The following is a 52,037-nucleotide window of genomic DNA, read 5'->3' as shown; positions in this document are numbered from 1 at the left end:
GATGTCGTCGGCGTGGACCTGAACCCGCACGCGTGCCGCGAGGCTCGCGACCGCGGCGTCCAGACCGTCCGCGGGGATCTCGTCGAACCGTTCCGAAACGACGCGTTCGACGCAGTGCTGTTCAACCCGCCGTACCTCCCGACCGATCCCGACGACGAAGGCGACGACTGGCTGGAAAAAGCGCTCTCGGGCGGCGAGACGGGCCGGGCCGTCGTGGACCCGTTTCTCGACACCGTCGGACGCGTCCTCAAGCCCGAAGGCGAAGTCCTCCTCCTCGTGTCCTCACTGACCGGGCTCGACGAAGTGACCGAGCGTGCTGCCGAGAACGGGCTCGCTACTGCGGAGGTCGCCAGCGAGAAGTTCCCGTTCGAGCGCCTGATCGTCCTCCGGGTGATAACCGACAATCATCAAACCGATTAGCAAATATTAAACGCCGTCATTTCGTATCCGTTCGTAATGCCTGAGGTAGTCACGACGACACCGGGTTTGTTCCCGTTGCCCGACTGGGCGAAAGACGAGCTATCGGAGTTGAAAGGCCATCAGAAGGCCGATCTGATTAGCGGTGACGAGGGGTCCGAGATTCAGGACGCCTACGAGCGCGGTCGCGCGGAAGTCGTCGACCGCCAGCAGGAGGCCGGCCTCGACCGGATCGTCGAGGGTCAACTCCGCTGGGACGACATGATCGCACACCCGCTCGCCGTCCACGACAACGTGGACACGAGAGGGATCGTCCGCTACTACGACAACAACAACTTCTACCGTGAGCCGGTCGTCACCGGTGACCTCACTGCTGCCGGTGACGTGGCGGCGGAACTCGAGGCGGCGAGCGAACAGGTCGATTCGGGGCTCCAGGCCGTGCTTCCGGGGCCGTACTCGCTCGCGGACCTGGCGACCGACGAGCACTACGGCGACGACGCGGCGTTCCTCGAGGGCGTCACCGAGTTCCTCGCGGGCGAGATCGCCGAGTTCCCCGAGGTCGAGACGCTGTTCCTCCTCGAACCGTCGCTGGTCGAGAACGCTCCCGGGGACGGCGCAGACGAGCGCGCCAGTGAAGCGATCGACGCCGTCGCGAGTGAGGCCGACGCCGACGTCGTGGCGCACACGTACTGGGGCGCGCTCGACGAGAAGGTCTACGCGCACCTGATGGACGCCGACGTGGACGCCATCGGCTTCGACTTCGTGGCCGACCACGAGGCGAACCTCTACAACATCAACGAGTACGGCACGAAAGACGACGTCGCCCTGGGGCTCGTCGACGGCCAGAACACGCTGGTCGAAGACCCCGAGACCATCGCGGAGCGCATCGAGTGGGTCGCAGACCAGACCCAGTCCACGGACTTCGAGACCGTGTACGCGACGATCAACACGGAGACGTTCTATCTACCGGTCAACAAGTTCGAGGCCAAGCTCGACGCCCTTGCTGCGGTCAACAAGACGGAGGTGGAAGCATGACGGACACGCGCGAACAGTTCCGACCCGAGAATCACCCGAACGATCACTTCCTGCTGACGACCGTCGTCGGGTCGTACCCGAAGCCGAAGTGGCTGAACCGCGCCCACGAACTCTTCGAGGACGAAGAGCACAGCTTTGACGACGACGATCTCGAAGAAGCGCTCGACGACGCCGCTCGGCTCATCACTGACGAACACGAGCGCTCCGGGCTGGACGTCGTGGTCGACGGTGAGATGCGACGCAACGAGATGGTCGAGTACTTCGCCCACCTCATCGAGGGCTACGAGTTCAACGGCCGCGTCAAAGTCTGGGGCCACAATTACTACGACAAGCCGTCCGTCGTCGACGACGTCGAATACGATCAGGAGTGGCTCGTCGACGAGTTCGAGTTCACCGACAGCGCGTCGGCCCGACCGGTGAAGGTGCCGATCACGGGGCCGTACACGCTCGCGAACTGGTCGTTCAACGAAGTGTACGACGACACCGAGGAACTGGCCTACGACCTGGCCGATCTGGTCAACGAGGAGATCGACCGCCTCGTGGACGCCGGTGCGAAGTACATCCAGATCGACGAGCCGGCACTGGCGACGACGCCGGACGACCACGCCATCGTCGGCGCGTGCCTCGACCGCATCGTCGACGACATTCCCGAGGACGTGCGCGTCGGACTGCACGTCTGCTACGGTGACTACTCGCGTATCTACCCCGAGATGCTCGACTACCCCGTCGACGAGTTCGACCTCGAACTCTGCAACGGCAACTACGAGCAACTCGACGTGTTCAAGGAAGAAGAGTTCACCGCGGACCTCGCGCTGGGGGTCCTCGACGTCCACGTCGCGGACGTGGAACCGGTCGAACAGATCAAGGAGAACATCAAGAAAGGCCTGGAGATCGTCCCACCGGAGCAACTGACGGTCTCCCCGGACTGCGGTCTGAAACTCCTGCCGCGCGAGGCGGCCTACAAGAAGATGGAGAACATGGTCCAGGCCGCTCGCGAGATCGAGGAAGAACTCGACGCCGGCGAGATCGACGTCGGTCACGCCGCACCCGCGGACGACTAACTGACCGCGCTCCGTTTTTTGGATCCCTTCGTTTCGAGCGACGAGGACGACGATTCAGATTGGGGTGGTGCTCAATCAGGGCGCCGTCCACCGCCTGTTTCGGTTTCACCACGGGCAACGTGTGCTCTATCGAGTGGCTGCCCGTTGCGGGACACAGCCTAGTTACTGGCGCAGAGACTCTACCGGAGAGCTGCCGCTACCGGGGTTGGTGCACAAAAAACGAAACGAGCGCGGTATTACGACGTCTTGGGGCCGGTGTCGGAGGCGAGCGTCGCGGAGTTGTCGCCTTCCGAGGACTCGTAGACCAGGCGGATGTCGTAGTCGTTGTTGACCCAGACCTTCATGTAGTCGCCGGAGACGACGGCACTGTCGCCGCCCTTCTCACTACTCGTCGTAGCTGCTCCGTTACTCGTTGCCGTGCTCCACTTCGTGTCAGCGCTCTCTACAACACTTGCTGCTGGGAAGATATCACCAGAACCAGTACCTAGACTTTTACCTGATGAATTAATGCTCTGTCCGCGCACGACCAGTTCGCTTGCCTTGATTGTGGCACCACCATCGTGCGTTACGGTAAGGTTCCCATACGAGTCGTCTTCCCAGGAGTTATAATCCCACGAGAACTTCGCCTGTGGCGTCTTGTTCGTCGACCCCCCGAGCCCGAGCACGAAGGAGGCAATGACTGCGGCCAGGATGACCGTGATCGCGACCATCAGGATGACCCCGATGACCGGACTGACTGCGTCGTCGTCGTGAAGCAGTTCGCGTACCTGCATGACGACCTCAACTTGTGAGGATTTGGATATAAAGGTGTCAGAGTGTTTATTTCAGTTCTGTGACTGTGTTCGGCCCTTTCGGCACCAGAACAGTGTTTTCACGCTGTGTAAATACCCGTATTGTAGCGGTTCTGTCTTGCGATTTTGTGGCGGTAGCCAGTATCATCTTCGATATTCCGAAGATGGGTGTGCGAAGTTACAAATTGGTGTGGTCGAAGGCGACTTGCGAGTCCATTGCGTCAGTCACTAACCTGGAACATCAGCCCTATCAATATATTCAGGACGTCTCACCTGCCTCGTCGATAGCTGCTCACGAGTCCATCCGGGAATCTCCGCTGTCGGTGAGTTCGATTCGGATCGGTTCCGCGTGATCGTCGGTCGTCGGTTCGATGCCGAGCAACTGGACTGCGATTGCGTACTGCACGTTCCGCTGCAGCGTCGTCGCGGCTTCGGCACTGTCGACGCCACTCAGCAGGTCGTCGGCCACGGCGCGTGACGAGTCTGCTGTCGACGCTTCGACGGCTGCGATCGCCTCGTCGAGAGCGTTCGCCACTGCGTCGGCGGCTTGCGGGGACAGCGGAACGAGTTGCTCGTTTGCCTCGGTGAAGATGCGAACGGTATCTCGCGTGAGGTCGATGTTGAACTCCGTGAGGGCGGCGCCGGTCCGGAGCGACGCGGCCATCCCCCGAGCTGCCGTCCTGTTTACAGCCAGTCCGAAATCGGCGGCTCGGACCCAGGCGTCGACGACGGAGCGCGGGGTATCACGGGAACGATCCGACTCGGCCGGAGTGGGTGGAGGGCCTTCCGTCATCGTACGTCGAGGTTCGCCGCTCGGCCGTGTATCGGTTTCGGCCGTCAGGCGTGACCAGAAACCGACCGAAGGCCGTTAGCCCCGGAGCGCTTCGACGGGATGTTCGTTGGCTGCCTTCCAGGCCGGATAGAGGCCGCTGAGTACGCTCGTTCCGACGCCGAACCCGAACGCTAACGCGAGGTACTGCAGATTCGACGCGTCGAGCACGATCGACGGGTCCTGAATCGCCACGTTCGCGACCAATGCGCCGATGCCGACGCTGAGTACCGTGCCGACGACGCCGCCGAACACGCCCAGCAGCGCCGCTTCGGTCAGCATGATCTTCAACACGTCGCGCTTCTGGAACCCGACGGCCCGGAGCACGCCGATCTCTTCGCGTCGCTCGACCGTGCTCATCAACATGACGTTCAGGATGCTGACGCCCGCGACCAGCAGGGAGATCGACCCGACGCCGAGCAGGAACACGTTGAGGAAGCCGAAGAAGCTGTTGATCTGCTCGGTGTAACTCGACATCTCGAACACGGAGACGGTCCGTTCGCGCTGGTTGAGCTGTCCCTTGATCGACATCGCCGTAGCGTTCGCGTCCTGTCCGCTCGCCGCCTCGACGATAACCTGGCTGTAGTTCCGGTTCGAGTGATCGAACGGCAGGATGATCGCGTCGTTCGGATCGACCGGACTGTACGAGCTCTGTTCTTCGAGGACGGCTCTGACGCGGTACGTCGACCCGTTGACGGCGATCGTGTTCCCGGGTTCGAGGTCGAACTGCTCGGCAGTTTCCGAGCCGACGAGGGCACCGCTCCGCAGCGGGTCCGGGACGCGCCCCATATTGGCGCTGTAGGGGGCCCCTGGTTTCGCCATCCGGTAGACCGACATGTGTGATTCCTGGCGACCGAAGCTGACGGAGTGTTGCTGACGACGCAGGGGAACGACCGTCGCCCCCGTCGCAACCCGTTCGATCTCCCTGACTTCGCGGTCGGTGAGCGGCTCGTACTCACCGGAGTCACTGCTCGGATACACGACGAGCTGGTCGCCGATGCTCCCGAGGTCCTGGGTCGCCTGCTGACGGAGCGACGCGCCCAACATCCCGAGCGAGGCGATCGCGACGACGCCGATGACGATCCCCAGGGCTGCGAGGACCGACCGGACCTTCGTCCGCGTGAGATTTCGGCTCGCCATCTTCACCGCCGGGAGCAACCGACCGATCACGTCGTCATCACCCCGTCGACGAGTTCGACCGTCCGATCGACGTAGTCGTTGACCTGCTCGTCGTGGGTGACCGCGATGACGGCGACGCCGTCCTCGGTGACGCGGGTGAACTCTTCGAGTATCTGCTCCCCAGTCTCCCTGTCGAGATTGCCAGTCGGCTCGTCCGCCAGGACGACGCGCGGGTCGTTGATGAGCGACCTGGCGATCGCGACCCGCTGTTTCTGCCCGCCGGAGAGTTCGGTTGGGCGGTGGTCCATCCGGTCGCTCAACCCGACGCGTTCGAGGAGGTCACGTGCCGTCTCCTCGATCCCCGACTCGCGGTCGAACATCCGGGGGACCGTGACGTTCTCGACGGCCGTCAGCGTCGGTAACAGGTAGAACTGCTGGAAGACGAATCCGATGGTGCGGTGTCGCTCGTGGGTGCGCCGCCGATCCGTGAGGTCGGTGACGTCCTCGTCGTCCAGGAGAACGCGTCCCTCCGAGGGAACGTCCAGCAGGCCGAGGATGTTCAACAGCGTGGACTTGCCGCTACCGCTCGGGCCCATGATCGAGACGAACTCTCCGGGTTCGATGGCGAAGTCGATCCCTTTCAGAGCCGTCAGCGTCCCGGCGCCGCTCTCGTAGCGCTTGACGACGCCCTGTGTCTCAAGTACCGGCACGACCCGCCCTCCACGACCGGAACACCACGGCACCGATGACGAGCACGACGAGACCACCGATCGCCGGCACGAGCAAGCCACCAGACGACGATTTGACCGGCTGTGCCGTCCTGTTGCCGACGCTGCCGGCCGTCGACACGGAAACCGTTCGATTGTAGCTGGTGCCTTTCGCTCGATAGGAGACCGTCAGTGGGATCGCGGAGACGTTCCCCGTCGTGCGCGCGTAGACGTCGAAGGAGACGAAATCGCTCTCGGGAACGCTCCCGACGAAGTACTCGCGACTTGGCGGTGCGGGCGAGACCGTCTCCGTGTCTGCGACTCGCACGATGACGCCGTCTGCCACCGTTGCGCCGACGTTGCTGGCACTCCCGGTCACGCGAAGCCGACCGTTCTCGCGAATCACGTTCACGCCCGTCAGTTCGATCCGCCCGGGAACCGATTTGATCCGCACCGCGTCCCTCGCCTGCCGGTGCTGATCGCCGACGTCGTAATTTGCGGCCATCGTCACGTCTGCAGTCGAGCCGGTGATCGTCGCGTTCACGCGTCGCGTCACCGACTCGCCGTCCGATACCTCCGAGATGAGCTTCGAGGGAACGGTCGCGTTCGCCGACTCGCCGCTGATGGTCACGTTCTCGATCGGGACGTTCCCTCGATTGAGCACGTCCACTTCGATCGTCGAGGTCCCCCGTTCGGGCGTCGTCGCTTCGACGAGGACGTTGTCGCGGAGCCGTTCGACGTCGACCGTGATCGTCTCTTCGACGACGCGTTCAGCACTGCCGTCGACCCGGTATCGCATCGTCGCCGTCAGCGGGTAGCTCCCCGCCGACTCGGCCTCGAACTCGAAGGATTCGGTCGTCGATTCGCCGCTCTCCATCGACGGGACGACGAACCGATCGTCGGCGAGCTGGAGACGCTCGCTCGTGAGGCGGACGTTGACGTTCTGTGCCGTGGTCGAGAGGCCGTTGGCGACCGTGATCGTCCCGGTCCCTTCGGTGCCGGCCGCCGTCTCGTTGGCCTCCATGTCCAGTTGCGGATGATGATCCTCGACGGAGACGGTGACTGGGTACCGCACGTGGACGCTGTTGCCGTCGGGTTTCTCCCCGATAACGTGTATGCGAAGCTGTTTCGTTCCGGGGGTCTCGAACGTCGTCGTCAACGGGACCGACAGCGACGAGTCGGGGGCGACGTTCCCGGCGTCGGTGAGTCGGACCAGTTCGGTCCCACCGGCACTCCGGACTGTGATCACGTTGACCTCGACCACGTCGCTGCTGTCTCGGAGGTTCTGAATCGTCGGTTCGATGGTAACCGACTCCCCCGGCGCTGGATTCTCCGGAGACGTCGTCACGTTCGAGACCGCGACGTACGTCGACGCGGCGGTCGTGTTCTGTGCGCTTGCCGTCCCAAGCGGGACGGCGGTAACCGTCAACCCTGCAACGAGCAGGAGGGCGAGTACTCTGTGCATTGGTAGCGGGATGGAAGGGTGTCAGCCGATCCACCGAGCGTCGTCGCTGCCGGTCGCGGCACCGGCGGGTCGTTGGCCCGCTCGATGACTCTGGCGGGACTCGTGAGGGGTATCAGGGCTGACATGGTTTGGATGGGACACGTCACGAGCGGGCCCTGACGACGCGCTGTCTGTAGCAGTCGCTCGACTCACGGACCCCCGATCTGTGTCGACCTCTGTACTCGCGTCGACGACCGTCTGCGTCAATAATCTTCCAGACCAGTTACTGAACCAGCAGTTGTGGGGTAGTTTTATGTATCTGAACCGATCTTCTAACCGGCCGATCGGGGTCGGCAGCCAGGTTTCGTCAGTCGACGGTGGGATTTCCAGGCAGTGAGGACGGGTATTCCGATTTAAACGGGTGGAACACGAACTACGTCCCAAGACGATGTACGATACTATTCTCGTTCCGACTGATGGCAGCGAACACGCGGTCCAGGCGGCCGAACACGGGCTGGCGCTCGCACGCCTGTTCGACGCGACCGTCCACGTCCTCACCGTCGTCGACGTGGACGGCGCAACCGGGCCGTTCGACGAAGCGGACGCAGACGAGGACCTGGTTACCCATCTCGAAGCAGCGGGTGAGGACGCGATCGAATCGGTCGAAGCAGTCGCGACCGATGCCGACCGCCTCCAGACCGACGTCGTCACGGGAGAACCGGCAGAATCGATCCTCGAATACACGGCGTCACACGACGTCGATCTCGTCGCCATGGGAACGCACGGCCGCACGGGGTTGGATCGGTACGTCACGGGGAGCGTGACGGAGCACGTCGTTCGGCACGCCGACGTCCCAGTGCTTTCAGTCCGGGCTGGCTCGCATGCTGCACCCGGAGAGTACGACAACGTCCTGATTCCGACCGACGGGAGCGAATACGCCTCCGTGGCTATCGATCACGGACTCGCGATCGCAGAACGAGCCGACGCTCGCGTTCACGCCGTCAACGTCGTCGATCTCGGTGATCTCGCCGCGAGTCCGAGCCTCACTACGCCGACCGAACTCGCGTCACGGTTCGAATCGGCAGGCGAGGACGCCACGGAGGTAATCGCCGGGCGCGCCCGAGCCGCCGGCCTCGACGTGTCCACCGAGGTCCGCGAGGGCGTCCCCGCGAAGGACCTCATGCAGTACGCCGACGGCAACGACGTCGACCTGATCGCGATGGGGACGCACGGACGGACCGGCCTCAGCCGGTATCTGCTGGGGAGCACGACCGAGCGAATCATTCGGCACGCCGATATGCCCGTGCTCGCCGTCAATGCCCAACCGGCGGACGACTGAGGCCGAACGTCCTTCTCAGATGTGGGCCGCGTCCCACCGCGTCGCTTTGCGCTGGTTGTCACACTCGTTGCACACGATGCGCCCCATCGGGTCCATGGCCGTGTCGAACGAGGCGCAGTTCGCGCAGAACCAGCCGTATCGCGACTCGCAGTCCCGCGACGTGTAGGCCGCGTAGAACGGTCCCTTGCTCCCGCGAGCCCGTTCGCTGTAATCGACGTACAGCGTCTTCCCGTCTGCGGTCGTCTCCGGCTGGACGACGTTTTCGGCCGGCTCGATGTCGCTGTAGACGTTCTCGGTGTACGTTTCGCCGGCGATTTCGACCGATCGCGTGTCGACCAGTTCGAATCCGCGCTCGGTGTAGAACGCGTTGCCGGCGTCGTGGGAAGCGAGGACGAGCCCCTCGTGATGCTCGGCGCCCTCGTCGCTGAGCTCCGAAACCGTCTCCTCGAACAACCGTTCGGCGACGCCCTGGCCGCGATACGCCGGATCGACGTGCAGCCACTGGATTTCGCCGACCGTCGTGCGGTGGTCGACGAGTTCGCTCTGGGCGAACCCGGCGAGGTCGTCCTCGACCTCGGCGACCAGCAGGAGGACGTCGAGGTCGTGACACAGGCTCTCGACGGCGTCGTCGCCGTACCACCCGTCGACGGCCGCGTCTCTCGTCTCCTCGTCGATGATGTCGCCGTACGATTCGGTCAGTGAACGCCGGACGATTCGCCTGACGTCGCCCGCGTCCGCCGCCGTCGCTTCGCGGATCTCCATACGACACGGTCTCTCTCGACAGTTAAATACCGGTCGGCGAACTCTCGGTGACTGGGAATCCCGACCCGTGCCCGCCGACCTGAGACAGTCGTCGCCCGGGCTGAGACCGTGGGAGTCGGTGTGCTCGTCCCGTCTTCAGAGTCCCCAGAAGGCAACGATGCCGACGGTCGTCACGACCGCGAGGAGTAACTGTATGAGGCGACCAACGCGGACGAAGTCGCGGAACTCGTACTGACCGGGGCCGTAGACGAACAGGTTGGTCTGGTAGCCGACCGGCGACATGAGCGCCGTACTGGCCGCGAACAGGAAGACGATGTCCGGTGGAGCCAACGAGCACGGGGCCGGCCGTCAGCGTAGCCATTCGTTCCTCCGGGATCGGGCGATAGCTAAACTGTCCTTCACGGAGCATCGAGCCCCGCCGCTTTTGTCGCGGGACCGACTACCACAGCGGCATGGGCAGTCAGGACGTACATCAGGAGGTCGACGCGGTCGCCGAGGACATCGCGACGATGGAGACGCGGGGGGCGGCGACGATCGCACGTGCCGTCGTCGACGCCCTGGCGACGCAGGCGGAAGCCAGCGACGCGGAGTCGCCGGCAGCGTTCGTGGCCGAGATGCGCGCGGCCGCGCAGACACTCCACGACACGCGTCCGACCGCCGTCAGTCTCCCGAACGCGCTCCGGTTCGTCTTCCGGCAGATGGACGGCGAGTCGGTCGAACAGTTGCGGGCCTCGGCCGTCGCCGCCGCCGACCGCTTCCGCTCACAACTGGAACGTGCACAGGACGACCTGGGCCGGATCGGCGCGAACCGACTCCGCGACGGCGACACCGTTATGACCCACTGTCACTCGACGGACGCGCTGGCCTGCGTCGAAGCCGCAGTCGAGCAGGGCAAAGAGCTGTCGGCCATCGTCAAGGAGACGCGGCCGCGCAACCAGGGACACATCACCGCCGCCGCGCTCCGCGAGATGGACGTGCCGGTGACGCTCGTCGTCGACAGCGCCGCCCGCCGGTATCTCGACGAGGCCGACCACGTGCTGGTCGGTGCAGACTCGATCGCTGCCGACGGCTCCGTCATCAACAAGATCGGGACGAGCGGGCTCGCCGTGCTGGCCCGCGAGCGTGGTGTCCCCATCATGACCGCCGCGCAGACGATCAAGCTCCATCCGGCCACGCTGACCGGCCACACAGTGGAAATCGAGATGCGCGACGAGAGCGAAGTCATCAGCGAGCAGGACCGTTCGGACGTCGGCGAGCTGGAGGTGTTGAACCCGGCGTTCGACGTGACGCCACCCCGCTACATGGACGCCATCGTCACCGAGCGCGGCCAGTTCCCACCGGAGAGCATCGTGACGTTGATGCGCGATATGTTCGGTGAGGGAACTGATGACCCCTGGGAGACCGACGATTTCTGACGGCGTGGGGGCGAACTATTTACCTCCGTCTCCCGAATTGAACCAGTTGTGGCTCGTGTCATCTGTGCCGGCCACGTCAACTGGGACGTGACCCTCCGCGTGGACCACCTCCCGGCCGCCGACGGCGAAGCGTCCATCACGGAGCAACAGCAGTCGGGCGGCGGGAGCGCCTCGAACGTCGCCTGCGCGCTGGCCGCGCTGGACGTCCCGACGGCGCTGCTCGGGAGCGTCGGGACCGACGAGAACGGTCATCTCGCGAGACGAGCGCTCTCCGAGGCCGGCGTCGACTGCGCGCCGCTGGTGACCGTCGAGGGCGAGACGGCCGTCAAGTACCTCGTCGTCGACACTGACGGCGAACTCATGGTGCTCGGCAACGACGGCGCGAACGAGTCCTTCGACGCGACCGACCTCTCCGACGACGCGCTCGCCGCCGCTGACCACCTCCACCTCACGAGTCAGGACCCCGAGACCGCAGCGTCGCTCGCAGCACGCGCCAGCGAGGCCGGCCTCTCCGTCAGCTTCGATCCCGGCCGACGAATCCACGCTCGCAATTACGCCGAGACCCTGTCGCTCGCCGATCTCGTCTTCCTGAACAAACGCGAAGCGACGACGGCTATCGAGGAGCACTTCGGACCGATCGAAGACCTCGCCAGGGTGATCGCGATCAAACACGGCGGCGACGGCGCGGAAGTGCTGACGCCCGACGGCGAGTACGCCAATCACGACGGCTTCCCGGTCGACGCCGTCGACACGACTGGTGCCGGTGACGCCTTCGCCGGCGGCTTCATCGCGTCGATGCTGGACGACGAGACGCCGACACGCCCTGATTACGAGCGCGCGCTGGCTGTCGCGAACGCCTGTGGCGCACTTGCTGCCAGTGAGTGCGGGGCGCGCACCGATCTCTCCTGGGAGCGCGTCGAGTCGACGCTTGCAGACCGATAGCGCTGGACCGGGTTATCGCGGCGTCTCCGTGCCCCACTTCTCGAGCGCGGTCGCCAGTTCGGGCACCGCCTTGGCCTTCTCGTGGATGTCCTGACCGGCAGTGGCCGCGTCGACGGCTGCCCGGAGCGCTTTCGCGCCGGCGTGCGTTCCGTCGGGGTGCCCGTGAACGCCGCCACCGGCCTGGACGCCGATGTTGGTCCCGACGCGGTCGACGAGTTCCGGGACCAGGCCGGGGTGCAACCCACCGGAGGCCATCGGGAGCACGTCGTTCATCCCGTAGAGATCGCTGTAGAGCCACTCGTTGATGCCTACGGTGTCTTCGTTTTCGAGCTTTCCAAGGTCTGCGGTGCCGGTGTGGAGTTGATCGACGCCACAGAGCCGACCGATCTGTGCCAGGACGCGCATGGACACGCCGTGGGTGGGGATACGGTCGAAGGCCGCGTGCATGGCGCGGTGGGCGTGGATCGCGAGCCCGTGCTTCTCACAGCGCTCGCGGACGCGCTGGACGGCCGCCCAGCCGGTCGTGATGACGTCGACCATCACGTACTCGCAGCCGTGTTCCGCGGCCATGTCGACCCGTTCGAGCATCCGTCGGGTGTCGGCCGTCACGTTCACGAGGTAGGATTTGGTCTCACCCGTCTCCTCCTCGGCGCGGTCGCGGGCGGCCAGACTCTCCGTGAGGCGGTCGGCGAAGGGATTGAACTCCTGGTCGGTGAGGTTCTCGTCGTCTTTGAGCAGGTCGAGGCCGCCGGTCCAGGCCTCCTCGCCGACGGTGACGTGCTGCTCGGTCGAGAGGCCGACCTTCGGCTTGGGGACCGTCGCCGTGATCGGCCGGTCGCCGGCATCGAAGATGTCCTGGCGGACGTTCGTTCCGAACTGGGGACCGGGGAACGACGTGGCCAGCGGCTCGGGCCAGTCGCAGTCGAGCAGGCGAATCCGCTCGACCGCTTTCATCCCCATGATGTTCCCCGCGATGCAGGAGAGCACCTGCGCCATGTTGCCGTGTTCGAACAGTTCGTCCGGGTACGCGACGGTGATCCGGCCGCGCTCCTCGTCGATAGCACAGGCCGTCGCCGACAGGTCGGTGATCGAGCCTTCGACCTGGAGCTCCGCCCAGGTGCCGTTCGAACTCTCGGAGGCGACGCGGCTGGCGGCCGCTTCCATGTCCATGTCCGTTGCCGGCTCGATGGCGAACTCACAGACGAGTTCGTCGGCGGCGGGGTCGTACGCCAGGTCGAGAAAGTCCTCGTAGGTGATGCCGGGCATACCCTCTCCTTGGTGGGCGCGTCGTATAAAACTCGGAGGCGATTACAGGACGGCCCCGACGACCTGGAAGAGGAGGACGTACGCCAGCAACACGGGCGTGAGGTAAATCAGGCCGACGATGACGAACCCGAGTCTGTCGTGGCGGAACTGCCAGACGTGCCCCGCGATCGCGGTGAGGACCGCGAGGATTCCAGCGATCGTCCAGTGAGGGGCGAACTGCATCGTCCCGGTGAGCGTGAACACCGCCACGAGCGCTGCCGCTCCGGTGTAGACGTACTTGAACGCGTGCTCGCGCCGGGAGATCGAGCCGGCGAGCGCGGCGACGAGTGGGAGGCCCACCACCGCAGCGACGAGCGACGAGAACAGCGTCTCCGCGCCGAGCGGCACTTGCAACACGATCTTTCCGCGGTCGTCGTCGCGGAACCGACGCCCTGGCCGCCAGGTCATACCTCTGCTCCCCATTCGATTTGCATATACCTTCCGACCCGTCGCTCGGGAAGGACGACGGGGAGCACGCGGCGATGTCGGACCCAGCCGAGGCTGCAGTCGTGGTGCTGGACGACGAAAAAATGAAAATCGCAGGTTCGTGAGTACGGGTCCGCGTTCGGACGACGCCGCGCGCGACACGAACAGCGGTCGCGCGTCGGCGGCTTACGCGTCCTCGTAGACCCAGGGTTCGTCGGAGCGCTCGTAGTCGACGAGTTCCTCTTCGTCGAAGAACAGGTCGATCTCGCGCTCGTTGGCACCGGGGTCCTCGTGGTCGGAGCCGTGGATGATGTTCTGGCCGAGGTCCAGACCGAAGTCACCGCGGATGGTGCCCGGCTGGGCCTCTTTGGGGTCGGTCGCGCCCATCATCTGGCGGACCTGCCGCGTCGCGTCGGCACCTTCCCAGACCATCGCCATGACGGGTCCGGACGTGATGAACGCGACGAGTTCGTCGAAGAACGGCTTGTCCTGATGTTCCGCGTAGTGCTGGTTGGCGAGTTCCTCGTCGATCTGCATGAACTTCGCGCCGGCCAGCTTCAGACCGCGTTCTTCCAGGCGGCTGATGATCGTCCCGACGAGGCCGCGCTGAACGGCGTCGGGCTTAGCCATGACGAACGTCCGCTCGTCGTTGCTCACGCCTCAGCCTCCTCTTCGTCCTCGTCCTCGGCGTCACCCTCGTCGGCGTCCGCTTCCTCGGCCTCGTCGTCGGCCTCCGCAGCGTCCGCTTCGTCCTCGGTGGCCTCCTCGGCCTCTTCGAGGTCGGGTGCGGCTTCGGATTCGTCCGCTTCCTCGGTCTCTTCCGGTTCCGATTCGGCTGGCTCCTCGCTCTCGACGGTCTGGCCACCGGCGGCCTGGCCGGACTCGGTCCACTCGACGTCGCGCGGTTCGCGACCGAGGTCCGCGTTCTTCTCGCACTTCGAGGAGCAGTAATCGACGGTCGATCCGTCGTTGAGGACGAGCAGCGTGCCCGTTCCGGGCTCGATGTCGTCCCCGCAGTAGTCACACTCGCGCGTTCGTGGCATTATTGTCCTCCGATCTGGTCTGCCTCACGGGCAGTCTCGCGGAGCTGCAGCACGTCGCCCTCGCGGACTGGCCCGAGGACGTTCCGCGTGATGATACGCCCCTGATTCTCGCCTTCGCGGATTCGACACTTGACCTGCATGGCCTCGCCATGCATCCCGGTCGTGCCGACGACTTCGATGACCTCCGCGGGCGTCGAACCGCCGTCGCCTTCAGATTCCTCTGCACTCATCTAAACCACCTACTGGAGGTCCTCGAGTTTCTCGGCGATGTCGTCGACGTCGCCGCTCGCCTCGCCCGCATCGACGATGGCTGCAGCGGCGCTGCCGACTTCAAGACCGGCGGCGTGACCGACGTCAGTCTGGGACTCGACGAAGAGGTACGGAACCTCTTTCTCGTCGGCCAGCTCGGGGAGGTGCATCACGATCTCCTCCGGCTGAACGTCCTCCGCGACGAAAACGAGATCTGCGTTCCCGCGTTCGACTGCTTTGGTCGTCTCGTTCGTTCCTTTCTTTACACTACCCGTGTCTCGTGCTACCTCGAGTGTCTCGAGGGCGTCCTCAGCGAGATCCGCTGGGACATCGAAATCAACGTATACTGGCATTGGTTGTTCACCTCCCGCGCGTGGGCTCGCGCTCCCCCGCCTGGAGGGCCGGCTGTAACCCGGTCTCGGTTGCCGCCGACAGGAGTCGGCTGCATCCGGTGCTGAGTTACAGCCGGCCCGATGTAGTCCTAAGAGGCTAGGAGCATCATCAACCCCGCGCAGGCTGTATCCGTCATTGAACCATGCCCTGCTAAAAGCGCTTTCGATGCCGAAAAGGGCGTGTCAGAACTCCGCACATGCCTGGGGACCATCGGGTCGCGAGTGGTCCCCACTGTCTCCGCCTATCCACTCGTTCGCTCGCCCAGCGTGTGGGCTGCCTCACGGGCTTCGTCGACGAGCGTCGACACGATCTCATCAGCGGGGAGCACGTCAGTCGCCAGTCCCGCGCTCTGACCCGCGTACATCGGGAGCGCCTCGACGTTCCCCTCCATGTCCGGAAGCGGCGGATCGTCGCCGTAGCGCTCGACGGGATTGCCAGCCGCGTCGCTCGCGACCGTCTCGTCCTCGCCGGGCCGATCCCCTGCCGGTGGTTTCCCGGCCGCGATCCAGTCCTCGACCGTACTGTTGCGTAGCGTCCTGTGGTCGGTCCCGGGCCACCCCTTGTCGAACAGCTGTGAGTGAACGGTGGCTTCGGACGGGGCCTGGCCGACGCTGCGCTTGTACTCCTGGTGGGCGGCCGCTTCCTCGGCGGCGACGAAGCGCGTGCCCAGCCAGGCGCCGTCCGCGCCGAGTGCGAGCGCTGCGGCTACGCCGCGTCCGTCGGCGATACCGCCCGCTGCGACGACCGGAACGTCGTCCTCGGCCGCTGCGTCTGCGATCTGCGGGACCAGCGGCATCGTCGCGACGTCGCTCTGGACGTGCCCGCCGGCTTCCCACCCCTGGGCGACCAGTACGTCGACGCCTGCGTCGATCGCCGTCTCGGCTTCGGCGACGGACCCGACGGTCTGCATCACGAGCCTGCCGGCGTCGTGGACCCGGTCGACGTACGCCGAGCCGTCGCCGAACGCGAACGACACGATTTCGACGCCCGCGTCGAGACACGCGTCCAGGTGGTCCGCCGTCGGCCGCTGACGTGCTTCCGGGTCCAACACGAGATTGACGCCGAAAGGGGCGTCAGTGGCTGCCTGGGTTTCCTCGATGACTGTCCGCGTCTCGTCGAGATCTCGCCAGGTGACCGCGAGCATCCCGAGGCCGCCGGCGTCGGAGACGGCGGCGGCGAGTTCGGGACAGGAGACGCTCCCGATCGGTGCCTGGACGATCGGATAGTCGATACCGACCGCCGCACAAAGTGGCGTGTGGAGGGTGGGCATAGCTGGCTGCACGCGGCTCACGGGCAAAAAACGCGGGGAGATGCCGCCTCTGAGCGACCGGCACATCCAAAGGGCCGGACGGCCACTGGCCGAGTATGTTGGAGGAGGTCGTCGCTGCGCTCCGCAGCGAGGCGCAGGCGACGAACGAACGTCGGCTGCTGGTGCTCACCGGTTCACCGGCTACCACTCGTGGAGCCGTCGCCGACGCGATCGACGCTGCCGACGTCCCGGTGGCCGAGTCCACCGTCGTCGGCCCGGAGCGGATTCTTCCCTGTGAGCGCCTCTCAGTGAGCCAGTCCAGCGACCTCCTGGGTCGAACGCAGGCGGCTATCGTGCTCGACCTCCACGGCGCTTGCCGACCGAACGCGCTCGGCCGGGCCGTCGGCGCCGTCGACGGCGGCGGTCTCCTGGTCTTGCTCGCGCCGCCGCTCGACGAGTGGCCGCGACACCGCGACGAGTTCGACGAGACGCTGGCGGTCCCACCGGCGACGATCGAGGACGTGGCCGGCAACTTCCGCTCGCGACTCGTCGAGACGCTCCGCGTCCACCCTGGGATCGCGGTCGTCGACGCCGACGAGCGGACGGTCGTCCGCGACGGGCTGACGAACCCGGCCCCGCGCTGGCGACCGGACAGTGGGGCGATCTCACGGCCGGCAGCGACTCATTTCCCAGAGGACGTGTTCGACGCGTGCGTGACCGACGACCAGGTCGCGGCCGTGCAGGCGTTCGAGCGACTTCGCGACGACGGACATGCGCTCGTCGTGGAGGCCGACCGCGGCCGCGGCAAATCGAGCGCTGCAGGGCTGGCCGCGGCAGCGCTGGCACTCGACGGCCGCGACGTGCTCGTGACGGCGCCCCAGTACCGCAACGCGGCAGAGGTATTCGCCCGTGCACGCGAACGATTCGAGGCCGAGGGGATCGACGTGCCAGACGAGGCTGCCCCTCGTGACCTCAGAACCGACGATGGGCGAGTCCGATTCCTGCGAGCGACGGACGCGGTCACTCTCCCGGACGATCCCGACGTCGTCGTCGTCGACGAGGCGGCCGCGCTACCCGTCCGGGTTCTCGAATCGTTCCTCGCCGCGCCGGCCGTCGCGTTCACGACGACCATCCACGGCTACGAAGGGGCGGGTCGCGGATTCTCGGTCCGGTTCCGGGACAGGCTCGACGAGAGCGACCACGAGGTGACCGAGATCACGCTCGACGAGCCGATCAGATACGCCGGCGGCGACCCCGTCGAAGTCTGGGCGTTCCGCGCACTCCTGCTCGATGCCCGCCCGGCGGTCGCACAGGTCGTCGAATCCGCGACTCCCGACGCCGTCGAGTACGCCGACCTCACCACTGCCGACCTCCTGGCAGACGAGCAACTGCTCGGGGAGGTGTTCGGGTTGCTCGTCCTGGCCCACTACCGGACCGAACCCGACGACCTCGCACGACTCCTCGACGCCCCGAACGTCACTGTCCGGGCACTCCTGTTCGACGGACACGTCGTCTCGGTCGCGCTCCTGGCGCGAGAGGGCGACCTGTCTGCCGAGACGCGCGCGGAGATGTACGACGGCGGTCGCATTCGCGGGAACATGCTGCCGGACGTGCTCACCACGCAACTCCGCGACGAGTCCGCTGGCAGTCCCGTGGGGCTGCGCGTCCTCCGGATCGCCACGCATCACGCCGTCCGCTCGCGCGGGCTCGGGTCGGCCCTGCTCGGCGCGGTTCGCGAGGAGTTCGCCGACGACGTGGACTGGCTGGGCGTCGGCTACGGCGCGACACCGTCGCTCGTCCGGTTCTGGGCGGCGAACGGCTACACGCCGGTCCACCTCTCGACGACCCGCAACGACACCAGCGGCGAGTACTCCGCACTCATGCTCGACCCGACGAGCGACGCGGGCCGCGCCCTCTGCGATCGGCACACGGAGCAGTTCCTCGCTCGCATCGGCGGCGTCCTCGCCGATCCCCTCTCCGACGCAGATCCGGACGTCGTCCGGGCGACGCTCTCGGCAGTCGACAGGGAGTACGACCCCGACCTCGCCGAGTGGGAGTGGCGCCACGTCGCAAGCGCCGCGATCGGTCCCGGCCTGTTCGACATGGCCCCCGACGCGTACCGCCGGCTCGCCGTGACGTACTTCGCGTCCGATTCCTCGACGCTGTCCGAGCGCCAGGAACGGCTCCTGGTGTTGAAGACGCTGCAGAGTCGTCAGTGGGACGACGTTGCCGACGCGCTGGAATTCCACTCGACCGCTCAGTGTATGCGCGCCCTCGGTGACGCGCTCGAACCGCTCGTCGACGAGTTCGGGACCGCTGTGGCTCACGAGGAGGTGGATCGCTACCGATGATGGACGCGGTCGTTCCGCTCGCCTCGGTGCTCGGGAAAGACCTGCTGACCTGGGTCGCACTCGGAGTGGCGCTGCTCGGCGTGGTTGGCAGCGCGGTGCCGCTGCTCCCCGGCGCACTGCTCTCGCTCTCGGGACTGTTCCTGTACTGGTGGCACACCGGCTATTCCGATCCGTCACTGCTCGTGCTCGTGGTATTGACCTCGCTCGCGCTCCTGGTCGTCGTGCTCGACTGGTTCGGCGGCGCCGTCTCGGCGAAGGTCGGCGGCGCGTCGACGAGGACGGCGACAGCCGCGGGGCTGGTCGGGCTCCTACTCTTTTTCGTCGCCGGCCCGGTCGGTATTCTCCTGGGCGTCACTGGCGTCGTCTTCCTCGCCGAGTTCAGTCGGACCGGAGACCCACAGGCGAGCGGTCGAACCGCGATCTACACGACCATCGGGATGCTCGCGTCGACCGTGGCCCAGGTCCTGTTGACCGCGCTGTTTTTCCTCGGCTTCCTGCTGGCCGTGTTCGTCTGAGGGAAAAACACCTTACCGGCGACGCTGAAGTTAGGACATGGTCAGTTGTACCGAGGAGGGGTGTGAGGAACGCGCGGCCGTGATGCTACACATTCCGTGGGCCGAGAACCGGGAGGTGTGCCTGGGGCACGCGCGGGGCTGGTCGCAAAAAGACGGGGTCGTTGCCGATCCGCTCGAGGAAGCCGACGAGGAGTTGCCCTGACTACTCCAGGTCGATCTCCATCATCACTTCGTCGACGTAGTCGCCGCCCATCTTGTAGTGGTCCTGGCGACGCGCTTCCTCGTGCCAGTCGTGTGCTTTCAGGAACTCGATGGCGCTCTCGTTCGTCGAGGGGACGCTGTTGTAGATTTTCTCGTAGCCGTGAGCGTTCGCCCACTCCAGACCGCGCTGGAGGAGATGGCTCCCGATGCCGTGCTGGCGGTACTCGTCCAGCACGCCGACGGTCAGTTCCGCCGTGTGCCGTAGCTTCTCGATCTCCGGGTGATTCAGGTGGACCCACCCGACGACCTCGCTGTCCACGCAGGCGACGAAGAACATCCGCGACTCCAGTTCGTTGTGCCGGAGCAGGACCTCTTCGTGGTCGATCATGTCCGCGATGTTCTCCGCGATGACGTACGAACCGTCGCCGACGACCGACCGCATCACGCCGACCAGGCCACTGATGTCTTCCTGACGAGCCTGTCGAATCGTGTATTCGATCTCGTCTTCCTGGTACTCCTCTTCGGCCGCCTCGTCGTAGGCAATCTGGAGCTGACCGGCGTCGGTTTCCTCCAGCACGCCGTCGCGCCGGAGGATCGCCACGTGATGCCCGAACTCGCGGGGCTCCATGTGCAGGGCCTCCCGGGTCCCGTCCGGGTCTACCTTGCCGTGTCTCTCGACGTAGTCGTAGATGTCCTTGCGACCCCGGTGCCCGAACTCGAGCTGCTCGGTAAGCTCCATGACACTCGTTACCATCTGACGATACTTAACTGTTGATGCGATTCGAAGACGGACCGACCAGTAGGCGGGGAAGCGGCTCGCTCCCGGATAGGGGACTTCCTTCGTGGGAGAAAAACCGGTCTGCGGGTCAGTCGTCGGCTGGTGCCGGTCGGCCCGGGACGTGCGTCAGCATCGCGGCGACGTCCTTGATGTTGTGCGTGTCGATGAGCAACTCGGCGGCGTTCCGGACCGTGTAGTCGGCGTCGTGCTCGACGCCGTAACAGCGGGTGTACAGTTCGAGGTACCCGTTAAGCGTCTCGTGGAGTCGTTCGAACTCCCACTCCGCGAACTCGACGCCCCAGTCGTTGGCGCGGGCGTCGACGTACACCATCACTGTGGGACCCAGCCCCTCGCGCAGGTACTCCATGGCCCGCTCTTGGGCGGGGGGATCGGCCGGCGGCTCGAAGTCGGCCCGGTCCGACCGGTACTGCTGGGCCAGCGAACGGATGCGGTCGGCGTACGCCGAGGGGGTTTCGCTCATGTGATTCCTGGTGTCGACCGCGTTGCGTCAGCCCTGCTTGTACTCGACGCCTTTGCCACCGGAGGGATGCTCCCAGTGGGTGTCGGCGACGATGGCGCAGGTGCCACACTCCACGCAGGGCTGCGTGTCGAGGCTGACGAGGTGTTCTTCGCTGCCGTTGGTCTTGACCTTCTCGTCGCGGTAACAGCCGCCACCGAAGTCCTTGGCGCTCACCGGACACGCCGTCACGGCGTCCCCGCTCGCGGCGAAGGAGTTGTCGACGAGTTCGATGTGCGGATCGCCCACGTCGTAGGTCAGGTCGCCGATCCGATCGGCGAGGTCCGGCGTCTCGATGGTGTTCTCGTCGGTGATCCGGTCCCCGAGCTTCTCTCCGAGCACCGTCGGAATCGTCACGTACGGGAGCTTCGTGTCCGGCATGATCGACATCACGAACGGGGAGTTGAAGCCCCACTCGAGGACGCCGGTCATCTCGGCGACCTGCATGCCGACGCTGCCGAGCGGCGACTTCACGACGCGTTCGCCCAGGGACGTGACGCGCTCGTTCTCCGCGATGGCGCTCGAGAGCTGGTACTGCGGCGGTCGGAGCTTGTCCATGACGCCCTCGGTGTTGAGCTTCTGCTCGTACAGCGCTCCGGCGTTGGATTCGTCGCCCCGTGCTTGCGCCTCCGAGAACGCCTCCGCGGCGAGCGCGCCGGCCGTCACGGCGTGGTTCATCCCCTTGATGATGGGACCCTGGGCCTGCATCTGCCCGGCGGCGTCGCCGACGAGCAGCAATCGGCCCTTGTGGGGCGAGGGATGGGCGACCTTCTTCGAGTCGGGGACGAGTTTCGCGCCGTACTCGACCTCGTCGTAGTCGTCGCCGAGCCACTGCGCGAGCAGCGGATGGGTCAGCAGCGCGTCCAGCAGTTCGTGGGGTTCGGCCTGCTCGGCGACGAGCGAGTCGAGGTGGAAGACCGTCCCGATCGAGAGGGTGTCCTCGTTCGTGTACAGGAGCCCACCGCCGCGAACGCCCTCGAACAGGTCGCCCGAGAACAGGTGGGCCTCGCCCTCGTCCTCGCTGATTCCGAACCGGTCTTCGATGGCGCCGTCGGGCATGTCGACGATGGCCTTGACGCCCTGGAACCACTCTTCGGGTTCGTCCCAGTCCATCAGGCCGGCGTCCCTGGCGAGTTCGGAGTTGACGCCGTCGGCCGCGATGATGACGTCGGCTTTGATCGGATCGAGTTCGTCTAACGTGACGCCGACGATTTCGCCGGCCTCCCGCAGGAGCCCGTTGACTCGAACCCCCGTCAGGAGGCCACCGCCGGTCTCGCGCGTCTTCTCGTGGACGCGGTCTTCGAGCCAGCCGTCCATCCGGCGGCGCAGGACCGAATCGCACCACTCGGTGTCCGTGTGGTGGAGGTCCGTCATGTCCACGGTCTTGACCTTGTCGCCGGCGACGTTGTGGAGGTAGTACTCGTCGGCGGGCCGTTCGGTCGCCTCCTCACGGAAGTCCGGGAACAGGCCGTCGATGGTGTACGGCGCGGACTCCTCCGCGTAGATGAGCCCGCCGGAGACGTTCTTCGAGCCGGCTTCCACCCCGCGCTCTAAGACGAGCGTCTCGACGCCGTTGTTCGCGAGCGCTGCCGCTGCTGCTGCGCCGCCGGGACCGGCCCCGACGACGATCGCTTCGTAGTGTTCGTACTCGTCAGTCATCTGACTCACCCCGCCCGTCCGCGATTGCTTTCACGTCCAGTTCCCCTTTCTCCAGCGATTCGATCAGTTCTGGCAGCACGTCGAACAGGTCGCCCTCGATGAAGTAATCCGAGAAGTCCACGATGTCGGCGTCCGAGTCGGTGTTGATCGCGATGATCGTGTCGGACTCGTCCATCCCGACCTTGTGCTGGACCGCACCGGAGATGCCGGCTGCGATGTACACGTCGGGTTCGACGACCTGTCCGGACTCGCCGATCTGGCGGTCCATGGCGACGTACTGCTCGACGTGGCCGGCGAACTGATACGACGCCGTGATGACCCCGCGCGAGAGGCCGAGGTCGGCCTCCTCGAACTGGTCGACCAGATCGAGGCCCAGTTCGATGCCTTTCGTCGGGTCGTCGCCGATCCCGCGGCCGAGCGCGACGATGACGTCGTTCCCCGACAGGTCGACGCCGCTGTCGAGCTGGTCGTAGTCGGTCACGTCGACGCGGAACCAGTCGTCGTCGAGCGGCATCTCGTGTTCGACGATCTCGCCCTCGCGCTCGGCGTCGGGGTCGGGCAGATCGAAACTCCCCGGGATCACCGACGCGCCCTGCGGATGGAACTCGCGGAACGGCTTGTCGATACAGAGGATCGTCGAGTACTCGAACCCGGAGAAGTCCGGGCGCTTCATGTGCAGGATGCGCTCGAACTCCTTCTTGTCGCCGGGTTTCCCCGTCTTGGCCGGGTTCGAGATCATCGCCTCCTCGATGAACAGGTCCGAACAGTCGCTGGCCAGACCCGAGTCGAGTTCGCCCTGCACCAGCGCCGAGAGGTCGCGCCCGTTGTTCGTCGCGGGGAAGACCGTGTAGCGCGGCTCGTCGTAGTCGCGCCAGTCTTCCGCTTCTCGGTCGTCGCGACCGTACGGATGGCCCGCACCGCGCGCCATGTCGCAGAAGATCTCGGTGTAGGACTTGTGGCGGAACCGCTCCAGGCGGTCGTCTTCGAGGTACACCACGACGTCTGCGCCGTAGGCGATACACTCCTCGGCCAGCTCCTCGACGGAGTCGCCGATCAGTACGGCGACGACGTTCTCGTCGGCGTCGTAGTCGTCGTTGTACTGGTCCATCAGATCCCGGGCCTTCCCGAGCATCTCCTTGGACACGTCGATGAGGTCGCCCTGCTGGGTCTCGCAGTACACCCACATGTCCTCGTAGACGCCGTCCTCGATGGCGTGGACCCACTGTTTGTCCGCGGTGGGGTGGTCGAGTTCCGGATGCTTCTCCTCGGGCGGAACGTACTCCAGTTCCTCACCCTCGCCCTCGTCTTCGCTGCCCTCGACGGACTCGATTCGGCTCTCGATCTGTTCTTTCGCCGACGAGCGGTCCTTGCCCGCTTCCTCGCGTTCGAGCATGTCGCGCAGGACGTCGGCGTCGTCGACGTCGCGCACCAGATTGGCGATGTCGGCGACGGTCTGTTCCGAGAGATCGACCTCGCTCGGGTCTACCGCCTCGTCTTCGCCCGAGAGTTTCTCGATGCGACTCTCGATCAGTTGCTTCACCGGCGCCCGGTCTTCGCCCTCTTCTTCGAGGGCGAGCATCTCCTCGAGTTCCTCGACGTCGTCGACGTCCTTGATCTTCGGCCCGAGGTCTGCGATCTCGTGGTCGGTTGGGTCGATTGCTGGCATGGTCAGTCACCACTCGCATAGGGTTGCATTTCCTCGAACACTGACGCCATTCCGTCCTCGTCGCTGGGGTCGATCATCGTCGCCTCCCGCTCTGAGGGGGCTTTCGGAATCGGGTCGACGCCGGCCACGATGGTCGGCGAGCCGTCCAGTCCGATGTAGTCCGGGTCGAGATTGAGGTCCTCGTGGTCCCAGACCGTCAGGTAATCCTCGTACTCCTCGGCGCGTTCTTGGGTCTCTTCGCGGAGGTCCTTGTACCGGAGTCGGTGCTCGGCTTTGCGATACGTCGGCTCGAAGTCGGGATCGGCGACGACGAAACACGGGAGCGGTGCCTCGACCGTCTCGATCTCTTTGACGTCACCTTCGACGAGCCGCTTGGCGCGCAACACTCCCTCCTCCTCGTCGATGTCGAGAGCGATGACGTGAGTCACGAGCGGCCAGTCCATACACCACTCGGCCTGTGGCCCGGTGTGGCCGGTCTCCCCGTCGGCCGTCTTGAACCCGGCGAACACGACGTCCGGTTCCTGTTCGAGGTTCTGCAGGCCCGTCGCGAGCGTCATCGCCGTCGCCCAGGTGTCCGCCGCTCCCATCTCCCTGTCGGAGAGTAGATACAGGTCGTCCGCGTAGACGTCCCGCATCCCCTCCTGGAGGACTTCCTTGTACCCGGGCGGCCCCATGCTCATGAGGTTGACCGTCCCCCCGTGACGGACTTTCGTCTGGAGCGCGGCCCGGAGCGCGTGCTTGTCGTTGGGGTTCATCACCGTCGGTGTCTTCCCCCGTTCGAGGTGACCGTCTTCGTCGAACGATACCTGTCCCTCCCTGAAGTCGGGAACGCCTTTCGTGAGAACTACTGTGTCCATAGTTATCTATGTGGTTGGCTGTCTCTCTCTACCATAGTCCGTCCCATGTGATGCTTGTCTTTCACGTGTTACAGCTTTTGGGGTCAGGCACGCAGGTTGCCGCTGCTACGGCGTGGTGAAAACCGACATCCCACCCAGAGAGACATGCTCAAATGCGGCCAGCGCGTCCGGGATCGACGTCGATTGCGTCGACCGGACAGACGTCCACGCAGAGCATGCAGTCGATGCACTGTTCCTCGTTGGCAGGGTCCGCCTTGATTTCGCTCTCGGGGTGACCTGGCGTGTCTACCCACTCGAACACGTCGACCGGGCAGTCTTCGAGACACGCGCCGTCCGCGAGACAGATGTCGAAGTCCACGGCGACGTGCGTGCCGTGGATGCCGAGCGTTTCGGGCTCCTCGACCGGCCCCCACACCTGGTGACCGTCGTGTTCCTCGACCGCTTCGCGGTTCTGTTCGAACTCTGGATCTATGGCCATTGGTACCTATCCGTAATCTCCGTGGCAAGGTACTTAAATATTTGACCGGACCGAACGCGTTCGGTCCGGCGAATCACCCTTCCGTCGTCGAAACGTCGACCCTGAACGATTCGAATTCTTCCGCCGTCTGGAACGACACGTCCCGGCTCTCTTCCGCCGGGATCGTCACCGTCTCCGTTGCCAGCGTCCGCGCCCCGCTCGGATCGGTCGCGTCGAGCAACCTCGCCTCGACGGGTCCCGTGCCACCGTCGTTTGCGATCGTCGCGCCGTACGTCGTATTTCGAACCCAAACGTAATAGCTGTTTGCGCTCGTCGGTTGCCTGCCTCGGAGCGTGACGTCCCGCTGCTCGCCTGCCGGTATCTGGACCGTTTTCGCCGCGGCCCTCGTGAACCCCGCTGACGCCAGTTCGGTCCGAGTCAACCCGCTGGGCGAAACACTGGTGTCGGGCACCCAGTACAGTCCCACCTGTACCGCTGCGCCGTGTCCGCCGTTCCGGATGACCGCTCGATACCGATCCGGTTCATCGTCGAGAACGAACGTGCGTTCGATGGTTTCGACGTGGGGGTCGCCGCGAAAGTGGTCGACGACGCTCGGGTTCGGCCAGACGTTCAACGGCCCCTGGTATCGGCCACAGCCAGCGAACCCGACGGTTCCGCTCGCACTGAGCGCCAGGAACGTCCGTCGGTTCATGTACGGAGCACGCAGGACGAGAAAATGAGTCTGTGGTTCGTTTCGACCGGTCTACGGGTGTGCGTAGTAGGTCACGGTTCGGTCGTCCTCGTGCGCGTCGATGCGAGCGAACCCGACGCGGACGAACTGGACCATGTCGTCTGCGTCGTAGTCCGTAATGCCCGGTTCGGCGTGTCCCGCGACGTCGCCCTCCATCGTCCGGAGCAGGACCGGGCGACTCTCGTCGGCCGGGACCCAGTGGACGACCTCGACGTCGCCCGCTCGTACCACGTCGATGTCGTCGTCGGTGTGTTCGAGTGCGTCACCGGAGCGTCGGACCGGGCCGTAGCCTTTCAGCCACACGCGCTCGCCGTCGGCGGGAACGTCGCCCTCCTCGAGCAGGACGGCGTCGCTGACGGGAATGTCGCGCGTGCCGCGATCCTCGTGGTTCGGATGGAACTGCGGCGTCGCGGCGTCCGGGCCGCCCTCGATGGCGAAGCGCTCGCCGTCGCGAACGAAGAACCGACGGTCGGTCTCCTCGTCGATCAGGTCCCGGTTGTTCGAGTAGATGGCCGACATCGCGAGGTCGACGTTCGAGGTCGACGTCCCGAGTTCGACCATCGCGTCGACGATGGCCTGGCCGCGGATGCCGCGCCGCCGGAGACTGGCGATGGTCGGGGCGCGCGGGTCGTCCCAGCCGTCGATCTCGCCGGCATCGATCTTCTCCGTGAGCGTCGACGTCGAGAGCTTCACGTCGTAGGCGTCGACCTGGACGTGGCCCCAGTGGATGACCTCCGGGTACTCCCAGTCGAAGTAGTCGTAGACGAACTGCTGGCGCTTGGCCGAGTCCTGCAGGTCGATGCCGCGGATGATGTGCGTGACGCCGGTGAGGTGGTCGTCGACGCCGCTCTGGAAGTCCAGCATCGGCCAGCACCGATACTCGGCGGCTTCCTCGCGCGGGTGCGGCGTGTCGATCATGCGGAACGCCACCCAGTCCCGCAGCGCGGGGTTCTTGTGCTCGATGTCGGTCTTCACGCGGAGGACCATCTCGCCGCTCTCGTACTCGCCGTCGACCATCGCCTCGAACTCCTCGCGACTCGTCTCGGGGTCCTTGTCCCGGTGCGGGCACGCTTCGCCCGAGTTCTTCATGTCCGAGAACTCGCCCTGCGGGCACGAACAGGTGTAGGCGCCGCCCTTTTCGATCAACTCGCGGGCGTGGTCGTAGTAGATCTCGACCCGATCGCTCGCTTTGATGACGTCGTCGGGCTCGAACCCGAGGAAGTCGATGGCGTCGAGAATCTGGTCGTACGCGTCCAGATCCGGTCGCTTCGTCTCGGGGTCGGTGTCGTCGAAGCGGACGATGAACTCCCCGTCGTAGAGGTCCTTGTACGTCCCGATGACCGAGGGCATGCGAGCGTGGCCGAGGTGCCACGGCCCGTTCGGATTCGGAGCCGCACGCATCCGAATCGTCTCGTACTCGTCGGCGTTGGGCAGGTCCGGCAGCACCTGGTCGTCTTCCTCGTCTTCGGCCTCGAGTTTCGCGACCAGTTCGGGGTCGAGCTCTTCGAGGCGGTCGCGTCGCTCCTCGGTGGACATGTCGGCGATTCCCTCGACGACCGGAGCGATGACGCCGGCGATCTGGTCCCCGTGTTCGCGGAACTCCGGGTTCTCGCCCATCAGCGGTCCCATGATCGCCCCGACCTGCGGATCGCTCTCGTGTTTGAGCGCGTTGAACAGGGCGTTTTTCTCTGCTTCCTCCCTGACGCTGTCGCGAAGCTCGTCGTCCATTGGCAGTCGCTTTCGCGTCGCTCCCCAAAACTCCGCCGTTCCGGACCGACTCGCGCAACTGACTCACACGGGTTTCGTCTCCGAACGAACGCCGCTCTACAGGTCGAATCCTCGCGGTCGCGTCGCGTGAAAAATCGCCGGGGGACAGTCAGTAGTCGCGCTCGACCAGATAGTCCGCGATGCCACCGAGGAGGTCCCGAGACTCGTTGTCCGGGAGCACTTCCAGGTTCTGTTTCCCGCTGGCGATCAGGTCGTGGGCCGTCTCGCGCGCGTACTCGATGCTGCCGGCGTCTCGCAGTTCCGCGAGCGCTTCCTCGATGTCCGACTCGTCGACCGCTTCGACGTTGTCGGCGTCGATCAGGCCGTCCACGTCCACGCCGTTCTGCCGCGCGTGGAGCGTGACCAGCGTCTTCTTCCCCTCGATGAGGTCGCTCCCGCGCTGCTTGCCCAACTTTTCGCTCGGCGTCGTCAGGTCCAGGAGGTCGTCCTGGATCTGGAACGCGCGACCGATGTCCAGGCCGTAGCCGTACAGCGCGTCGACCGCCTCGTCGTCACCCAGCAACATCGCGGGGACGCTCGCGGCCGCCGCGTACAGGACGGCGGTCTTGAGCTCGACCATGTTGAGGTACTCGTCGGGCTCGACCGCGTCCCGCGCCTCGAAGTCGATGTCGAAGGCCTGCCCCTCGCAGATCTTCGTGCAGGTCGTCGCCAGCTCAGAGAGCGCGCGCACCGATCGGTCCGCCGGCGCGCCGGTTTCGAGCATCGACTCGAACGCCTTCGAGTACAGCGTGTCGCCCGCCAGGATCGCCGTTTCGAGGTCGTACTCGTTGTGGACGGACGGCACGCCACGGCGCATGTCGTCGTCGTCCATGATGTCGTCGTGGATGAGCGTGAACGACTGGATGATCTCGATGCTCACCGCTGCGGACATCACGTCCACGTCGCCGGCCGGCGACGGGAACGCCCGGTAGTCCTCTGCGTACGGCTCGACGTCCTCGATCGCCTCAGCCGCCAACAACAGGATTGTCGGTCGGAGGCGCTTCCCGCCCGCGTCGAGCAGGTAGCGGGACGCCTCGTACAACCGCTCCGGGCGGATAATCGGCAACTCGTCGGTGATCGCTTCGTTGACGCGTTCGCGGCGCTCGACGATCGCCGCCTCGACCGCCTGCTGTGCCGCACCTGGTTCGCTCATCACTCGGTCAGCTTGATCATGTTCCCGTTGCGCGTGATGTGCAGGTCACGCCCGACGGTGTACCCCATGTTCTCCGCGAGGTCGACGTACGGCGCGAAGCCTTCCAGCGACTGGTGGGCCGGGATGATGTTCTGGGGTTGAAGTGCGTCGATCATCTCGTAGTGACCCTCCTGGCGAAGGTGGCCGGACACGTGAATGTCGTCGTAGATCCGGGCGCCCTGCATGCCCAGGAGCTTCTCGGACTGGTAGCGCTGGCCTTCGTTCGTCGGCTCCGGAATGACTCGCGCCGAGAACAGCACCTTGTCGCCGTCGTCCAGTTCGTACGGCGTCTCGCCGCGGCCCATCCGGGTGAGCATCGCGCGCGGCTCGCCCTGGTGGCCCGTCACGATCGGCAGGAAGTTCTCCTTGCCCTCTTTCATGATGCGCTTGAACGTTCGGTCGACGGACTTGCGGTGGCCGTACATCCCGAGGTCGTCCGGGAAGTCGACGAAGTCCAGCCGCTCTGCCGTGCCGGAGTACTTCTCCATCGAGCGGCCCAGGAGGACTGGCTGGCGACCGATGTCGTCGGCGAACTCGACGAGCGACTTCACGCGGGCGATGTGCGACGAGAAGGTGGTCGCCACGATGCCGCCGTCGTAGTCCTGGATGCTGTACATGACGTCCTTGAGGTGGCGGCGAGCGACGGCCTCGGAGGGCGTGCGACCCTTCCGGCCGGCGTTCGTACAGTCCTCGATGTAACAGAGGACGCCGTTGTCTTCGCGGCCGATCTCGCGGAAGCGCTTCATGTCGATCGGGTCGCCGATGACCGGCGAGTGGTCCATGCGCTTGTCCAGCCCGTAGACGATCGAGCCTTCCGGCGTGTGGAGCACCGGGTTGATGGCGTCGATGATGGAGTGAGTGACGTTGACGAACTCGAGTTCGTTGCGCTCGCCGATGGACATCGTCTCGCCCGCTTCCATCTTGATGAGGTCGTTCTCGACGCCGAACTTCTCCTCGCCCTTGATCTGCTGTTTGACCAGCTCGATGGTGAACGGCGTGGCGACGATGGGTGCCGTATAGCGGTGTGCCAGTTTCGAGATGGCACCGATGTGGTCGAGGTGACCGTGGGTCGGCACGATCGCCTTCACGTCGCCTTCGAGGTCGCTCATGACCCGGTCGTCCGGAATGGCGCCCATGTCGATCAGGTCGAGGCTGTGCATCCGTTCGGTCTCGACGTTGTCGTGGATGAGAACCTTCGACAGGTTCAGGCCCATGTCGAAGATAACAACGTCGTCACCGGCTCGCACTGCGGTCATCTGGCGGCCGACTGCCTCGTAGCCGCCGATTGTCGCGATTTCGATTTCCATAGTTGTGTCGCCCGAGTCGAACCGCCGACAGAAACGGCTCATTGCGACGACCGGCAAACACGCGCCGTCCAAATGGTCCGAAATCTAACAGCAGCCCGTCCGACGCCGGCCGATTCAGCGGACGCGATACGAGGCCACGCGTGGCCCCATCGCGACGGCGACGGATGGCTGCCAGTCCCGTTCGGACACACCGAACCGCTCGATGTGTTGCCGGCCGCCCCAACCGTTCCCGGGCGGCCGTGCGCTCGGTTATAACGGACTTCGACGGCCGCCTTTAAAAACTGTGGGGTTGACTCCGGTCCCTCACCACTCCTGAATGTGTGCACAACCGACAACTGTCGGATACCATCCCGATTATTCCGCGAATCGTCACTCCATCGGGGACTGATGCAGCAGGTGTCCCCCGTCGACGGTGAAGTACCCGCCAGTCACGTAGTTCGCGGCCGGACTCGCCAGGAACAGCGTCAACGGCACGCAGTCTGCAGCCGTGCCGAAGCGGTCGGCTGCCAGGTCTTCCATGAGCGCGTCGGGTAACTCGCCGCCGACTGCCCCCGTAATTCCCTCCGTTTCGATGATTCCCGGTGCGACAGTGTTCGCTCTGATCCCGTACTTGGCCCACTCGCTGGCCAGCGATTGCATCAGGTTGTGCACGCCGGCTTTCCCTGCGCCCGAATGTGCGTGGTACGGCGCGCCGAACGCCGAGTTCGTGGCACCCATCGAGACGATCGACCCGCCGCCGTTGTCGATCATGTGCTCGCCCACGGAGAAGCTACAGTACGCCGTTCCGTCGAGAATCGTTCCCACCACCGACCGCCACCCGTTCGCCGAGAGGTTCTCCGTCGGCGTGACGAAGTTCGCGCCAGCGTTGTTGACGAGGATCGACACGCCGCCGAGTTCGTCGACGACCGTGTCCGTCATCTCGTCGACTTTCTCTCGATCCCGAACGTCCACCGTTGTGGCACAGGCGTTTTGCCCCTTCTCCTCGATCTCCTCGGCCACGGGTTCGAGGTGGTCCATGTTCCGACTGGCGATGGCCACGTCGGCCCCGTGGTCGGCCATCGCGAGCGCGATTTCTTTCCCGATTCCCGTTCCCCCACCGGTTATCAGCGCCGTCTCGCCCGCCAACAGGTCGTCGCTGTAGATCGCTGTGGTCGGTGGCGTTGGCTCGAATCCCGTCATGTTATCTCACGGCGTGCCTTACACCACTACCGACCAACGATAAATGTGTTTTGCATTGCTCGGTATGTGGTAGCATGCCATATTTTCGTGACCGTTCGAATGCAAACGCTCACGGGATCAAAAACGTCGTTCGCCTACAGGTCGCTCTCGTCTAGCGGTTCCCAGTCTCCCGGCTCGTCCGTCGTGTCCTCGATTTCGTCGTCGGTAATCGGCTCGTCCGGGAGTTCGTCTGCGGGGTCGACTGTCGGTTCGACGTCGTCGTCGGTGATCGGTTCGTCGGGGAGTTCGTCCGCCGGATCGACGGTTTCCGCATCGTCGTCGGTCAGCGGCTCGTCCGGGAGTTCGTCGACCGGGTCCGTCGCGTCGTCGTCTTCAGATTCCGAATCAGCGGGTGGTTTGGCGACGAATTCGCCGGGTGCGTCGTCGATGGATTCCGGTTCCTCCTCGAGTTCGCTTTCGAGTGTCCCACCGTTGCTGGCGTCTGCTGACTCGTCCACGTCCGGGCTGTCGTCCACGGTTCTCGTTCCGGGCGCAGTCGCATCGCCGACGACCTGATCGATGTTTTCCTGAACGCCGCCATCGTCGCCTTCCCACGAGACGTTCGACCCGGAGTCGACAGACTCGTCGAGACTGTCGTCCTGGGCCTCCGCATCGGCCTGTTCGTTCGCGCCAGGGGTCGGCTGTTCGTCCGTCTCCTCCCGGTTGGCGTTTCGGTCTTCCGGTGGCGGGCCGGTCGCGTAACTGTCCGGGTACCCGGGGTCTGTTTCCGTCTCGCTTTGGTCGGGTTGATCGGCCGCCGCTGTCGGTTCTCCCGCCGGTTCGTCACCCTCGTCACGCTGCCACGTCCGCTCTTCTGGCGACGTCGGGGGGTGATTACCGCTCGTGTTCTGTGCGTGTTGTTGCACCGCGCCGGACTCGCTACCGTCGCCCGCCTGAGATGTCGACGGTTCCTCTGCCCGCGCTCGCGGCCCGGTCGGGTCCGCCCGCGCTTCGGACGTGTCGATCCCGAAGATGCCCTCGCCCTGCTCGGAACTCTCGTCGTGTTCCTGGGGTGTCTCCTCTCGTGCCCTGCCGCTCGACGGTTCCTGCGTCGACTCGTCGTCCGGTGAGTTCGCTTCCGCTGGTTCCTCTTCTGTCTCGTCCTCGTCACTGGCGTCCGCCTGCGTCGTGTCCACTGTCGTCGCGTCAGCGGCCTCGTAGCCCGCAGTGACGCTGTCGGCGATGAACTTGTGGCCGAACCCGATTAGCGATCCGGTCAGCCCCAGACTTCCCACGAGTGTCAGTAACCCGCCGGCGGCCAGGCGAGCGTAATACTGGTTGAGCTCTGGATTCACCATCGCCCGAGCGTCTTGATAGATGACGACGCCACCCGCAATAAACGCACCACAGATCAGCGAGACGGCGATGAAAAAGCTCAGGAGCTTGAACCCGTATTTCATCCCGTCTACAATTCTGACGGTTGTCATGTCGGAACGTTTGGTAACAGGAGACAAATAGGTTACGGCAGTTTGCCCTCCTGTTATCTCCTCCCGATCAGAATCGCTCCTCTGTTCCCTTCTGCTAGAATTGTGATACTACTGGTCCGTCAGTGATCGTCGGTGGATTCGCCGGCCACGACAGTCCCCGGAGACGAGCCGGCGAGAAACGACGGGAGGTCGTCGACGCCGAAGATGACGGCCGGCGCAGAGAGAGCGAGCAGGGTCCGGACCTTGCCGGCCATACCGCCGGTCACGTCCGTCGCGTCACTCCCGCCGAGCACCGCTGCGACGTCGTCGAAGCGATCGATCCGTGCGATAACCTCGTCGGACTCGTCCAGTACGCCCGGGACGGCAGAACAGAGGCCGACGCGGTCTGCGTCGAGGCTCTCGGCGAGATCGGCGACGAGTTCGTCGCCGCTCAGGATCGTCGCGCCCGTCGATGCGTGAACGACCACGTCTCCGTGGAGGACCGGAACGAACCCCTCGTCGAGCATCGTGGCGATGCCCCCGGACGGGAGCGTCAACGTCCCCTCTTCGTCGCGGCTCGCCACCGACAGCGGGTGGACCGGAACGGCGGCGACGCCGTGGTCCTGGAACCGGTCGACGACGGCGGCGTTCAGGCGCTTCATCGCGTCGTGGACGTCTGTCACTGCCCCGGCGTCACGCGTGCCGTCGGTCGTCGAGACGCCGTGGCGATCGGCGTGGTGGTGCCCGAAACTGCCCCCGCCGTGGACGACGACGAGCTCGTCGTCCGTCTCGGCGATCGCCGCGGCCGCCCGGTCGATGACGTCCTCGGCTACCGTTTCGGGTTCGGACTTCTCCGTGATGACGCTCCCGCCGAGTTTCAGCACGACCGTCATCTACGCCTCCTCGACCCGGACGCCCTCGGTGTCGAGTTCCGCCCGGAAGGTCTGTTCACAGCCCGGCGTGTACTTCAGCGCGGTCTCGGCCTCCTCGGTGTCGTCGAGCGCGACGATGCACCCGCCGCCGCCGGCACCCGTTAGTTTCGCGCCGTACGCGTTCGATTCCCTGGCCGCCCACACCATCTCGTCTAGCGACCGCGAGGAGACGCCCAGCGCCTCGAGGAGGCCGTGATTGAAATCCATCAACCGACCCAGTTCCTCGATGTCGCCCTCTCGAATCGCCTGTTCCCCTTCGCGGACGATGTCGCCGATCGTCTCGACGGTGGTAGCGGCGAACTCGTATTCCTCGCGGAGCGACCGCACGCCGGCGACGAGTTCGCCGGTGTCGCCCTCGCCGCCGTCGTATCCGATGACGAACGGGAGGTTCGGCACCTCGGTGATGGCTCGACAGTCGTCGCCCTCCACGCGAACGGCCCCGCCGACCGCAGAACAGAACGTGTCTGCCCGCGACGCCTGCCCGTCCTGGACCTCGTACTCGACCTCGTAGGCCCGTTGGGCGACCTCACGCGCCGTGAGGTCGACGCCCAGTTCGCGCGTCGCGGCGTCGATCCCGGCGACGACGACGGCCGCCGACGATCCCAGTCCGGCCCCCAGTGGAATCGAACTCTCGACGGTGATCTCGAACCCGGCGTTCGGCCGGTCCGCCGCGTCGCGGGCCTGCTCGGCGGCACCGTTGAGGTACCCTACGCCGGCCTCGATCAGCGACGGTGCCACGTCGACGTCCGGGTGGGCGTCCGAATTGGAGTCGTACTCGACGGTGTAGCCGTCCAGCGTGAGGTCAGCCGCGTGCACCCTGAGCGCGTCGTCGTCGCGTTCCTCGACCTCGACGGTCGCCCGTCGCTCGATCGCACAGGGCACCGCCGGTTCTCCGTACACAACCGCGTGCTCCCCGAAGAGATACACCTTCCCGGGAGCGCTCGATACGACCATACGCCCCTTTCCCACCCCGCTCTTAAGGAGATTTCCGACTGCGTCGGCGGTCCGTCAGATCACGTCTTCTCGATAGAGGTACTCGCCGAGGTACCCGCCCAGCGCACCGAGGCCGACGGTGTAGAGCAAGAAAGAGCCCAGTCCGAACGTGACGGCTACGATACCCATCGCGCCGGCGAATCCCGGTCCGGGACCCATCATGCCCCCCGAAAACGGCATGAATGCGAGTATGCCTCCGAAAATGAACGTTGCGACCACCAGTATCGGTATCGACGCGATCACGCCAGACAGTGCGCCGGCTTTGACGCCGTCACGCCGGTTCAGATAGCCTGCGACTGCCCCACCCAGGAGCGGCGCGAACCCCGTGAACGTCGCCAGGACAGTTACTGCTGCACCGACCAGTGCGTTCATGCCAGTGTCGCCTTCGCCCATAGCTGTCGCTTGTCGAGAAGGGAGAAATAGATACCTGGTACGTAACCGAAACGAAAAGTTGCGCGTCTAGATTTCGCTCTCGAAGTCTTCGAGAGCGTACGCCGGCTCTGCACCGCGGCGGTCGAGCGTCTCGTTGGCCAGCAGCCAGTAGACGACCGACAGCGCCTTGCGACCCTTGTTGTTCGTCGGGACGACGAGGTCCACGTTACCGGTACCGTTGTTGGAGTCGCACATCGCGATGACCGGGATGCCGACCGTGATGGCCTCCTTGACTGCCTGGGAGTCACCGATCGGGTCGGTCACGACCACGACGTCCGGCTCGATGTAGCCGTCGTAGTCCGGGTTCGTCAGCGTGCCCGGGATGAACCGACCGGTGCGGGCGCGTGCGCCGACTGCGTCGGCGAACTTCTCGGCCGGGAACCGACCGTACTGGCGGGAGCTCGCGACGAGCACCTGCTCGGGGTCGTAGTTGGCCAGGAAGTCCGCTGCCGTGCGGATGCGCTGGTCGGTCATCGAGACGTCCAGCACGTACAGCCCGTCGGTCCGGACGCGGTGGATGAACCGCTCCATGTCCTGGGTCTTCTGCTGGGTCCCGATGTGGACACCGGCTGCGAGGTAGTCCTCGACCGGGATCAGGAGGTCTGCCTCGTCGTCGGGCATGACGTCCTCGTCCAGCCGTGGCTCCTCTTCCTCCGGCTCTTCTGTTGTCTCTTCGGCTGCCTCCTCGGCAGCGTCGGGCGATTCCGCTTCGGACTCGTCTGCCTCGGCCTGCTCGGCCACGGCACCAGCCTCGTCAGCCGGTTCCGGGTCGACGTCAGACTCGTCGGCGTCGAGTCCCTCCTCGTTTTCGTTGCCGCTCATGCGTTGTCCTCGATTCTGATGAGTTCGTTCAGCTTCGCTGTTCGCTCGCCGCCGACCGCCCCCGTCTTGATGAAGGGTGCGTCGGTCGCCACGGCGAGGTGTGCAATCGTCGTGTCCTCGGTCTCTCCGCTGCGGTGGGAGACGACGGGCTCGTACCCGTTCTCGACCGCCAGCTCGATGGCGTCGAACGCGTCCGTCAGCGTGCCGATCTGGTTCGGCTTGATGAGGATGGAGTTGGCCGCACCCACCTCGATCCCCTCTGCGAGCCGATCCGTGTTGGTGACGAACAGGTCGTCACCGCAGATCAGCGTCTGGTCGCCGACCTCGTCGGTGAGCTCGGCGAACGCCTCGTAGTCGTTCTCGTCCAGCGGATCCTCGACGTACACGAGGTCGTACTCGGAGACCAGGTCCGCGACGTACTCGATCTGCTCGGCCGTGTCGCGTTCCTTCTGGCCGTAGCGGTAGACCTCGGCGTCGGCGTCGTACAGTTCCGCCCCGGCCATATCCAGCCCGAAGCGGATCTCGAAGCCGACCTCGTCCTCCACTGCTTCGACAGCCTCGGCCATGATCTCGAAGGCCTCGCTGTCGTCGATCGAGGGCGCCCACGCGCCTTCGTCGCCTTTGCCCGCGGGGACGTCCCGCTCGGCGAGGATGTCGTGGACTGCACCGTGAACGGCCGCGTTCGCGAAGACGGCTTCGGAGACGCTCGGTGCACCGACCGGTGCAGCGAGGAACTCCTGGATGTGCGTCGCGTCGGCTGCGTGTTCGCCGCCGCCGATGACGTTCCCCAGCGGAACCGGGAAGTTCCGACCCCGGAACGCACCGCCGAGGTGCTGGTACAGGGGAATCCCCTGGACGTCAGCTCCGGCCTTGGCCGCTGCCATGCTGATGGCGACGGCGCTGTTGGCGCCGATCTCGGAGAAGTCGTCCGTGCCGTCCGCGCCGTGGAGCACGTCGTCGATGCCGCGCTGATCGCCGGCGTACGCTTCGCCGACGAGCCGCGGGACTGCCTTCTCGCGTGCTTTCGCGATCGCCTCGCTGGCCGGCAGTTCGATGGCCTCGTACTCGCCAGTGGAGGCACCGCTCGGTGCGGCACCGCGCCCGAACCCACCGTTTTCGGTGACGACCTCGGCCTCGACGGTCGGGTTACCCCGGGAGTCGAGGACGCGTCGCAGTCGCACGTCGGAGATGAGCGTCATTGCTTACCCCGCTTGACTGTGAACGGGAGGACGCCAGCGTCGTACTCCTCGGCGGCGATGAGGATCGGCTGGGTCTGCTCGGTCTCGATGAGCACCGGCGCGCCGTATGCCACCTGCAGGGCTCGTGCCCCGATGATGCGTGCCTTCTCGTATCGGTTGTCCTGTCTTGCCATGCGTAGCGTCACTGGTAGGGTGCCACGATGTCGACGAGGTCCTTGTGCGAGACGAGCATCCGGCGGCAACAGTGCCGCTCGATGCCCAGTTCGTCGAGGACCGCTTCGGGATCCTCGTCGCCCTCGCGCGTCCGGGCTTTGAACTCTTCCCAATGCTCGCCGACGACTTTACCACAGGTGAAACACCGAACCGGTACCATCATATCTGATCACCTAGCGGTAGGACTTCTGGTAGCGCGCGCGGGCACCAGGGCCGCCCCATTTCTTGGGTTCGGACTGGCGGACGTCGTTGACCAGCAGCGACCGGTCGAACTCCATGTACGCGTCGCGCAGTTCCGCATCGTTCGTGTGCTGCACCAGGCCGCGCGCGATGGCGGTCCGGACTGCGTCTGCCTGGCCGCTCGTCCCGCCGCCCTCGACCTGGACGTCGACGTCGACGTCGTCGCGCAGGTCCTCGTCGGCGATGCGGAACGGTTCCAGCATCTTCAGGCGCGACAGCTCCGGCTCGGCGAGTTCGACCGGCCGGGAGTTGATGCGGACCCGGCCCTCGCCGTCCTGAATCGTCGCGCGGGCGATAGCCGTCTTCTTCTTTCCTGACGTGTTCGTTACCATGTGACGTTCGCTCCGAGTTTTTCGCTGATTTCGCCCATCTGGACGAACTTGATGTTCGAGAGTCGATCCAGCGACGTCCCCTCAATGATCTCGCCGTCGTCGTCGTGGGGGTTACCGATGTAGACGCGGATGTTCTCGAACGCTTCGCGACCGCGCGGCTTCTTGTAGGGCAGCATGCCCCGGATCGAGCGCTTGAAGATGCGGTCGGGCTGTTTCGGGTAGTACGGACCGCGGTCCGACCCGAGGTCGCGGCGCTTCTGGAACGTCCCGATGACGTCCTCTTTGCGTCCGGTGACGACAGCCTGCTCGGCGTTGATCACTTTGACGCTGTCACCGTCGAGGGCGCGCTCGGCGACCTCGCTGGCGACGCGACCGAGGATACAGTCGCGCGCGTCGATGACGACGTCTGCGTCGAATTCTGCGACGCTCATCGGACCACCCGTACGTTCGTTCCGTCTGGGTTCTGTTCGAGTGCCTGTTCGAGTTTCATGGTTTCACCGACCTGGTCGATCTTCGTCTGGGCAGTTCCGGAGAAGTCCACGGCTGCAACGGTGACGTCCTTCTGCAGGACGCCGCTGCCGAGGACCTTCCCGGGCACGACGACGGTCTCGTCTTCCTGTGCGTACCGCTCGATGCGGCCCAGGTTGACTTCCGCGTGCGTACTGCGTGGCTTCTCCAGTCGCTCTGCCACGTCGCCCCAGACGTCTCCGCCCGCGTCGCGGGCGGTAGACTTCAGGTCAGCGATGAGACTACGGAGTCTCGGATTCGTCTTGCTCATGACCTACCTCCTGTAAGAAAGTGCAGGGAGCAGGATTTGAACCTGCGGACCCCTACGGGACAGCGCCCTGAACGCTGCGCCGTTGGCCTGACTTGGCTATCCCTGCGCGCATTAGTCAGTTCCAACTGCCCCTTAAAACCGCTTTCGGTTGATCCCGCATCGGCCCGGCCGCTCTCCAGGGGCGCGGGGGCGTCATGTCCGGGATGGTAGGGGGCAGTGACGTTCATTGTTCTATAGCTGTACTGCGTCCTTCAGATCTGCCGCGCGATCGTGGAGCGTCTCGACTGCCTGCGTGGTGAGCTCCTCGACCGTCAGCGACCCGTCCGTCTCGACGTGGAACACGAAGGCGTTGTGCACGTCCTCGACCTCGACCTCTTTCCCGGGGTACCGGTTCGTCAGGTCGTTGTCGAACTCCTCGGTCGGGATGAGTTCGCCGTCCTCCTCGATGATCCCACGCAGAATGTGGGGTTCGTCGTCGCCGAACTCGTCGGCGTCGCCGACGACGTTGACGCGCTGGAGGTGACGGTAGCCGACCGCCACACCGCCCTGGTGTTTGGCGTGTTCACGACCGCGGTCGTACACCGCGTCCGCCTCGACTTCCAGTCGCTGCGGTGTTTCGGACCCCTCTGGGTCCTTCAGATCGATGATCGGGACGTTCTTGTCGGCTGGCTCGACCTGTTCGTCCTGGCAGACCAGATCGCCCGAGTAGGCCGTCCCTGGTCCTTCGACGTCCAGTGCCAGCGTCGTCGTCTCACCGATCTCGTAGTCCTCGGGCGTCGTGAGCGGCACGAGCCCGAGGCGAAGCGCGATCTGCTCGTCGAACATCACCGACGAGTTCTCGATTACGCGCACCTCGTCGATCGACAAGGTGGGCACGTCGGCGACCATCGCTCGCCGGATGCCGTTGGCGAACGCTGGCGTGATGTCGCGCACGAGGAACCGCGCTTCGCGGTCGCCTCGTTCGATGAACTCTACGTCGTACTCTGTTGCCATCTTAGAATCCGCTGTTCTTTGGGCCGCGGGTCCCGTCGTGCGGGATCGGTGTCACGTCCTCGATACGACCGATTTCGAGGCCGGCGCGAGCGAGCGCTCGGATCGTCGCCTGTGCGCCCGGGCCGGGGTTGGTCTGCTGGTTGCCGCCCGGACCGCGAACGCGAACGTGGACGCCTTCGACGCCCTGGGCCTTGACTTCCTCTGCGACGGTCTCGGCCATCTGCATCGCCGCGTACGGCGACGCTTCGTCGCGGTTCTGTTTGACGACCGTCCCACCGGAGGACTTCGCGAGCGTCTCCGCGCCGGTCTGGTCCGTGATGGTGATGATCGTGTTGTTGAACGATGCGTGCACGTGGGCGATGCCCCAGATGTCGTCAGGTGCTTCCTCTGCCATGGTTTACTGCTCCTCCGCGCGCTCGGGGTGGAGTTCGTCCGTCAGCGGGCTCGCGCTGTCGAACTCGACGGTGTCCTCCTCAGCGATGGTCACCTTCGCGGACGGCTCGGTCACGCGTCGGCCGTTCATCCGGATGTGACCGTGGCTGATGAACTGTCGCGCCTGCTTCGCCGTGTTGGCGTAGCCTTTGCGGTAGACGATCGTCTGGAGTCGACGCTCCAGGACGTCCGTCACGTCCAGCGACAGGATGTCGTCCAGGCCGTCCTCTTCGCCGAGGATGCCCAGTTTCTGCAGGCGGGCCAGGAACTCCTCGGACTCGGTGGCTGCTGCCTCGGCGTCGCCGGAGGCCGCACCGAGCAGGTCACGCGCCTCGCGCCGGTAGGACCGGAGCTCGGACTGCGCGCGCCAGAGTTCCTCTTTGTTCTTCAGGCCGTAGCGGCCGACGAGGTCGTGCTCGCCAGCGATGCGCTGGCCCTGGAAGGGGTGGTTCGGCGTCTCGTAGAGCTTCGTGTTGGATCCGAGCGCCATTATTCTTCACCGTCCTCCTCGCCAGCGGCTTCCTCGGCCTGCTCTTCCTTGATCGCCTCGACGTTGACGCCGATCGTCCCCTCGGTACGACCAGTGGATTTGGTGCGCTGTCCGCGAACCTTCTGGCCGCGCTTGTGGCGAACGCCACGGTAGGAGTCGATCATTTTCATGCGGTTGATGTCCTGGCGACGGGTGAGACCGAGATCGTTGCCGATCTCGTGGGTGGTCTCACCGCTGAAGTAGTCCGACTGGTGGTTGGTCATCCAGTCCGGAACCTCGTCGGCGAAGCCCTCGACGAGTTCGACGATGCTGTCGATCTCGTCCTCTTCGAGCTTCCCGAAGACGGAGCGCCGGTCGATGCCGGCCTTCTCGCTGATGATGCGGGCAGCTCGGTGCCCGATACCGTTCATGTCTGTCAGTGCTCGCTCGACGGACTTCGTGCCGTCGAGGTCTGTCTGTCCAATGCGAACGAAGTAGCGGATGTCCTCCTCTTCTTCCGCTTCCTCGCCCTCTGGTGGTTCTTCTGCACTCATGTGTAACCGTTTGTGTGGTGAGCGTCGTGGCGGGGATTCGAACCCCGGAGGCTTGACGCCACAGAGTTAGCAACCCTGCGCCTTGGGCCAGACTTGGCTACCACGACCCGCTCTGCTGTATACTCATCGCCCGCGAGGTCAACCCTCTTTCGGACTCGGGACCCGGTGCCCCTGCACGATCTGTACTTACCGGTACAATCGCCCCCTTATTTAAACGCAACGGAACACGGCGAGTGCAACCCGCTGGTACCCCCGCCGCCGTCTGTTGGTCTGTGATTGTCTCACGTCATTCGAGTCCATTTGGAGATCAACGAGTACGCACGTGAGGTTATCGTGACCGCTGGCGGACGACCAACCACGAGAGGTTCGTGGTCCAGGTGAGGAGAAACGCGCCGATGCTGCCGACGAACGACGACAGCCGGAGCGGCGCCGTCGCGATGACGTAGAACCCAGTGAACTCCACGGCGGCGATACCGCAGGCGACGATCACCCACACGACGGCCTTTCGGGTCTCGTCGTACGCCGGCCAGTAGTCGTCGTAGGCCGTCGGAACTCCGAGGCCGAGCGTCAACAACAGGAGCAAGCTCCCCTGATAGCCGAAGATGAGGTTGAACGCGTACGCGAGCGGGACGGCGACGACGATCGCCGTCGAGATGCTGACGTTCCGCTGGGTCGTCGCTCGACCGAGGAGTCGCGCCACCGTCTCGGTGGTGGGCATGACCATACCATACACGGGGCGGACTGATAAAACTGCGACTGGTTTCCGAACCGGAGGGTCGTCGGCTCAGGCGCCGATGTACTCCTCGTTGATGACCCAGTCGCCCTCGTCGTCCTGTACCATGTACTCCCCGTAGTATGGCACTCTGTTTTCGACGACGTCGCGGAACGCGTCGCGGATCTCCGGTTTCGTCATCTCGCCCATCGAACGGAGGTCGTCGTTGCGGTTGAGACAGCCCTTCAGGTATCCTTCGTGCGTGACGCGCACGCGGTGACAGTTTGCACAAAACTCGGCGTTCTCGACGGGGTCGACGACTTCGACCATCCCTCCCTCTGTGGAGTCGCCACCGATCCAGTAGCGCTTGCGGTCGTGCATCTCCCGGTGTTCGATCTCGTCGGCCTGCTCTTCGAGCCAGCCGTGGACGCGCTCGATGTCGATCGCCCACTCGGGCCGGCCGGCCAGTTCCGGCATGTACTCGATGAGTTGCAGCTGTAGCCCGTCGTTCATCGCGACGTAGTCGACCATCTCGGGGACGTAGCCGGCAGTTGCCTCGAACACGACCATGTTCAGTTTCACGGGGTCGAGCCCGGCGTCCACGGCGGCCTTGACGCCCTCGATGACGGCGTCGTACTCGCCGCTCTGTGTCACTCGTTTGAACGCGTCGGGGTCGAGAGCGTCCTGGGAGACGTTTACCCGATCCAGGCCAGCGTCGACCAGTTCCTCGGCGCGGTCGGGGAGATAGGTGCCGTTCGTGGTCAGCGAGGTCTCGATATCGTCGGGAGTTCGGTCGATGATCTCCGCGAGGTCGTCGCGGAGCATCGGCTCGCCGCCGGTGAACTTCGCCGCGTCGACGTCGAACTCCGCGGCGACTTCCAGAAACCGGACCACGTCGTCGGTGTCCATCTCGTTGTCCTGCGGGTCCATCGGTCCGCGCGTGTCGCCCAGTCCCTCGTTGTGACAGTAGACGCAGTCGAAGTTACAGCGGTCGGTGAGCGAGATGCGTACTCCCGTCACCTCGCGCCCGAACTGGTCGACTAGCATAGCTGAGTATCAACACCGCGCGTGCTTAAATCCGGTGTCGCAAGTCGACGATGTGTAACCATGTCTGGTTACCCAAAAGACGTCAATTCATCGGTTCCAGGGACCTAAACGACGGGACTGTTCGGTGATGGCGGGGAGAGACCGCAGCCACGCTGGTCTGAGGTGAGTTCACAACCCTTTTCGACGGTCGCGGGTCTATCACCGCTATGGACGAAGCCGACGTATACGACCGGCTGGAGTCGGTCGAGGATCCGGACCTGGGCGACGACATCGTCTCGCTCGGGCTGGTCAACGACGTGACTATCGACGACGACACGATTCACATCTCGCTCGTCCTCGGCGCACCGTACTCGCCGACCGAGACGGCGATGGCCAACGAGGTCCGCGACGTGCTCTCGGACGTCGACTACGAGCTCGACCTCGCCGCGGACGTCGACACCGGCGTCGACGCTGACGAGCAGGTGCTCCCCGGGGTCGAGAACATCATCGCCGTCGCGTCCGGGAAGGGCGGCGTCGGCAAGTCGACGATCGCCGTGAACCTCGCGGCGGGCCTCTCAGAGATGGGGGCACGCGTCGGGCTGTTCGACGCCGACGTGTACGGACCGAACGTCCCGCGGATGGTCGACGCCGACGAGCGTCCGCAGGCGACCCAGGACGAGAGACTGATCCCCGTCGAGAAGTTCGGGATGAAGCTGATGAGCATGGACTTCCTCGTCGGTGAGGACGACCCCGTGATCTGGCGCGGTCCGATGGTCCACAAAGTGCTCACGCAGCTCTGGGAGGACGTCGAGTGGGGCTCGCTCGATTACATGGTGATCGACCTGCCGCCGGGGACCGGCGACACCCAGCTCTCGATGCTACAGACCGTCCCCGTCTCCGGCTCCGTCATCGTCACGACGCCTCAGGAGGTGGCCGTCGACGACGCCCGCAAGGGCCTGGAGATGTTCGGCAAACACGAGACGCCCGTCCTGGGTATCGTCGAGAACATGAGCACCTTCCAGTGTCCCGACTGCGGCTCCGAACACCACATCTTCGGGGAGGGCGGCGGCCAGGCGTTCGCCGACGAGTCCGACATGCCGTTCCTCGGATCGATCCCGATCGATCCGGCAGTCCGGGAAGGCGGCGACGACGGCAAACCGGTGGTTCTGGACGAGGACTCCGAGACCGGCGAGGCGCTCCGGGAGTTCGCCGCGGAGACCGCCGACATGCAGGGGATCGTCCACCGACGCGGCATCTCCGTCCAGCGATCACAGGACGAACACGAGCACGACCACGATCACAGTCACGATCACTAACAGTTCGCGTTCGCGGGGCTGTCGGCCGATCACACCGCCGCGGCGACCAGCATGACCCCGCCGACCAGCGACATCCCGACACTGACGACACGCGTGAACGTCACGTTCCAGTCGGCCGGTTCGACGTCGGCCGACAGCTCGACTCGGTAGCTGTCGTTCCTGGCACAAGCGATTCTGAATTGTGGGATTCGATGAACGATCAGTCGTCGGCCGGGACGCCGGCTTCGTCTGTGCCGAGGTCCTCCATTGCCCATTTGACGACGCGCGCTTCGACGAGCGCTCGGACTTCGCTGTGGTCGTCGGACTCGTACTCCGCGATGACGCGTTCGCTCTCTCGGAGCATCTCCCGTTCGAGCGGGTCCTGGTCTGGCTCGTCGCGAACGTCGTTGAGCAGGGCCTCGAAGTCCTCGCGCAGGTCGAAGTCGGCGCGGGCAGCGTTGCACCGCGAGAGCGGACTCATCCCCGCGTCGAGAACCAGGTCGACGACCGTCTCCCAATCGCTCTCGCAGAAGTAGATCGACACCTCGCCGACGATGTCCTGCCAGGCGATGGGGCCGCTGTTGTCGAGTAACTGGACGGCCCGCGGCGGGAGATCGAGACGCGAGTCGGTGTCGGGATCGCCGCACAGGCAACAGGGCTGTTGCCACTTCCCCGTGTACATGTGCGCGAGTTCGGAGCCGACCGATAAGGCTCTGTCCACTCCGGGTTCGGTGTCGCGTTTTCTCATCGATCCGAGGGGAGCGAAGCTACTTCGGGCTCGCTCGACTAGTACGGTCGTCACTCACTATGGACGGCGTTGCTTCCCTTGCTGTCCAATTGGGACCTTCGGCCCGGGTACTCGGGCCGTTGATCGGTCTCCCCGAACCGATTCTGTACGGTATCGCCTCGGGCGTCGCGCTCCTCATCGGCTCGCTACTGGGCGTGGTCTGGTCGCCGTCGGACCGACTCATGGGCGCGTTGCTGGCCTTCGCAGGTGGTGCCCTGGTGACCGCGGCGGCGTACGAACTGATCGAGCGTGCGTTCCAGGTCGGGGGACAGTGGTTGGTCGCAGGCTCCCTCATGGCCGGTGCGATCATCTTCGCCGGCGCGGACTTCGCGTTCAAGGAGTTCACGTCCGGTGAAGGCGAGTCCAGGTGGTCGCTGCTCGCGAGCGTCACCCTCGACGGGGTCCCCGAGAACGCTGCGCTCGGGATCGTCCTCCTCGGCTCGTCGGGCGCGGGTCTCGCGCTCGTCGCGGCCTTTTTCGCGAGCAACTTCCCGCAGGCCCTCGGCGGGACCGAAGCCATGCTCGAAGACGGGTACGGAACGTGGAAGACGGTCGGCGGGTGGTTCGTCGTCGCGGTCGTCGTCGGCGGGTCCGTGTGGGCAGGGAACGTCCTGTTTGCCGGGACTGGCGCGGCCGTCCTCGCGGGACTGCGCGCCTTTGCCGGCGGTGCGATCCTGGCGAGTCTGGCCGACGAGGTGTTCCCCGACGCGTACGAGGACGTGTCGTCGCTGACGGCGGTCGCGACGGCGCTCGGATTCCTCATGACGCACTTGCTGAAATAACCGGGGACACTGCCGGACCGACTGATAAGCTTTTAATCGCGTGCCACGGGAAACGGGGGTATGGACACGGCCGAACGGGTCGACCTCGTCAGCCGCTACACGGAAGAGGTCGTCACAGAGGAGGAACTGGAGGAACTGCTCGCCGAGGAGTCGCCATCGGCCTACATCGGCTACGCGCCGACGGGGGAGATGCACATCGGTCACTTCACGACCATCCGCAAACTCGCCGACTTCATCGAGGCGGGCATCGACGTGACGGTCCTGATCGCGGACCTGCACGCCCACCTTGACAGCGAGAAGAGCCCGTGGGACCTGCTCGACGCCCGCACCGAATACTACCAGGAAGCCATTCGGGGCATGCTCGACGCCGCCGGTGCCGATCCGGAGGCCGTCGAGTTCGTCCGTGGCCGGGACTTCCAGCTCTCCGAGGAGTACACGCTCGACATGTACCGAATGGCCGCAGAAACGACCGTCGCTCGCGCCCAGCGCGCGGGCAGCGAGGTCGTTCGCGAGAGCGACAGCCCGAATCTCGGGGGATTGATCTACTCGCTGATGCAGAGTCTCGACGTGAAGGCGCTCGACGCCGACATCGCCTACGGCGGGATCGACCAGCGCGGCATCTACATGCTCGGTCGCGAACTGTTGCCCGACCACGGCGGCGAGGCCCCAGTCTGCCTGTTCGCGCCGCTCCTCTCGGGTCTCTCCGGCGGGAAGATGAGCGCCTCCGAGGCGTCCTCGAAGGTGAACCTCAACGACTCGCCCGACGAGGTCACAGAGAAGATCAACGGCGCGTACTGCCCGCAGGGCGAGGTCGAAGACAACGGCGTCCTCGAATACATGCGCTACCTCGTGTTCCCGGTGCTCGACGAACAGGGCGAGTCGTTCGTCATCGAGCGCCCCGAGGAGTACGGCGGGAACGTGAGCTTCGACAGCTACGAGGAGTTGGAGGAGGCGTTCCTCGACGGCCTCCACCCGCAGGACCTCAAGAACGCGGCCGGCGAGTACATCTCCGACGTCATCGACCCGATCCGAGAGCGCCTCGACGACCAGCCGGAACTGCTCGAAGAAGCGTACCCCGAGAAGTACGCGTAATCGTCAGCACTCGCGTTTCTTCTCGAACTTGTCGCGGGCGTCGCCGGCGAGGAATCCGAACGCTCCGCCGAACCCTGCACCGACGCCGGCACCGACCGGTCCGAGCGGACTGCCCGCGATCGCACCGACCGTCGCCCCGGTTGCCGCACCCTTCCTGGCGTGTTTGTGTTTCCGACAGCGCATAGCACTCTCACTAGGGAAGCCCGTGTCATAAACTCTCATTGCGCCTCGATTGAACTGTCGGACGGCTCACACGGCGTCGGGGCCGCGGTTGCCAGTCCGTATCTGGATGGCGTCGGCCACGTCGATGATGAAAATCCGTCCATCACCGGGGTCTCCCGTGTAGGCGGCCTCGCGGATGGCGTCGGCGACGTCCGCAGCGGGGACGTCCGCGACGACGCACTCGACCTGAATTTTCTCGTGGAGGTCGACCGTGTACTCCTCTCCCCGCCACTGACCGGTTTTCGCGGGCTGGCTGCCGCGCCCGCGGACGTTCGAGACCGTCAGTGATGGAGCGCCCGCCTCCCGCAGCGCCTCCTTGACGTCCTCGAGTTTCTCCGGGCGGATCATCGCTTTGACCAGTCGAATTTCGCTCTCACCGGTGTGGTGTTCATCCATACAAGAGCGGGGAGACCGATCGGAAAAAGCGTGCGGGTGGCTCAGTCTGCGGTCGCCGGTTCGGCGTCGGCCTCGACGTCTTCTCCGAGCCAGTCTTCGGCCCACTGTTCGATCTCCTGGAACACGGGACAGAGTGATTCGCCCTTCTCTGTCAGCCGGTAGTACGTCGCAACAGGCGCGTCTTCCTCCATGCGACGGGTGACGAAGCCCATCTCCTGGAGGTCGTCGAGCACGCGCGAGAGCGTGCGGGAACTCGCGTCCGTCGACCGCTTGAGTTCGTTGAACCGCTTCTCGGTCCCGTGGAGGTCGTGGAGGATGACGAGGCGCCACTGCGAGCCGATCTGTTCGAGCGACTCGACGATCGGACAGGCGCCCTCGTTTCTGGTCTCGGCGGACATCGGTGTAACCTGGTTACATGAACGTCCGGGAAACGGTATATAGGTTCGGGTTCGAACCAGGTAACACAGTGAAACCGGGCTGCCGACGTTCCGGTGAGCCCGGGTTCTGACACGCTACCGCATCCATTCCCAATGTCCGACACACCACCGCTCACTGGCTTGCATCACGTGACGAACATCTGCACCGACGTGGACCGCACTCGGGAGTTCTACGAGGTGGTGCTGGGCTGGCACACCGTCAAGCGGACGGAGAACTACGACGATCCCGGGACGCTCCACTACTACTTCTCACCGACGCCCGCCGGTGAACCGGGAACCGTCGTGACGTACTTCGAGTATCCCGGCCATCAGGGCCGCCCGGGCGGGGGCGCAAGCCATCATTTCGCCATGGGCGTTCCCGACAGGGAGGCGCTGGCGGCGTGGCGCGAACACCTCGTGGAAAACGGCGTCCGCGTCTCTCGCATCCAGGACCGGACCTACTTCGAGAGTATTTACTTCACCGACCCGGACGGACTGGTCATGGAAATCGCCACGCAGGGTCCCGGATTCACTGTGAACGAGGACGATCCTGGAAGCGAGTTCATCGACGCACCGGACGCACAGACGACCGCCGTCGGAACGACGGGAGTCTCGGACGTAGATGGAGACGACGACACGGGTGACGAATGAAGATCGACCCCGAGACGCACGACCGGTCCCTGTATCGCACGATGACCGGTGCGGTCGTTCCCCGGCCGATCGGCTGGATCTCGACGACCAGCGAGGACGGCGTCGACAACCTCGCGCCCTACAGTTTCTTCAACGTAGTCACTGCTGATCCGCCGATCCTGATGTTCGCGCCCGCGAGCGGCACAGGCACCCTGAAGGACTCGGCGCGGAACGTCCTCGACACCGGCGAGTTCGTCCACAACGTCGTGACCGCGGATCTCGTGGAGGATATGAACGCCACCAGCGCGACGCTCCCACCTGAAGAGAGCGAGTTCGACCACGCCGACGTCGAGCGCGCGCCGTCCGAGAAGGTCGCGCCGCCCCGCGTCGCCGCCGCCGACCTCGCGTTCGAGTGTGAACTGTACGACGCCGTCGACATCGGCATCTCGACGCTCGTCCTCGGCGAGGTCGTGATGGTCCACGCCGACGACGCAGTCACGACTGCGGGGAAAGTCGACGTCGAGAAGGTCGACGCAGTCGGACGGCTCGCCGGAAACTGGTACGCCGACGCGAACGACCGCTTCCGGCTGGAACGGCCGGAGTGAAAACGAGCGTGTCTCTTACAGCGGTTCCTCGCCGTCGATGATCCGTTGCGCCCGGTCGGCCAGTGCGGGAACGCCCTCGCGCATCTTCGGGTAGAGCGGATCGTCGCTGTTCCCTTCCAGGTGCCGCCGGAAGAACATCTCTCCGAGGCCGGCGAGCTTGTACACCGCGAGCGTCCGATAGAACCGTTCGTGCTCGAACTCGATGCCGGTCCGTTCCTCGTAGCGCTCGACCAGTTCCTGTCGCGTCAGGTACCCGTCCTGGGTCATGAACGTCGCCGACAGTGACGACGTCGAGGCCGGCGGGTCGGGGTCTTTCTCGTCCCACCAGTACGAGAGCAGCCACCCCAGGTCGGTCAGCGGGTCGCCGAGGGTCGCCATCTCCCAGTCGAAGATGCTGACGATCTCCGGCGGGGTACCGGGACCGTACATCACGTTGTCGAGTTTGTAGTCGCCGTGCACCAGCGTGTGCGGATGATCCTCGGGCGCGTTCTCCTGGAGCCACTCCATCACGTCGTACAGCACCGGCACTTCGCGCTCCTCGGCGGTGACCGAGAACGCCCACGTGAGCTGTTCGCTCCAGCGCTTGACCTGGCGCTGGGTGAACCCTTCGGGGTACCCGAACTCGTCGAGTCCGATCGCCTCGTAGTCGACCTGGTGAATCTCCGCCAGCCGGTCGATTAGTTGCTCGCCGACCTGTCGGCGGGCGTCGGGACTCCCGAAGCGATCCGGTTCCGCCCCGCGCAGGACGCTCCCCTCGGCCCGCTCCATGACGTAGAAGTCGGACCCGATGACGTCGTGGTCGTCACACGCGGCGACGGTCACGGGGACGCGAACGTCCGTGTCCTGGAGCGCGTCGATGACGGTGTACTCCCGGAGCACGTCGTGGGCCTTCTCCGCCGTTTCTCCTGGCGGCGGTCGTCTGATGACCAGTTCATCGCTCCCCCAGGTGACGAACAGCGTCTCGTTGGAGTGTCCCTCCTGGTGGTGTTCGACCTCGAACTCGTCTGCTGCACCGAGTTGGGCTTCGAGATAGGAAGCCAACGCGTCCTCGTCGACGATCCGATCGAAGTACTCGTCGCTGCCTTCGGTCATGCCTCTCGCCTCCGTCTCGCAGCGTGATCGACCCTCGTAGCTAACATTGTTAGACCAGTATGGCCTTCACCTATGAATAAGTGGGGGTATCAGTGAACGCTGCTCGTGTCGAGCAGGGGGTTGTTTTACAATGTTTCGTTCTCAAGGAGAGGTATGGTCGTCGAGTACGAAGATTCGGACACTGCACAGGGACTGCGAGAGAGCGCCAGGGAGTTCATGGACGAAGTAGTACTCCCCGTCGAGCGGGAATACCTCGGCGAGGGAACCGTCCCGATGGACGTCATCGAGGACCTCTTCGACGAAGCGCGGGAGTATGGCGTGTTCTGCCCCCAGATCGAAGAGGAGTACGGCGGTGGCGGCTACGACTTCCGCGACGTGTTGCCGCTGTTCGAGGAGGCCGGCCGGAGCGTGCTCGGACAGATGGCGATGCGCGTCGACGCGCCCGACGAGGGGAACATGCACACCCTCGAACTCGTTGGCACCGAGGAACAGAAAGAGAAGTGGCTGAAGCCCCTCGTGGCCGGTGAGATTCGCTCCGGGTTCTCGATGACCGAGCCGATGCAGGGTGCCGGCTCCGACCCCAAGATGATGCAGACGACCGCAGAGAAGGACGGCGACGAGTGGGTCATCAACGGGCACAAGTGGTGGACCACGCAGGGCGTCGAAGTCGACCTGCTCCTCGTGATGGCCCGCACCGACATGGACGCCCATCCCTACGAGGGAACGTCGATCATCCTGGTGCCGGCCGACGCCGACGGCGTCGAGATCGCCAACGCGACGCCCCACCTCGGCCAGGACCTCGTGCCCGAGAGCCACGCCGAGATCGAGTACAACGACGTGCGCGTCCCCGAGGAGAACCTGCTCGGCGCCGAGAACGCCGGTTTCATGATCGCCCAGCAGCGCCTCGGCCCCGCCCGACTCACCCACTGCATGCGCTTCTCGGGGATGGCCGACCGGGCGCTGGACGTGGCGAAAGCCTACATGCACGAGCGCGACGCGTTCGGCGAGTCGCTCGAAGACAAACAGGCCCAGCGGTTCCGCCTGGCCGAACAGGAGACCCAGTTGCACGCCGCGCGAACGATGGTTCGCCACGCTGCCGAGAAGATCGCCCGCGGCGAGGAGGCCCGCATCGAAGTGGCCATGTCGAAGTACTTCACCGCCAACGTCGTCCAGGAGACCATCGACTTCGCGCTCCAGGCCTGCGGCGGTGCCGGCATCTCCCAGCACCTCCCGCTGGCCGACTTCTATAAGGCGAACCGCGCGTTCCGGATCGTCGACGGCGCCGACGAAGTTCACAAACGGTCGATCGCCCGCGCAGCCTTCGAGGACGTCCCCGAAGCGGAACTGGCGAACCTCCCGCGGTTCTAAAGTACCTTTTTTGCGTTCGGGTGCGCTCCGCGCACCTCTCACGCAAAAAATCTACGC

62 protein-coding genes and 2 tRNA genes (1 of these 64 running past the window's edge) are annotated in these 52,037 nt (G+C 65.1%); 15 read left to right on the top strand and 49 right to left on the bottom strand.

Features of this window, described 5'->3' with window-relative positions; translation table 11 throughout:
* The 3 genes in view from ACFR9U_RS17680 to ACFR9U_RS17670 are tightly spaced (at most 36 nt apart) and all read left to right on the top strand, a layout consistent with a single transcriptional unit that may run on beyond the window.
* Positions 1–420 carry the 3' portion of a HemK2/MTQ2 family protein methyltransferase gene (locus tag ACFR9U_RS17680; RefSeq protein WP_247378466.1) on the top strand. The gene continues 168 nt to the left of window position 1, outside the view, so the window shows 420 of its 588 coding nt (coding positions 169–588); the start codon falls outside the window, past its left edge; it ends in the stop codon at positions 418–420.
* 36 nt (positions 421–456) lie between these two features.
* Complete coding sequence (locus tag ACFR9U_RS17675) at positions 457–1,452, top strand: 5-methyltetrahydropteroyltriglutamate--homocysteine methyltransferase (RefSeq protein ID WP_247378465.1); 996 nt, start codon at positions 457–459, stop codon at positions 1,450–1,452.
* Positions 1,449–2,513, top strand: a complete 1,065-nt coding sequence (locus ACFR9U_RS17670) for a methionine synthase (protein WP_247378464.1) — start codon at positions 1,449–1,451, stop codon at positions 2,511–2,513. Before ACFR9U_RS17675 ends, ACFR9U_RS17670 begins: the two co-directional genes overlap by 4 nt.
* A 236-nt stretch (positions 2,514–2,749) precedes the next feature.
* Here ACFR9U_RS17670 and ACFR9U_RS17665 read toward each other — a convergent pair whose 3' ends face one another.
* From ACFR9U_RS17665 to ACFR9U_RS17645, 5 genes are all read right to left on the bottom strand, one after another.
* Complete coding sequence (locus tag ACFR9U_RS17665; RefSeq protein WP_247378463.1) at positions 2,750–3,286, bottom strand: type IV pilin domain-containing protein; 537 nt, start codon at positions 3,284–3,286, stop codon at positions 2,750–2,752.
* 310 nt (positions 3,287–3,596) lie between these two features.
* Positions 3,597–3,968 carry a hypothetical protein gene (locus tag ACFR9U_RS17660; RefSeq protein ID WP_247378462.1) on the bottom strand — a complete coding sequence of 124 codons (372 nt, stop codon included), beginning with the start codon at positions 3,966–3,968 and terminating at the stop codon, positions 3,597–3,599.
* Positions 3,969–4,172: 204 nt separating this feature from the next.
* A complete protein-coding gene (locus tag ACFR9U_RS17655; protein WP_247378461.1) occupies positions 4,173–5,273 on the bottom strand; it encodes an ABC transporter permease in 1,101 nt (366 codons plus the stop codon).
* Positions 5,274–5,299: 26 nt separating this feature from the next.
* The gene (locus ACFR9U_RS17650) at positions 5,300–5,962 is read right to left on the bottom strand and encodes an ABC transporter ATP-binding protein (protein WP_247378460.1); all 663 of its coding nucleotides are present in this window, start codon (positions 5,960–5,962) and stop codon (positions 5,300–5,302) included.
* On the bottom strand, positions 5,949–7,424 hold the full coding sequence (locus ACFR9U_RS17645; RefSeq protein ID WP_247378459.1) for a CARDB domain-containing protein: 1,476 nt from the start codon (positions 7,422–7,424) through the stop codon (positions 5,949–5,951). The genes ACFR9U_RS17650 and ACFR9U_RS17645 overlap by 14 nt, the downstream gene beginning before the upstream one ends.
* A 427-nt stretch (positions 7,425–7,851) precedes the next feature.
* Between ACFR9U_RS17645 and ACFR9U_RS17640 the strand changes: the two genes are divergently transcribed.
* Positions 7,852–8,742: a universal stress protein gene (locus tag ACFR9U_RS17640; protein WP_247378458.1), complete on the top strand. Its 891-nt coding sequence runs from the start codon at positions 7,852–7,854 to the stop codon at positions 8,740–8,742.
* Between the two features lie 15 nt (positions 8,743–8,757).
* Here the strand turns inward: ACFR9U_RS17640 and ACFR9U_RS17635 are convergent, their stop codons facing one another.
* The gene (locus ACFR9U_RS17635) at positions 8,758–9,504 is read right to left on the bottom strand and encodes a GNAT family N-acetyltransferase (RefSeq protein WP_247378457.1); all 747 of its coding nucleotides are present in this window, start codon (positions 9,502–9,504) and stop codon (positions 8,758–8,760) included.
* Between the two features lie 135 nt (positions 9,505–9,639).
* Complete coding sequence (locus ACFR9U_RS17630; protein ID WP_247379050.1) at positions 9,640–9,834, bottom strand: hypothetical protein; 195 nt, start codon at positions 9,832–9,834, stop codon at positions 9,640–9,642.
* Positions 9,835–9,956: 122 nt separating this feature from the next.
* On the opposite strand from ACFR9U_RS17630, the gene ACFR9U_RS17625 reads away from it, so the two are divergent.
* On the top strand, positions 9,957–10,919 hold the full coding sequence (locus tag ACFR9U_RS17625; RefSeq protein ID WP_247378456.1) for a ribose 1,5-bisphosphate isomerase: 963 nt from the start codon (positions 9,957–9,959) through the stop codon (positions 10,917–10,919).
* A 48-nt stretch (positions 10,920–10,967) separates the two neighbouring features.
* Positions 10,968–11,861 carry an ATP-dependent ribose-1-phosphate kinase gene (locus ACFR9U_RS17620; RefSeq protein ID WP_247378455.1) on the top strand — a complete coding sequence of 298 codons (894 nt, stop codon included), beginning with the start codon at positions 10,968–10,970 and terminating at the stop codon, positions 11,859–11,861.
* 12 nt (positions 11,862–11,873) lie between these two features.
* On the opposite strand, the gene rbcL is transcribed toward ACFR9U_RS17620, so the two are convergent.
* The 7 genes from rbcL to ACFR9U_RS17585 all read right to left on the bottom strand — a co-directional run bounded on the left by rbcL (position 11,874) and on the right by ACFR9U_RS17585 (position 16,613).
* Entirely contained in the window at positions 11,874–13,127 is a 1,254-nt protein-coding gene (gene rbcL, locus ACFR9U_RS17615) for a type III ribulose-bisphosphate carboxylase (protein WP_247378454.1), read from the bottom strand.
* A gap of 42 nt (positions 13,128–13,169) precedes the next feature.
* On the bottom strand, positions 13,170–13,574 hold the full coding sequence (locus ACFR9U_RS17610; protein WP_247378453.1) for a hypothetical protein: 405 nt from the start codon (positions 13,572–13,574) through the stop codon (positions 13,170–13,172).
* A 204-nt stretch (positions 13,575–13,778) separates the two neighbouring features.
* Entirely contained in the window at positions 13,779–14,249 is a 471-nt protein-coding gene (ndk, locus tag ACFR9U_RS17605; protein WP_247378452.1) for a nucleoside-diphosphate kinase, read from the bottom strand.
* On the bottom strand, positions 14,246–14,635 hold the full coding sequence (locus ACFR9U_RS17600; RefSeq protein WP_247378451.1) for a 50S ribosomal protein L24e: 390 nt from the start codon (positions 14,633–14,635) through the stop codon (positions 14,246–14,248). The genes ndk and ACFR9U_RS17600 overlap by 4 nt, the downstream gene beginning before the upstream one ends.
* Positions 14,635–14,865: a 30S ribosomal protein S28e gene (locus ACFR9U_RS17595; RefSeq protein WP_247378450.1), complete on the bottom strand. Its 231-nt coding sequence runs from the start codon at positions 14,863–14,865 to the stop codon at positions 14,635–14,637. Before ACFR9U_RS17595 ends, ACFR9U_RS17600 begins: the two co-directional genes overlap by 1 nt.
* A 9-nt stretch (positions 14,866–14,874) precedes the next feature.
* The gene (gene rpl7ae, locus ACFR9U_RS17590) at positions 14,875–15,237 is read right to left on the bottom strand and encodes a 50S ribosomal protein L7Ae (RefSeq protein ID WP_247378449.1); all 363 of its coding nucleotides are present in this window, start codon (positions 15,235–15,237) and stop codon (positions 14,875–14,877) included.
* 281 nt (positions 15,238–15,518) lie between these two features.
* A complete protein-coding gene (locus tag ACFR9U_RS17585) occupies positions 15,519–16,613 on the bottom strand; it encodes an NAD(P)H-dependent flavin oxidoreductase (RefSeq protein WP_282594302.1) in 1,095 nt (364 codons plus the stop codon).
* 29 nt (positions 16,614–16,642) lie between these two features.
* On the opposite strand from ACFR9U_RS17585, the gene tmcA reads away from it, so the two are divergent.
* The 3 genes from tmcA to ACFR9U_RS17570 are packed head-to-tail and all read left to right on the top strand — an operon-like array spanning position 16,643 to position 19,594.
* On the top strand, positions 16,643–18,877 hold the full coding sequence (gene tmcA / locus ACFR9U_RS17580; protein WP_247378447.1) for a tRNA(Met) cytidine acetyltransferase TmcA: 2,235 nt from the start codon (positions 16,643–16,645) through the stop codon (positions 18,875–18,877).
* Positions 18,874–19,392 (top strand): DUF456 domain-containing protein, encoded by a 519-nt coding sequence (locus tag ACFR9U_RS17575; RefSeq protein ID WP_247378446.1) that lies wholly within the window; start codon positions 18,874–18,876, stop codon positions 19,390–19,392. The genes tmcA and ACFR9U_RS17575 overlap by 4 nt, the downstream gene beginning before the upstream one ends.
* A gap of 37 nt (positions 19,393–19,429) precedes the next feature.
* A complete protein-coding gene (locus ACFR9U_RS17570) occupies positions 19,430–19,594 on the top strand; it encodes a hypothetical protein (RefSeq protein WP_247378445.1) in 165 nt (54 codons plus the stop codon).
* On the opposite strand, the gene ACFR9U_RS17565 is transcribed toward ACFR9U_RS17570, so the two are convergent.
* The 30 genes from ACFR9U_RS17565 to moaA all read right to left on the bottom strand — a co-directional run bounded on the left by ACFR9U_RS17565 (position 19,595) and on the right by moaA (position 43,316).
* Positions 19,595–20,332 carry a GNAT family N-acetyltransferase gene (locus ACFR9U_RS17565; protein ID WP_247378444.1) on the bottom strand — a complete coding sequence of 246 codons (738 nt, stop codon included), beginning with the start codon at positions 20,330–20,332 and terminating at the stop codon, positions 19,595–19,597.
* Positions 20,333–20,459: 127 nt separating this feature from the next.
* Positions 20,460–20,852 (bottom strand): hypothetical protein, encoded by a 393-nt coding sequence (locus tag ACFR9U_RS17560; protein ID WP_247378443.1) that lies wholly within the window; start codon positions 20,850–20,852, stop codon positions 20,460–20,462.
* Positions 20,853–20,879: 27 nt separating this feature from the next.
* On the bottom strand, positions 20,880–22,547 hold the full coding sequence (locus tag ACFR9U_RS17555; protein WP_247378442.1) for an FAD-dependent monooxygenase: 1,668 nt from the start codon (positions 22,545–22,547) through the stop codon (positions 20,880–20,882).
* On the bottom strand, positions 22,540–24,213 hold the full coding sequence (locus ACFR9U_RS17550) for an electron transfer flavoprotein subunit alpha/FixB family protein (protein WP_247378441.1): 1,674 nt from the start codon (positions 24,211–24,213) through the stop codon (positions 22,540–22,542). The genes ACFR9U_RS17555 and ACFR9U_RS17550 overlap by 8 nt, the downstream gene beginning before the upstream one ends.
* Positions 24,214–24,215: 2 nt before the next feature.
* Positions 24,216–25,070, bottom strand: coding sequence for an electron transfer flavoprotein subunit beta/FixA family protein (locus tag ACFR9U_RS17545; RefSeq protein ID WP_247378440.1), 855 nt, complete (start codon positions 25,068–25,070; stop codon positions 24,216–24,218).
* 148 nt (positions 25,071–25,218) lie between these two features.
* On the bottom strand, positions 25,219–25,548 hold the full coding sequence (locus ACFR9U_RS17540) for a 4Fe-4S dicluster domain-containing protein (RefSeq protein WP_247378439.1): 330 nt from the start codon (positions 25,546–25,548) through the stop codon (positions 25,219–25,221).
* Between the two features lie 73 nt (positions 25,549–25,621).
* Positions 25,622–26,239 carry a hypothetical protein gene (locus ACFR9U_RS17535; RefSeq protein WP_247378438.1) on the bottom strand — a complete coding sequence of 206 codons (618 nt, stop codon included), beginning with the start codon at positions 26,237–26,239 and terminating at the stop codon, positions 25,622–25,624.
* A gap of 51 nt (positions 26,240–26,290) precedes the next feature.
* Positions 26,291–28,006, bottom strand: a complete 1,716-nt coding sequence (locus ACFR9U_RS17530; RefSeq protein ID WP_247378437.1) for a glutamate--tRNA ligase — start codon at positions 28,004–28,006, stop codon at positions 26,291–26,293.
* Between the two features lie 148 nt (positions 28,007–28,154).
* Positions 28,155–29,198, bottom strand: coding sequence for a geranylfarnesyl diphosphate synthase (gene idsA3 / locus ACFR9U_RS17525; protein ID WP_247378436.1), 1,044 nt, complete (start codon positions 29,196–29,198; stop codon positions 28,155–28,157).
* A complete protein-coding gene (locus ACFR9U_RS17520) occupies positions 29,198–30,544 on the bottom strand; it encodes a ribonuclease J (protein WP_247378435.1) in 1,347 nt (448 codons plus the stop codon). The genes idsA3 and ACFR9U_RS17520 overlap by 1 nt, the downstream gene beginning before the upstream one ends.
* A gap of 369 nt (positions 30,545–30,913) precedes the next feature.
* The gene (locus ACFR9U_RS17515) at positions 30,914–31,723 is read right to left on the bottom strand and encodes an SDR family oxidoreductase (RefSeq protein ID WP_247378434.1); all 810 of its coding nucleotides are present in this window, start codon (positions 31,721–31,723) and stop codon (positions 30,914–30,916) included.
* A gap of 134 nt (positions 31,724–31,857) precedes the next feature.
* A complete protein-coding gene (locus ACFR9U_RS17510; RefSeq protein ID WP_247378433.1) occupies positions 31,858–33,189 on the bottom strand; it encodes a hypothetical protein in 1,332 nt (443 codons plus the stop codon).
* A 119-nt stretch (positions 33,190–33,308) separates the two neighbouring features.
* Entirely contained in the window at positions 33,309–34,061 is a 753-nt protein-coding gene (locus ACFR9U_RS17505) for an isopentenyl phosphate kinase (protein ID WP_247378432.1), read from the bottom strand.
* The gene (mvk, locus tag ACFR9U_RS17500) at positions 34,062–35,054 is read right to left on the bottom strand and encodes a mevalonate kinase (RefSeq protein ID WP_247378431.1); all 993 of its coding nucleotides are present in this window, start codon (positions 35,052–35,054) and stop codon (positions 34,062–34,064) included.
* Positions 35,055–35,108: 54 nt separating this feature from the next.
* Complete coding sequence (locus ACFR9U_RS17495) at positions 35,109–35,486, bottom strand: DUF5518 domain-containing protein (protein WP_247378430.1); 378 nt, start codon at positions 35,484–35,486, stop codon at positions 35,109–35,111.
* Between the two features lie 66 nt (positions 35,487–35,552).
* Positions 35,553–36,347, bottom strand: coding sequence for a 30S ribosomal protein S2 (gene rpsB, locus ACFR9U_RS17490; protein WP_247378429.1), 795 nt, complete (start codon positions 36,345–36,347; stop codon positions 35,553–35,555).
* Positions 36,344–37,546, bottom strand: coding sequence for a phosphopyruvate hydratase (gene eno / locus ACFR9U_RS17485; protein ID WP_247378428.1), 1,203 nt, complete (start codon positions 37,544–37,546; stop codon positions 36,344–36,346). Before eno ends, rpsB begins: the two co-directional genes overlap by 4 nt.
* Complete coding sequence (locus ACFR9U_RS17480; protein WP_247378427.1) at positions 37,543–37,719, bottom strand: DNA-directed RNA polymerase subunit K; 177 nt, start codon at positions 37,717–37,719, stop codon at positions 37,543–37,545. Before ACFR9U_RS17480 ends, eno begins: the two co-directional genes overlap by 4 nt.
* A gap of 8 nt (positions 37,720–37,727) precedes the next feature.
* Complete coding sequence (locus ACFR9U_RS17475) at positions 37,728–37,922, bottom strand: DNA-directed RNA polymerase subunit N (protein WP_247378426.1); 195 nt, start codon at positions 37,920–37,922, stop codon at positions 37,728–37,730.
* 10 nt (positions 37,923–37,932) lie between these two features.
* The gene (locus tag ACFR9U_RS17470) at positions 37,933–38,331 is read right to left on the bottom strand and encodes a 30S ribosomal protein S9 (RefSeq protein WP_247378425.1); all 399 of its coding nucleotides are present in this window, start codon (positions 38,329–38,331) and stop codon (positions 37,933–37,935) included.
* Positions 38,325–38,762 (bottom strand): 50S ribosomal protein L13, encoded by a 438-nt coding sequence (locus ACFR9U_RS17465; RefSeq protein ID WP_247378424.1) that lies wholly within the window; start codon positions 38,760–38,762, stop codon positions 38,325–38,327. The genes ACFR9U_RS17470 and ACFR9U_RS17465 overlap by 7 nt, the downstream gene beginning before the upstream one ends.
* Positions 38,759–39,109, bottom strand: coding sequence for a 50S ribosomal protein L18e (locus ACFR9U_RS17460; protein ID WP_247378423.1), 351 nt, complete (start codon positions 39,107–39,109; stop codon positions 38,759–38,761). The genes ACFR9U_RS17465 and ACFR9U_RS17460 overlap by 4 nt, the downstream gene beginning before the upstream one ends.
* A gap of 21 nt (positions 39,110–39,130) precedes the next feature.
* Positions 39,131–39,215 (bottom strand) — tRNA-Leu (locus ACFR9U_RS17455).
* A gap of 125 nt (positions 39,216–39,340) precedes the next feature.
* Positions 39,341–40,102: a DNA-directed RNA polymerase subunit D gene (locus ACFR9U_RS17450; protein WP_247378422.1), complete on the bottom strand. Its 762-nt coding sequence runs from the start codon at positions 40,100–40,102 to the stop codon at positions 39,341–39,343.
* 1 nt (position 40,103) lies between these two features.
* Positions 40,104–40,496 (bottom strand): 30S ribosomal protein S11, encoded by a 393-nt coding sequence (locus ACFR9U_RS17445; RefSeq protein ID WP_247378421.1) that lies wholly within the window; start codon positions 40,494–40,496, stop codon positions 40,104–40,106.
* A 3-nt stretch (positions 40,497–40,499) separates the two neighbouring features.
* The gene (locus ACFR9U_RS17440; RefSeq protein WP_247378420.1) at positions 40,500–41,024 is read right to left on the bottom strand and encodes a 30S ribosomal protein S4; all 525 of its coding nucleotides are present in this window, start codon (positions 41,022–41,024) and stop codon (positions 40,500–40,502) included.
* The gene (locus tag ACFR9U_RS17435) at positions 41,024–41,557 is read right to left on the bottom strand and encodes a 30S ribosomal protein S13 (protein ID WP_247378419.1); all 534 of its coding nucleotides are present in this window, start codon (positions 41,555–41,557) and stop codon (positions 41,024–41,026) included. Before ACFR9U_RS17435 ends, ACFR9U_RS17440 begins: the two co-directional genes overlap by 1 nt.
* Positions 41,558–41,579: 22 nt before the next feature.
* A tRNA-Ser gene (locus tag ACFR9U_RS17430) sits at positions 41,580–41,664 on the bottom strand.
* A 221-nt stretch (positions 41,665–41,885) separates the two neighbouring features.
* A complete protein-coding gene (locus ACFR9U_RS17425) occupies positions 41,886–42,275 on the bottom strand; it encodes a hypothetical protein (RefSeq protein ID WP_247378418.1) in 390 nt (129 codons plus the stop codon).
* 66 nt (positions 42,276–42,341) lie between these two features.
* Positions 42,342–43,316: a GTP 3',8-cyclase MoaA gene (moaA, locus tag ACFR9U_RS17420; RefSeq protein ID WP_247378417.1), complete on the bottom strand. Its 975-nt coding sequence runs from the start codon at positions 43,314–43,316 to the stop codon at positions 42,342–42,344.
* Positions 43,317–43,522: 206 nt separating this feature from the next.
* On the opposite strand from moaA, the gene ACFR9U_RS17415 reads away from it, so the two are divergent.
* Positions 43,523–44,611, top strand: a complete 1,089-nt coding sequence (locus ACFR9U_RS17415) for an Mrp/NBP35 family ATP-binding protein (protein WP_247378416.1) — start codon at positions 43,523–43,525, stop codon at positions 44,609–44,611.
* Between the two features lie 199 nt (positions 44,612–44,810).
* Here ACFR9U_RS17415 and ACFR9U_RS17410 read toward each other — a convergent pair whose 3' ends face one another.
* Positions 44,811–45,272 carry an MCP four helix bundle domain-containing protein gene (locus ACFR9U_RS17410; protein WP_247378415.1) on the bottom strand — a complete coding sequence of 154 codons (462 nt, stop codon included), beginning with the start codon at positions 45,270–45,272 and terminating at the stop codon, positions 44,811–44,813.
* Between the two features lie 125 nt (positions 45,273–45,397).
* Here ACFR9U_RS17410 and ACFR9U_RS17405 point away from each other — a divergent pair, with 125 nt between their 5' ends.
* Positions 45,398–46,159: a ZIP family metal transporter gene (locus ACFR9U_RS17405; protein ID WP_247378414.1), complete on the top strand. Its 762-nt coding sequence runs from the start codon at positions 45,398–45,400 to the stop codon at positions 46,157–46,159.
* A gap of 60 nt (positions 46,160–46,219) precedes the next feature.
* A complete protein-coding gene (locus tag ACFR9U_RS17400; protein ID WP_247378413.1) occupies positions 46,220–47,251 on the top strand; it encodes a tyrosine--tRNA ligase in 1,032 nt (343 codons plus the stop codon).
* A 3-nt stretch (positions 47,252–47,254) separates the two neighbouring features.
* Here the strand turns inward: ACFR9U_RS17400 and ACFR9U_RS17395 are convergent, their stop codons facing one another.
* From ACFR9U_RS17395 to ACFR9U_RS17385, 3 genes are all read right to left on the bottom strand, one after another.
* On the bottom strand, positions 47,255–47,434 hold the full coding sequence (locus tag ACFR9U_RS17395) for a YMGG-like glycine zipper-containing protein (protein ID WP_247378412.1): 180 nt from the start codon (positions 47,432–47,434) through the stop codon (positions 47,255–47,257).
* 66 nt (positions 47,435–47,500) lie between these two features.
* Positions 47,501–47,869 (bottom strand): P-II family nitrogen regulator, encoded by a 369-nt coding sequence (locus tag ACFR9U_RS17390; protein WP_247378411.1) that lies wholly within the window; start codon positions 47,867–47,869, stop codon positions 47,501–47,503.
* A 41-nt stretch (positions 47,870–47,910) separates the two neighbouring features.
* Positions 47,911–48,267, bottom strand: coding sequence for a winged helix-turn-helix transcriptional regulator (locus ACFR9U_RS17385; RefSeq protein WP_247378410.1), 357 nt, complete (start codon positions 48,265–48,267; stop codon positions 47,911–47,913).
* A 132-nt stretch (positions 48,268–48,399) separates the two neighbouring features.
* Between ACFR9U_RS17385 and ACFR9U_RS17380 the strand changes: the two genes are divergently transcribed.
* Both ACFR9U_RS17380 and ACFR9U_RS17375 read left to right on the top strand, forming a co-directional pair.
* Entirely contained in the window at positions 48,400–48,936 is a 537-nt protein-coding gene (locus tag ACFR9U_RS17380) for a VOC family protein (protein ID WP_247378409.1), read from the top strand.
* On the top strand, positions 48,933–49,520 hold the full coding sequence (locus tag ACFR9U_RS17375) for a flavin reductase family protein (protein ID WP_247378408.1): 588 nt from the start codon (positions 48,933–48,935) through the stop codon (positions 49,518–49,520). The genes ACFR9U_RS17380 and ACFR9U_RS17375 overlap by 4 nt, the downstream gene beginning before the upstream one ends.
* Positions 49,521–49,535: 15 nt before the next feature.
* Here the strand turns inward: ACFR9U_RS17375 and ACFR9U_RS17370 are convergent, their stop codons facing one another.
* A complete protein-coding gene (locus tag ACFR9U_RS17370) occupies positions 49,536–50,612 on the bottom strand; it encodes a phosphotransferase family protein (protein WP_247378407.1) in 1,077 nt (358 codons plus the stop codon).
* 153 nt (positions 50,613–50,765) lie between these two features.
* Between ACFR9U_RS17370 and ACFR9U_RS17365 the strand changes: the two genes are divergently transcribed.
* Positions 50,766–51,980: an acyl-CoA dehydrogenase family protein gene (locus ACFR9U_RS17365; RefSeq protein ID WP_247378406.1), complete on the top strand. Its 1,215-nt coding sequence runs from the start codon at positions 50,766–50,768 to the stop codon at positions 51,978–51,980.
* Positions 51,981–52,037: the final 57 nt, after the last annotated feature.

The sequence above is a fragment of the Halorientalis brevis genome (assembly GCF_042678165.1).
In the GTDB taxonomy this organism is placed as follows: domain Archaea; phylum Halobacteriota; class Halobacteria; order Halobacteriales; family Haloarculaceae; genus Halorientalis; species Halorientalis brevis.
The sequence above is the reverse complement of the archived record's forward strand: the minus strand, read 5'-3'. Positions and strand labels throughout refer to the sequence as shown.

What these genes read in the sequence shown, in the direction of transcription:
- ACFR9U_RS17465 (WP_247378424.1), bottom strand. Translation starts at nt 38,762, where the DNA reads ATGAGCGTCGCAGAATTCGACGCAGACGTCGTCATCGACGCGCGCGAC.
- ACFR9U_RS17585 (WP_282594302.1), bottom strand. Translation starts at nt 16,613, where the DNA reads ATGTGCCGGTCGCTCAGAGGCGGCATCTCCCCGCGTTTTTTGCCCGTG.
- eno (WP_247378428.1), bottom strand. Translation starts at nt 37,546, where the DNA reads ATGACGCTCATCTCCGACGTGCGACTGCGACGCGTCCTCGACTCCCGG.
- ACFR9U_RS17675 (WP_247378465.1), top strand. Translation starts at nt 457, where the DNA reads ATGCCTGAGGTAGTCACGACGACACCGGGTTTGTTCCCGTTGCCCGAC.
- ACFR9U_RS17510 (WP_247378433.1), bottom strand. Translation starts at nt 33,189, where the DNA reads ATGACAACCGTCAGAATTGTAGACGGGATGAAATACGGGTTCAAGCTC.
- ACFR9U_RS17655 (WP_247378461.1), bottom strand. Translation starts at nt 5,273, where the DNA reads ATGGCGAGCCGAAATCTCACGCGGACGAAGGTCCGGTCGGTCCTCGCA.
- idsA3 (WP_247378436.1), bottom strand. Translation starts at nt 29,198, where the DNA reads ATGAGCGAACCAGGTGCGGCACAGCAGGCGGTCGAGGCGGCGATCGTC.
- ACFR9U_RS17440 (WP_247378420.1), bottom strand. Translation starts at nt 41,024, where the DNA reads ATGGCGCTCGGATCCAACACGAAGCTCTACGAGACGCCGAACCACCCC.
- ACFR9U_RS17505 (WP_247378432.1), bottom strand. Translation starts at nt 34,061, where the DNA reads ATGACGGTCGTGCTGAAACTCGGCGGGAGCGTCATCACGGAGAAGTCC.
- ACFR9U_RS17565 (WP_247378444.1), bottom strand. Translation starts at nt 20,332, where the DNA reads ATGGAGCTTACCGAGCAGCTCGAGTTCGGGCACCGGGGTCGCAAGGAC.
- ACFR9U_RS17480 (WP_247378427.1), bottom strand. Translation starts at nt 37,719, where the DNA reads ATGGCAAGACAGGACAACCGATACGAGAAGGCACGCATCATCGGGGCA.
- ACFR9U_RS17495 (WP_247378430.1), bottom strand. Translation starts at nt 35,486, where the DNA reads ATGGGCGAAGGCGACACTGGCATGAACGCACTGGTCGGTGCAGCAGTA.
- ACFR9U_RS17475 (WP_247378426.1), bottom strand. Translation starts at nt 37,922, where the DNA reads ATGATGGTACCGGTTCGGTGTTTCACCTGTGGTAAAGTCGTCGGCGAG.
- ACFR9U_RS17415 (WP_247378416.1), top strand. Translation starts at nt 43,523, where the DNA reads ATGGACGAAGCCGACGTATACGACCGGCTGGAGTCGGTCGAGGATCCG.
- ACFR9U_RS17435 (WP_247378419.1), bottom strand. Translation starts at nt 41,557, where the DNA reads ATGAGTGCAGAAGAACCACCAGAGGGCGAGGAAGCGGAAGAAGAGGAG.
- ACFR9U_RS17550 (WP_247378441.1), bottom strand. Translation starts at nt 24,213, where the DNA reads ATGCCAGCAATCGACCCAACCGACCACGAGATCGCAGACCTCGGGCCG.
- ACFR9U_RS17400 (WP_247378413.1), top strand. Translation starts at nt 46,220, where the DNA reads ATGGACACGGCCGAACGGGTCGACCTCGTCAGCCGCTACACGGAAGAG.
- ACFR9U_RS17425 (WP_247378418.1), bottom strand. Translation starts at nt 42,275, where the DNA reads ATGCCCACCACCGAGACGGTGGCGCGACTCCTCGGTCGAGCGACGACC.
- ACFR9U_RS17405 (WP_247378414.1), top strand. Translation starts at nt 45,398, where the DNA reads ATGGACGGCGTTGCTTCCCTTGCTGTCCAATTGGGACCTTCGGCCCGG.
- ACFR9U_RS17530 (WP_247378437.1), bottom strand. Translation starts at nt 28,006, where the DNA reads ATGGACGACGAGCTTCGCGACAGCGTCAGGGAGGAAGCAGAGAAAAAC.
- rpsB (WP_247378429.1), bottom strand. Translation starts at nt 36,347, where the DNA reads ATGAGCGGCAACGAAAACGAGGAGGGACTCGACGCCGACGAGTCTGAC.
- ACFR9U_RS17460 (WP_247378423.1), bottom strand. Translation starts at nt 39,109, where the DNA reads ATGAGCAAGACGAATCCGAGACTCCGTAGTCTCATCGCTGACCTGAAG.
- ACFR9U_RS17555 (WP_247378442.1), bottom strand. Translation starts at nt 22,547, where the DNA reads ATGACTGACGAGTACGAACACTACGAAGCGATCGTCGTCGGGGCCGGT.
- ACFR9U_RS17535 (WP_247378438.1), bottom strand. Translation starts at nt 26,239, where the DNA reads ATGAACCGACGGACGTTCCTGGCGCTCAGTGCGAGCGGAACCGTCGGG.
- ACFR9U_RS17370 (WP_247378407.1), bottom strand. Translation starts at nt 50,612, where the DNA reads ATGACCGAAGGCAGCGACGAGTACTTCGATCGGATCGTCGACGAGGAC.
- ACFR9U_RS17395 (WP_247378412.1), bottom strand. Translation starts at nt 47,434, where the DNA reads ATGCGCTGTCGGAAACACAAACACGCCAGGAAGGGTGCGGCAACCGGG.
- ACFR9U_RS17375 (WP_247378408.1), top strand. Translation starts at nt 48,933, where the DNA reads ATGAAGATCGACCCCGAGACGCACGACCGGTCCCTGTATCGCACGATG.
- rbcL (WP_247378454.1), bottom strand. Translation starts at nt 13,127, where the DNA reads ATGCCCGGCATCACCTACGAGGACTTTCTCGACCTGGCGTACGACCCC.
- ACFR9U_RS17625 (WP_247378456.1), top strand. Translation starts at nt 9,957, where the DNA reads ATGGGCAGTCAGGACGTACATCAGGAGGTCGACGCGGTCGCCGAGGAC.
- ACFR9U_RS17385 (WP_247378410.1), bottom strand. Translation starts at nt 48,267, where the DNA reads ATGTCCGCCGAGACCAGAAACGAGGGCGCCTGTCCGATCGTCGAGTCG.
- ACFR9U_RS17515 (WP_247378434.1), bottom strand. Translation starts at nt 31,723, where the DNA reads ATGACGGGATTCGAGCCAACGCCACCGACCACAGCGATCTACAGCGAC.
- ACFR9U_RS17410 (WP_247378415.1), bottom strand. Translation starts at nt 45,272, where the DNA reads ATGTACACGGGGAAGTGGCAACAGCCCTGTTGCCTGTGCGGCGATCCC.
- ACFR9U_RS17660 (WP_247378462.1), bottom strand. Translation starts at nt 3,968, where the DNA reads ATGGCCGCGTCGCTCCGGACCGGCGCCGCCCTCACGGAGTTCAACATC.
- rpl7ae (WP_247378449.1), bottom strand. Translation starts at nt 15,237, where the DNA reads ATGCCAGTATACGTTGATTTCGATGTCCCAGCGGATCTCGCTGAGGAC.
- ACFR9U_RS17600 (WP_247378451.1), bottom strand. Translation starts at nt 14,635, where the DNA reads ATGCCACGAACGCGCGAGTGTGACTACTGCGGGGACGACATCGAGCCC.
- ACFR9U_RS17450 (WP_247378422.1), bottom strand. Translation starts at nt 40,102, where the DNA reads ATGGCAACAGAGTACGACGTAGAGTTCATCGAACGAGGCGACCGCGAA.
- tmcA (WP_247378447.1), top strand. Translation starts at nt 16,643, where the DNA reads ATGTTGGAGGAGGTCGTCGCTGCGCTCCGCAGCGAGGCGCAGGCGACG.
- moaA (WP_247378417.1), bottom strand. Translation starts at nt 43,316, where the DNA reads ATGCTAGTCGACCAGTTCGGGCGCGAGGTGACGGGAGTACGCATCTCG.
- ACFR9U_RS17365 (WP_247378406.1), top strand. Translation starts at nt 50,766, where the DNA reads ATGGTCGTCGAGTACGAAGATTCGGACACTGCACAGGGACTGCGAGAG.
- ACFR9U_RS17545 (WP_247378440.1), bottom strand. Translation starts at nt 25,070, where the DNA reads ATGGACACAGTAGTTCTCACGAAAGGCGTTCCCGACTTCAGGGAGGGA.
- mvk (WP_247378431.1), bottom strand. Translation starts at nt 35,054, where the DNA reads ATGGTCGTATCGAGCGCTCCCGGGAAGGTGTATCTCTTCGGGGAGCAC.
- ACFR9U_RS17560 (WP_247378443.1), bottom strand. Translation starts at nt 20,852, where the DNA reads ATGAGCGAAACCCCCTCGGCGTACGCCGACCGCATCCGTTCGCTGGCC.
- ACFR9U_RS17470 (WP_247378425.1), bottom strand. Translation starts at nt 38,331, where the DNA reads ATGGTAACGAACACGTCAGGAAAGAAGAAGACGGCTATCGCCCGCGCG.
- ACFR9U_RS17445 (WP_247378421.1), bottom strand. Translation starts at nt 40,496, where the DNA reads ATGGCAGAGGAAGCACCTGACGACATCTGGGGCATCGCCCACGTGCAC.
- ACFR9U_RS17520 (WP_247378435.1), bottom strand. Translation starts at nt 30,544, where the DNA reads ATGGAAATCGAAATCGCGACAATCGGCGGCTACGAGGCAGTCGGCCGC.
- ACFR9U_RS17640 (WP_247378458.1), top strand. Translation starts at nt 7,852, where the DNA reads ATGTACGATACTATTCTCGTTCCGACTGATGGCAGCGAACACGCGGTC.
- ACFR9U_RS17570 (WP_247378445.1), top strand. Translation starts at nt 19,430, where the DNA reads ATGGTCAGTTGTACCGAGGAGGGGTGTGAGGAACGCGCGGCCGTGATG.
- ACFR9U_RS17665 (WP_247378463.1), bottom strand. Translation starts at nt 3,286, where the DNA reads ATGCAGGTACGCGAACTGCTTCACGACGACGACGCAGTCAGTCCGGTC.
- ACFR9U_RS17380 (WP_247378409.1), top strand. Translation starts at nt 48,400, where the DNA reads ATGTCCGACACACCACCGCTCACTGGCTTGCATCACGTGACGAACATC.
- ACFR9U_RS17575 (WP_247378446.1), top strand. Translation starts at nt 18,874, where the DNA reads ATGATGGACGCGGTCGTTCCGCTCGCCTCGGTGCTCGGGAAAGACCTG.
- ACFR9U_RS17670 (WP_247378464.1), top strand. Translation starts at nt 1,449, where the DNA reads ATGACGGACACGCGCGAACAGTTCCGACCCGAGAATCACCCGAACGAT.
- ACFR9U_RS17635 (WP_247378457.1), bottom strand. Translation starts at nt 9,504, where the DNA reads ATGGAGATCCGCGAAGCGACGGCGGCGGACGCGGGCGACGTCAGGCGA.
- ACFR9U_RS17610 (WP_247378453.1), bottom strand. Translation starts at nt 13,574, where the DNA reads ATGACCTGGCGGCCAGGGCGTCGGTTCCGCGACGACGACCGCGGAAAG.
- ACFR9U_RS17390 (WP_247378411.1), bottom strand. Translation starts at nt 47,869, where the DNA reads ATGGATGAACACCACACCGGTGAGAGCGAAATTCGACTGGTCAAAGCG.
- ACFR9U_RS17595 (WP_247378450.1), bottom strand. Translation starts at nt 14,865, where the DNA reads ATGAGTGCAGAGGAATCTGAAGGCGACGGCGGTTCGACGCCCGCGGAG.
- ACFR9U_RS17540 (WP_247378439.1), bottom strand. Translation starts at nt 25,548, where the DNA reads ATGGCCATAGATCCAGAGTTCGAACAGAACCGCGAAGCGGTCGAGGAA.
- ACFR9U_RS17645 (WP_247378459.1), bottom strand. Translation starts at nt 7,424, where the DNA reads ATGCACAGAGTACTCGCCCTCCTGCTCGTTGCAGGGTTGACGGTTACC.